This window comes from Yoonia sp. SWMV100 (genome assembly GCF_056108365.1).
Genome location: NZ_JBWBAQ010000002.1, coordinates 845,144 through 900,758, shown reverse-complemented (window position 1 = coordinate 900,758; position 55,615 = coordinate 845,144). Strand labels below are relative to the sequence as shown.

The window sequence follows — 55,615 nt, the reverse complement described above, 5'->3', positions numbered from 1 at the left end:
GTCATCAACGCGCCATAGCGTGTCGCCGCCGCGATCCCTGAGAAAAGTTCGATCACCTGATCAATCGCGTCGCGGATCCTGATCGCGGTGATGTTGGGATAAGCGGTCGCAAGGTCTCTTAGGATCGCGGCCTCGGCTTGCGGTTCGGCATATACCGTCGCGATCCAACTGTGTGGCGCACCCGCAAGCGCCGATTGGTTCAGCGCAAGCACAAACCCGATCCCGGCGTCTTCCCAGCTCACATTGCGAAAACTGGTGATTTCCCCTGTGATATCGCGGCCCAAAACGCTGATCGTCATTGTGTCGCCCAGTTTCAGGCCCATCTCGGCCCCTTCTTCTTGTGAGAAACTGATTTGCGGCGGGCCCGTGTAGCCTTCGGGCCACCATTGCCCGGCGGTCACTTCGGTGCCTTTGGGCTGCGCGTCTGCGTAGGTGATGCCACGGTCACCGCGCACGACCCAATGGCCCCCCGCCACTTTTTGTGCAGAGTCGCCGTTGATTTGGGTGATGATACCGCGCAACATCGGCGCAGTCTCAACCCGGCTGACAGCGGGATCATTGTCTAGCCGTGCTTGAAAACCGTCAATTTGATCGGGTTGGATATCAACAAAGAAATAGCTGGGCGCAACTGCCGGTAATTCGTCCGAAAATGAGTTGCGCAGGTTGCCGTCAATTTGGCCCACTGCCGCAAGCACAGCAAGCCCAAGCCCGAGAGACAAGACAACTGACGTTGTATCGCTGCCCTTGGTGCCGATGGCGCCGACTGCCCATCGCAGGGCCGGGTCGCCCCGTGCAGGAACCCGCAACAGGCGGGCGATCCAGCGGATGATCCACGCCGCAGCTACCAAAATCCCCAACGCGCTTGCGATTCCGCCGGCGGTCCAAAGGGTTAGCAATGCTGTGCCGGAAAACCAAATTGCCGCTGCAATCAAAAGAATGACCAGCGCGATCAAAGTCGCAATATATTTGCGCGGTGGCAGCACGCCCCCCGCCGATAATGCATCACGAAACAGGGTGGCGGCACGAATATCTTCGGTCTTGGCTAACGGCCAAAGTGTAAAGATGAGCGCGGCAAGCACGCCATAAACCGCTGCCTCGACTAACGGGGCGCTATAAAAGGTAAAAATTGCCGGAATCGGCAATTGCGTAGCGATCAAAGGGCCAAGAAGGACCGGGAGGCCCGCGCCCAAAATCAGTCCGGCGACGATCCCGATCGACGCCAGAATACCCACCTGGATAAAGTAGGTCTGGAAAATAATCGCCCGCGTCGCGCCCAGTGTTTTGAGTGTCGCAATGACGTTGGTTTTACCCGCGAGATATGCGGTTACGGCGGACGACACACCGATGCCGCCGACCGCAAGCCCAGAAAGCCCGACAAGAACCAGAAAGGCGCCGATCCGATCAATAAATATGGCTGTTCCGCCGGCACCGCGGCGACTGTCGCGCCAGCGCAAACCGTCGTTCCCAAATTTGTTGCGTGCGCGGTTGCCCAGGTTTGCCAGCGACGCGCCATCAGGAAGATCAAGCCGGTACTGGGTCGAAAAGAGCGTACCCTCGGTGAGGAGGCCCGATTGCGCCAGCGCGTCTGTGCGCACGATGGTCCGTGGCCCCAATCCAAATCCGCCCGAAACGTTGTCTGGATAGTGCTCAAGGACTGCACGCAAAGTAAATTCTTGGGTGCCAAGTTTAAAGGTGTCGCCGGGTTTCAACCCCATACGATCCACCAAGACACGCTCCATCACGCCGCCATAGTTTGCCAAGGCGGCCGCGATCGGCATCGGCGGATCCAATCCGACATCGCCGATCAGCGGGTAGGCATCGTCAACAGCACGGACTTGGGTCAACGCCCGCTCTTCACCGACGACGGCCATCGACCGGAACTCGACTGTTGCGGAAATTTTGTCCGCGATACTGTAAAGCCATTCAAGTTCTGCGTCGCGGGCAAAGCGGTAGGTGAATTCAACTTCGGCATCGCCACCCAGTAAAGCCGCGCCATCGCGTTTCAATCCTGCCTCGATCCCCGCGCGCACTGTGCCCACGGCGGCAATTGCGGCCACCCCTAACGCAAGACAGGCCAAAAAAACGCGAAACCCGCGCAAACCGCCACGCAGTTCGCGCATCGCAAATCGGGACGCGATACGCAGCGTCATGCGGCGACCTGTGCGGTGACATCAACACGACCATCGCGTAAGCGCACAACCCGATCACATCGCGCCGCTAATTCGCTGGAGTGTGTGACCATAATCAATGTCGCTCCATGCCGATCACGCAGGTCAAACAGCAAATCCATGATCGCTTGCCCGTTTGTTTCGTCCAAATTGCCTGTAGGTTCGTCAGCCAGCAGGATTTGCGGCCTTGGTGCAGATGCCCGGGCCAAGGCCACGCGCTGTTGTTCGCCGCCTGACATCTGGCTGGGGTAATGGTTGATCCTGTCCCCCAGACCCACAGCGCGCAATTCTTCCTCTGCACGTGCAAACGCATCTTTGACACCTGCCAGCTCCAGCGGGGTCGCGACGTTTTCCAATGCTGTCATCGTGGGGATCAGGTGGAAAGATTGGAAGACCACCCCCATATGATCCCTACGAAAGCGTGCCAGTTGGTCTTCGGTCATGGCAGTTAGTTCTTGGCCAAGGGCAAGAATACTGCCAGATGTCGCCTGTTCCAGCCCGCCCATCAGCATGAGGAGAGATGATTTGCCCGACCCGCTAGGCCCGATAAGACCCACTGTCTCGCCTGATGTCACAGTGAGCGAAACATCGTGTAAAATCGCAACCTGCCCTGCATTTCCGTTCAGTGAAAGATTGACGTCGGTAATTTTCAACACAGGATCGGTCATTCAAAAGGCCTTTGGTCAAGAAGTATATGATGGATATGGTGCGCGTGCAGGTCTGCGCAACCTTACTATCGCTGTTTTCCTAACAACCAGTGCCGCGCAGGCGCAGACGGTCACGATTGCGGCATTGGGTGACAGTTTGACGGCGGGCTACGGGTTACCACAAAGCGATGGTTTCGTGCCGCAAATGCAGGCCTGGTTGGATGCGCAGGGCGCCGATATCCGGCTGATCAATGCGGGCGTGTCCGGTGATACAACGGCCGGCGGCCGCAGCCGCGTCGATTGGACGTTGACCCCAGATGTGGACGCGATGATCGTCGCGCTTGGCGGCAATGATTACCTGCGCGGCATTGATCCGGCGGTAAGCCGGGAAAACCTTGATGCGATACTGGACGCAGGTCACGTCGCTGGCGTCGAGATGCTGCTTGTCGGGTTGGAGGTCGGCGCAAACTACGGTCCTGATTACAAAGACGCATTTGACGGAATGTACCCGGCGCTGGCCACAAAATACGACATTTCGTATTATGAAGATATTTTTGCGGGCATCCGCGCAAAGGCGCAGACACCCGACGATCTGGCCAGGTTTTTCCAAGCTGACCGATTACATCCAAATGCCGCGGGCGTGCGTTTAATTGTAGAAGACCTTGGGCCTGCGATCTTAGCACTTGCCGTAAAAGGAGAGTAGCCTATCGTGGATGCACGTGAAACAGTGAACCAAGGGAGGTAATGCTATGTCTATTGCAAAGGTCACCGAGATCATCTCGAGCTCGACAAAGTCATTCGAAGACGCCGTCGAGAGCGGTGTGAGGCGCGCATCAAAAACTTTAAAAGGGATCACTGGTGCTTGGGTCTCGGATCAAAAAGTGACTGTCTCGGACGGTCAAATCAGCGAATACCGGGTCGTGTTGAAAATCACATTCGTTCTTCAAGACTGAACAAAATGGCGCCCATCCCGAGGGCGCCATTTTGCTTCGTGTTTCTGAGTTTAGTCAGTTACATTCAGGTTAACTGCACTTTCACGACCATCCCGGCCAGCTTCGATGTCAAAAGTGACCTTTTGATCATCGCGTAGACCCGTCAGCCCAGAACGCTCAACTGCCGAAATATGAACAAAAATATCTTTTGATCCACCATCGGGAGCGATAAAGCCGTAACCTTTTGTGGTATTGAACCATTTGACAGTGCCTGATGCCATGTCGTTGTCTTCCTTCAATTATTCCGCTCACGGGATGCAGCGGATCGGCTCGGTCAAAGTTGGATCGAATGACTGGGCCGAAAAGAGGACAGTGGTCGATTATTCAACGTCGCGAATCCAGAATGCCAGATTCAGCAACAAAATCAAGAATTTTGGGGGATTGTATGTTTGTGGGCATGTAACTGCCTGTAGATTATGGCGCGTACAAGGTACGCGCCATAATCTTGAATTAGCTTATGCGAGTGCGAGGTTGATCGCAGATTCGCGGCCGTCACGGCCAGCTTCGATGTCGAAAGTAACTTTCTGATCATCGCGCAGACCTGTCAGGCCAGAACGCTCAACAGCGGAGATGTGAACGAAAACGTCCTTAGAACCACCATCGGGAGCGATAAAGCCGAAGCCTTTAGTTGTGTTGAACCATTTCACGGTGCCAGTAGCCATCGTGTTTTCCTTTATTTATCAGTACCATCCGCAGAATTGCGACGGTTTGGCTTAGTCAGTGCAAGATCGAAAGACTGTAGCCGGATAGGAAAACAGTGGTCGAGTTGGATAACGTCTGCCAAACCCATCTGACGTCAAACAAACAAAAAATCAAGCAAAATCGACAGATCGTTTTTTTGTCGGCGAAATCTCGGCATTACGGCGCACGTCAACGCAAGGTTGTTTGCGGGCTGTGAATGCACGTGTATCATATTGACCAATAAGAAGAAACTTATGCGGCAGATTTTCAAAGCCGCTCGGATCACTCTCAAAAAATGATGCGGGACCTGTATGGATAAAAATAGGGCGTAGTCTGACCTTTCACTGGATCTGCGTGACAGGGTGCTGCTGCCGCGGCGCATGCTGGAACCTGATCGTGACGTCGCAGAATCAAAAAATGTAGGTCACGCTGCGGCTGGATGAAAGCGTCAGGAAATTCTAGCGGGCGATGAGGCCGGGGTATCAGGCGCGGATCATCCGGATGCTGGGGTTTTGGGCCTATATGACGCTCGGCGAGGCGATGCAGACGGAAGAGGCAATCTATACGCAGATGAAAACTCTGAACAGGCTGGATGAGGCACCGCCCGATCCAGAGGCAACATCAGGTGCGCCACGCATTTCTTTGTGGCGTTGTTGGTATGACTGACTATGCTTACTTTTTCATAATTTATTTAGTCGGGTTTTCGGTGCCCGTGTGACGGGCCATTTATCGGATTCTATCGTAAGTGTGGTGACGCCGTTTTTTATGTGCCGCGCGATGAGCCGTCGGCCCCTGCGGCCATCAGCAATGCAGCGCGCTGAAACGAGTGGGGTGGCAGCGCTATACAGCTCGGGGAAGATTGCGCGGATTTCCTCAAGCTGATCGCGGTGAAGCGCCTCGCGGGCCATCGGGCCCAACAACAAGCTTTCGACGGGCGCATCTTCTGCAAATACAACTTCGTGTGCATCAAATAGCAGATGCATATATGTGACCCCCTCTGGTGCAGAAGCCACCTCGACGTCAGGCAAGCTGATCAGCTTTATCGCCGGGATCAGCACATTGAAGCTGCCAAACATTCGCTCTGCGACCTTAGAGCAAAGAAGCATGCGATGTTGCGGTGAAACCAGCAGATCGCGGGTTGGCCTGCCACACCCTAATGATCCGCGTTTGAACCGAATTGGCCGCAACTTTGGATTTTGTGCGCATTTTGGGGCGCATATGAATGAGCGACCAATCCAGCGGATTTTCTGAGGCCCGTGATCAAGTGTCAGAACATAGTCTCCGGCTGAGAGGGTTTCGATCAAGCGCCCGACGCCCGGTGTTTTGATAAACGTCCCTGTTGTCAGGCAAACCGGCATGATAAACGTGTCACCGATCACCCATTCATCCGTACCGGTGTCGACAAGGTCAGCCGTGATGTAGTCAGCCTGTGCCTGAGTCATCCCGGTGATGACATATGAGACACTGGTCCCGAGGAGTCCGCCGCCGCTGGTAACCGTTCCTGTCTCTGTCGCGGCGTTATAGGAAAACGTGAGGTTGCTTCGCCCGTCTACTGCGAGGTTGTCAAATTTTTCCATGCCGTGAACGTTGATTGTGATCGTTGAAAGCAAGCTAATCGCCGGCGGTACATACGTGAAATTTCCGTCCTCTGCGCCGTTAAAGGTAACATCCATAGATGTCAGCAACCCGGACGCTACGCCGATAGTGCCGCTATCATAGGTGACGGTCGAACTGTCGTTAATGATGAAGGAAAGATTACTCAACGCGTTGAGGCTTGTCAGTCCCTGATCAAAGTCGAGGTTCGCACCGTTAACGACCTCGAAAGTTGGTGCCGCAGCGGCAATAATACCGGCAATACTGCCGATCTCTACGCTCACACCATCAATCGTTAGCGTACCTGAGCCTAGTGCAGTTATATCCACCGTGTTGGTTGTGTCGCCGCCGGTATCGGTCGCGTTGATTGTTTGGTCACCACTAGAAAGGTCAACTGCGATAAGTGCCATAGTTTAAGTCCGTATATTTGACTTTTTGCCTGCGTGAAACCACAGCGCAACTTGGTACTGTTCTTACTGCTAACTAAACTTAGGGTTGTGGACTGAGTCTAGCGAAACTTTGATCTCGCAAACTGAACAGTGTTAAAAAATTATGAACGTGAAATTAGATGGAGCCTAAATTCCTCTAAAGATTAAAGGATTCTGGGTTGATCTAAAAAATTTGCAGTTGAAGCACGGCGAAGTGCCGCGATACCGTGATGTTAGGACAAGCAATAGCTTGCATATAGCGGGCCATCACGATCAGCTTTGCGCCCATATGGAAATCCTGAATATGTTGGGAGGCGGCAGCGCAAGGCGCGCTGGCAAAGAGCTATGAGGTAGATGCAGGGTAAGGTGCGCTTTTGCCCGGCCAGCATTTAAGATCACACGAATGCCGAATTGCTGCACGAACCGGTCATGTGCACTGATACGCAGCTTCGTGAATGTTGACACACATCGGCGACTTGAAGAGACCAGCGTGTTGCGACACAAGAGGCGCACGCAAGGACGGTCATGGCGACTCTCGGATTCGCACTATAATTGCGCTGTCAAGACCACCTAAAGCAGAGCTATCAAAATCTTCACATTCCCGCCATTACGTGTATGTTGCCATGGTTGTGAGGCGGATTTTACATTATCGTCATTACTTCCAGATTATTTTGTGTGTACCCAGTATGTTGGATCGTCCTATGTCCGTGTTTTCAGGTGAGCCTTACCAGCCAAAAACCTTGCGTGATGCCGCTTTTGTTAAATCGCGTGCAGTGAAGGATGCAGTTGATCGACTCTCGGTCATCGCCAACGACATGGAACACCTTGTTGTTTCCGATGCTGTTGCGCGGACCCTGGAATTGCAGCGCAGCATCCCACAGATTGGGACGCGTATCTCGATCGTTGGTCAAGTGAAGGCAGGTAAAACTGCCTTGACGAATGCGCTGATCGGGCGTCCGGGGCTTTTGCCGTCAGATGTAAACCCATGGACTTCGGTCATCACGTCCCTGCATGTGAATGCGCCATCACCCGTAAAAACAGGCGTCGTGTTCCAGTTTTTCGACAAAGGCGAATGGGACAGAATGACAGAAATGGGCGGCAGGCTGGGCGAAATGGCGGGCCGCACCAACTTTGACCGCGAAGCGGAAGACATGCGCGATCAGGTGCGCGCATTGAAATCGCACGCCCAGAAACGTCTGGGCGCAAATTTCAGCCTTCTGTTGGGAAATCAGCACCGTTTTTCAGAGTTCGATTCCGCATTGATCAACCGTTACGTTTGTATGGGTGACGATAGTGACGACGCATCCAATGACAGCGGCCGTTTTGCAGACCTGACAAAATCCGCGATTTTGTACCTTGAGGATCCATCGTTCCCGATGCCTGTCGTGCTGTCAGATACGCCCGGCGTGAATGACCCGTTCCTTGTGCGCGAGGCTGTGACGCTTGATAACCTAGCAAATTCAGACATTTGCGTAATCGTACTAAGCGCGCATCAGGCCCTAAGCACGGTCGACATCGGGTTGATCAATATCATTATGGGCCTGCACCATAAGCAGATAGTCCTGTTTGTGAACCGAATCGATGAACTGGAGCATCCGGACGAGCAGATCGTTGAGATCGGCCATTATATCAGGCGCACCCTGCGGGACCGAAACATATCAGACCAGATACCGATCGTTTTCGGCAGTGCGAAATCAGGGTCCATCGACGAATCTGTTAGTCTGGAAGACGCGGCAGCCAGACCCGACATGTCCGGGATTCAACAGCTGCGTGAAACGCTCGATAAAAAATCGTCCGAAGACGTGACTTGGCCTGCGGTTGAAAGTTTTCGGGATGAATGTCTGGACTTGGTGAACGGGTCCGCGATTGTATTGGAAGAGGTGCTCAGTGAACGGGCCCCCTCTGGCATTGGCACTGATATCAGCGCGGTTTTCGTTCGCATGTCGGAAATTCGTACGAAATTGAACGCAGACTTTGATCGCTTGGCAAATAGTGCAATCGAAATGTCGTCCTACGCGATGTCAGGCGCATACCAGTCGTTTATTGTCAAAGAATCCCGCGAGCTGAAGAACGCGACCACCAAGGGCAAGGGGATTAAGACCTGGACACCCCAGACCGACGACCTGCGTCGTGAACTGATCGACGGCTATAACGGTTTTGCGAATAGTTTCACCGTACAGCTCAGCAAGATTATGCAAGAAGCTGTGGATAGTATTGTCGCGCTATATGCTGACATTTTGGGCCGGAACGAGGGCCTGTTTCCCGTCGTGGGTCCGGCCTTTGGTCGCCCGAAGACACCAGTTTTCTTGATGAAGACAATGACCATCGATCTTAGTGTTGGCTGGTTGGGGCGACTGACGTCACAACAACGCAAAGCCGCCAGCTATGTCGATAAATTCGAAAAGCTTGCCGCGGAAGAAATGTTGGCGACGATCGCCGAACTTAAGGAAACTTATCTTCAGGACTATGTCGCGACTGTGCGTTCAAAGTTGCAGGAATTCATAGACACGCATAGCGCCACAATGCGCAATATCAGCGCGCCCGAAACTAGTGCAGACGGTGCAAACAAACGCAAATCCTATGGCTTAGAAAGCGAAGTGCGCCAGCGGCTCGACGCTTTGCAATCCTTGCGCACTGCGTTGCAAGGTATTTCACGCGATCAGGCGAACCTATCCTTGGTAGGTTCACAGCATGGTTGATCCTGTAACCAATTCAGCCAAATCTATTATGTCGGATTGGTCCGCGCAAAAGCCATGTTTTGCGTTAATGGGCGAGTACAGCGTTGGAAAATCGTCGCTGCTGAATTTATTGTTGGGCACACGGCTTTTGCCAGCGCGGGTGACGGCAACCAGATTGCCGACCGTGTGGTTGACCTACGGCGAACACCGGAAGGTCGAGGCGCTTGAATACGACGGAACGCTATCTGCGATTGAGAATTTCGAAGGCGACTTTGACAATCTAAGCGAAAAGTTGGTCATTCGGTGTACACTGCCGTCCGACATCCTGCGCAACAAAGATATTATTGATACCCCGGGCATTTCAGACCCCAATCTTGCTGATGATATCGTCGGACTGATTGCACCCCATGTCGATTTTGTCGTTTGGTGCACGGCAGCAAGTCAGGCGTGGCGTCAAACTGAAAGCGCGGCTTGGGACAGCGTCCCATACCAGCTACAAGATAACAGCATACTTGCTGTGACACGCATTGACCTTGTTGCGAAGCAGAGCGACGTGAAGCGTATTCTGAAGCGGTGCGAGCGCGACGCAGGAAAATCGTTCCAGTCCATTTTACCGGTGTCGGCAAAAATCGCCCATAGCAAAAGCGCGGATAGTTGGCACGCGAGCGGCGCTGCGGCTCTGGTCGCAGCACTGGAAGCCCGCACCGCCGTTTCCGAGGCGCATCGCGCGGAACGCCTTGAACGGGAAGGCATTTCAAAGCCTTTCCGTGGAATGCCTTCAGCCGAAATCCCTAACGCCGTTGAACCGCAGATGCGCGGCGTTCAAAGCGGCGTGACAAAGGTTCCCGAAGACACAAAAATGACTTCAAATGACAGCCTTGGTGCCGCATTTAGTCAATCAAATAACACGTTTAGCGGTGATAAGCCGCAGCATGACGCCGATCAAAGCGTCGCCGCCGAAGTGTTATTGCCGCGTGTCAACAAGGATAAAGAATCACTTGCCGTAAACGATAGGCCCAAGGTAGCCGCGGCAAATGAAACCGAAACGCCGCGCGTTTCAAAAACAGAATTGAGATCCAAGACAATCTTGGTACCTCATGAAAACAAAGGGGAAACCTCCCCTGAGATATTAACTAGTAAGGAAGAAAATATGTCTATAGATATCACTGCACTCTCATCCATCGGTGGCTTTATCGGGGCTTGCCTTGTTGACAGCGAAACAGGCCTTATGATGGCGTCCGAAGGTGGCGGTTCGCTGGATCTAGAAGCTGCAGGCGCTGCGAACACAGAAGTTGTTAAGGCAAAACTGGCCGCGATCGAAATGCTGGGTCTTAACGACAGCATCGACGACATTCTGATCACACTGGGCAAGCAGTTTCACCTGATCCGCCCCTTGGAAAAGACACCAACAGTCTTCCTCTATGTTGCGCTTGACAAAAAAAGCGCCAACTTGGGTATGGCACGCGTACAAGTGAAGAACGTCGAAAAGACGCTTTCGCTCTGATACTACAATAACTGCGGCGCATATTTGCGCCGCAGTTTACGCCGCGCGTGTCTTTCTGCGCGGTACCGAATAATACGCGACCGCATACTTGGCCGGGCACATCAGGCCAGAGATTTTGGGTTGCGCACGTTTTACCGATTGCAAGGCAATCCAATCGGACTTGGGTGGGCGTACAGCGACCACCAGCCCCGCCTTATGCCGCGTCAAACGTCCGTCTAGTGCGCAAAGCAAAAAGAGCTGTTCACGAAGCTCTGGGTCGATGCACGATTAAAATCCCGCTCGTTATGCAGATTTTCCCGACAAGATGCGCGCGGCGATTCTGGACGCATTTGACACGATTCAGCCAACGCCAAATCCGCTAGGGATGCTGTGATTGGGTTTGATCCAATATCACTTCGGATTCAAAATCACGGAAAGGTGTCTGAAGGTAGCGCCTGTGAACAGGGTGTTTCTGGATTACCCCATCCGTTCAGACGCGTAAGAGCCGGGAGAGGCGGGGAAGACGACGGTTTTGTTGCCGTTAAGAAACACGCGGCCATGGATGTGGGCGTGGATGGCGCGCGAAAGAACTTGGGCTTCGACGTCGCGCCCCAGTGACACGTAGTCGTCGGGCGATTGGGCATGGGTGACGCGCGTGGTGTCTTGTTCGATGATCGGCCCTTCGTCAAGGTCGGCAGTCACATAGTGTGATGTGGCCCCGATCAGTTTCACGCCGCGCTCGAATGCTTGTTTATAGGGATTGGCGCCCTTGAACGACGGCAGGAAAGAGTGGTGGATGTTGATGATCCGCCCCGACATTTTATTGCACATGTCATCTGACAGGATTTGCATATACCGCGCCAGCACGATCAGCTCTGCGCCGGTGTCGTCGACAACCTGCATGATCCGGGCCTCGGCGTCGGGTTTGTTTTCTTTGGTGACTTTGATGCAGTGGAACGGGATATCATGGTTCACGACGACTTTTTGATAGTCCATATGGTTCGAGATAACCCCGACAATATCGATGGGCAGCGCGCCAATTTGCCAGCGGTAAAGCAGGTCATTCAGGCAATGTCCAAAGCGCGACACCATGATGATCACTTTGGGTTTGGCGGTTTCATCGAAAAATTCGGACGTCATGTTGAATTGGGCGGCGATCGGCGCAAAGCGGGCCTCGAGTTCGGCCAAGGTTACACCGGTTTCGGACCTGAAGCTGTTGCGCATGAAAAAGTTGCCGGTGTCGCTGTCGTCGAATTGCGAACTGTCGGTGATATTGCATCCTTGTTCGGCCAAAAACGTCGAGGTCGCGGCGACGATCCCACGGGTCGATTTGCATTGCACACGAAGGGCGAAATTGGTCATGGCGAAAACAGCTCCAGCTCGGTTGGACCGCATGTGGTCAGGTCTGTTGTGTGTGATAAGGCGGATCGGGGGGCGCTGACTATATCAAAGCGACGTCTGAGACACCGGAATAGACACTTCGGGATTTCCGATCCGACACAGCCGCCACGATCGTGGTCAGATGTCGTGCACCCGCACCGCGTCGCCACAGGTGGCCCGCGCAATATCCACCACATGCCGATGGTGTGTCAGATAGATAGCTTGCCCGCGCTGCCCGATCCGTGCGAGCATCTTGCAGGCGGCTTGTGTCCGCGTTTCATCAAAGGTTTCAAAGATGTCGTCGCAAAAGAACGGCAGGCAGGTGCCTTGGGTGGCAAGTTGTTCATAGGCCGCGGCCCGCAACGCAAGGTAAAGCTGGAACCGCGTTCCTTTGGACATGTCTTGCGCACGCTTTGCCTGACCGGACGCGCTGATCGCGATCAGCACTTCGTTGGCACCGTCGGGTTGGGTTTGCAGGTGGGTGTAGGCGCCGTCAGTCAATTCGGCAAAGGCGGTTTGTGTGGCCAGCATCATGCCGCTGCGGTGGGTGTCGCGGTAACGGCGGATCGCGTCTTCTGCCAACCGGTGTCCGGCGCGCAAGGACAGATAGCGCAGCGCCGTCTCCTGCATTTGCAATTCGATCGTTGCTTTGCGTTCGCTAAGGCGCGCGATGTCGGCATCGCCAGTCACCGCACGCAGGGCTGATTGCGCCGCCGCGCGTTCTGCGATGGCTTGTTGCCAGCCCGCCTGCGCCGTTTCAAGTTCAGCATTTATCTGCATGGCCTGCGCTTCAAGATCGGCGGCGCTGGTTTGCGCCAACTGGTCGCGCGCATCGGTGATGTCGGCAGTGTCCAGATGCCCGCAGATTTGTGTTTCCAAATCCTGTTTGGTGCGTCGCAGCGCCTGTGCAGTCTGGCTATGTTGGACAGCGGCCCGCAGATCAGACAGGGTGTTCGAGGGAATGTGCGCATCAAATGACTGGCCAAGCGTTTTCACCTTGCGATCAATATCGGCAAGCGTTTGTGCGGCCTGTGTGTGGGCGGTGGTCGCGGCGGTTAACTGTTGCGATAATTCCGTGTGTTTGCGCGTGTCGTCATCGGCCTGTTGTGCAAGATCGCGCAGTTGCGCGAATGTGGTCAACGGGTCGGATGCAGGCGTGCAGCCGACGTGATTGGCCAGTGCTGTGATGGCGTTCGTGAATTGCGCGATATCGTCTTGTATGGTTGCGACCCTGTGCACGGCTTTGGCGTGATCTTGGTCAAGGTCGCGCATGTCACGCAAGGGTTCCAGTGTCAGGTCAAGCTGTGCCGCGCTGACTGCACCCGCGAAATTTTCAGCGACCAATGCGGACCACGTTTCGTGCGCCGTGGTTGCTTGGGCGGTCAGCGCTTGATGGGCCTCGGTGCGCTTTGCATGGTCAGCATGCAGCGTATCCAAGGCACCTTGTTCGGATGCGAGCGCTTCGCGCAAGTCGCGCGCGGCGGCGTCACGTTGGCGGGCGTGGGCAACCAAGGTTTCGAAATCGGGACGATCCAGCGCGATATGCGCCGCCAACGCAGCGATCAAGCGATCCGATTTCTCAAGCACAGCACGGTACGATTGCCGCACCTGATCAAGGTTTCGGCTGGCGCGCTGGGCTGTGGCAAGATGTTGCACCCACTGCGCAAAGGCGGCGGGATGCAGCGAATGTGACAGCAGCGATGTGCGTGCCGCGTCCACCTGCGCGGCGACTGTCTGTTGGTCGCTCTCCAGCCGGTCCAACAGCGTTTGGGCGTGTTCGGCGCGGGCGCGCGTGGCCGCAACCGTCTGCGCCAGTTGCTGCATTTCGCCCACGTCATGCGCTTGCGCTAGACGCGCACGCATGGTGGCATCGACCTGCGCCATGGCAGTGGCAAAACGATCGGCCGATTGCACAGACAGCGCGCTGCGGTGCGCCTGCCACAACGCATCGCGTTCTGCCATGACCGTGGCGGCTGCTGCGTCGTCGATCAGACCGGACCCCGAGAGACGCTGGTTGATCTGTGCCTCTTGTGCGGCGACATCGCTGAACAGCTGATCGCGTGTATCACGGGCTTGGGCAATTTTACGCGCGAGGTCGTCATAATGCGCGGCAAGCTCTTGTGCCTCTGATGCGGTGACGGTGCAGGTTGGGGCGGTGTCGAATGTCTGCCCCTTGATCGTCAATTCGGCCAAAGCATCATCCAACTGGCGCTGGGCTGCGGCGATGGCCTGTTGTGCTGCGGCATGGGCCGGGGCAAGTTGGTCAACCGTGAAGGTTGCAAGGATGTCGCCGATAACAGTGTCGTCCGTGGGCTTCGCCTGCTTGCGATTGGCTTGCGCGGCGGCAATCCGTTCTTCCAGATTTGTGATTTCGGTGCGGGCGTCGGCGACTTTCTGGTCTGCCGCGCGTTTGTCCGCGCGGGCCTGCTCAAGGGCGGCCAGATTGATCTGCGATAGAACCAGCGCGGCGGGGGTATCTTGCATCCCGAATTGCGCGGCGGTCTGCTGCATTTGCATCTCTAATTGGCTGACCGTATCCAGCCGTCGCTGTAAATCCGCCTGTCCGGTGGAAAAGCGGCTGCGCACACCGTCCAAATCCGCCAGTCGATTGCCAAGATCCGGGTACGCGGGCTTGTCGGGAAGTGCGTCGCGAGCGGTCTGAAGGGCGGCTATTTCTGCGGTCAGTCGTATGTGATCGGCCTGTGCTTGGCTTTGGCTTGCCAGCATCTGCACAAGGTCTTCGGCAGAAGTATCGAGCGTTGACGGGTAATGCGCGATTGGGGCTAGATCGGCGTCGATCTGGTCCAGCTTTTGCAGCAGGGGCAGGCAGGTTTGCCGGACGTTAATCTGGGCCAGTTGTTGGGACAGCGCTGCGCGGGCGGTGCTTGCTTCGGCCTCGACTATGGCGGCATTATCCAAGGCCTTGCGCAGTTTGCGGTAGGCGGGCGCGGGAATGTCCTGGGCTTTTATCTGGCCGTCAACCTCGGTCCATGCGCGTTTCAATTGCGCCATTTCTGTTTTGGTGGCCGATTTTTTGTATAGCTCTTTGGCCTGCGCGTCGGCTTCGTCCAGTACCGCGCTTAGGTCGCTGACCCCGGCGGCGGCGGAAAACAACAGCCGGCCGATATCGCCTTTGCTGCTGGCGATTTCGTCGCCGCCTTTTTCGATCGTGTCGTCGTCAAGGCACAACAGATTGCGATAGTCGTCCAAAGCGAGCCCCGCCAAATGTGCCCCAATCGCGGTTTCGGGCAGGGGTGTGCCGCTGGCATCGACAAGTGATCCGGCGCGGGTGGGCAAGCGGGTGATGGTCAAATCACCGGTGCTGGTTTCAAGGATGCCCGACACCGATAGGTTTTTGCGTTGGTGCTGGAAATCATAGGGTTCGCGCTGGCTGAACCCGTAAAGCAGCCGCAGGTAGGCTTCCATGGTGGTGGTTTTACCTGCTTCGTTCGGGCCGTATATGATGTGAAAATCGGGTGCACCGGGGGTGACAACGCCAAAGTCATAGGACTTGCCTGCGAAATGACCAAACAGATCAAGGTTGAGTTGGCGCAGTCGCATTAATCAGACGCCCCTTTCATGCGGGCAAGCATCTGCGTCGCGCCTTGATGGGTGATCTGCTGGCTCAGCGTGTTCAGCGCTGCGGGATCGGGCAGCAGCGTGGCGCGTATATTGCCGGGCAGGTCTGACAGGATCGCGTCAACCTCGTCCTGCATGGTGGTGGTAAAGCCGGTTTCTGACTGGATGGCGGCCATGATACGCGCCAGTTCGTCGGTGGCCGTATGGGCTGCGTCACTTGCGGGGGCCTGCAGATCATAGCTGATCTTGTCGATCCAGATCCGGCCGGTGTCGCGCGCCAAGGTATGGATCGTTTCATCCCAAAGTGCCTGATCGCGCAGGATATGCCAGTGGCGGGCGGCCTGCCCGGTAAGCGCCAGCCGCACGATCCCCGCATCGTCGGTGACACCTTGCGCCAGATCGTGGACGGCTTGCCGCAGGTGGTTGCGCAGATCAGTGTCGGTTTCGATGCCCGTCACGTCAATGCTGTGCCGCGCAAAGGTGACTGCGGATGTCGGAACTTCGGCAATGGTGATCGCGCCTGCGTCGATGGTCAGCATGGTGGCGGACTGCGCACCTGCCTCGTTGATATCGCGGCCTTGGGGGATGCCCGGCATCACGATGTAGGGCGCTGTGCTGTAAATGCGGCGTGTGTGAATGTGGCCCAGCGCCCAATAGTCAAAGCCCGTTTTTGCAAGATCGGCAACGGAGCAGGGCGCATAGGTGTCATGCCCCGCAGCACCTGTAAGCGACGTGTGCAGCATGCCGATGTTCACGGCGTCTGGCACAGGCGCGCCAAATTTACCCAGCAGACTGTCAGGCGCGTGCCGCCCGCTAAAGCTGACGCCGTGGATCCAGACGTTGGTGTCCGCGATCTGGACCTTGCCGCCGCGACCGTCAAAGACGTGCACATGGGCGGGCAGATCAATTTCGCCTGTGATCGGGTTTTCGGCATCATGATTGCCTTTGATATAAAACACCGGAATTGCAGCATCCCCGAGCCGATCCAACTGCTGGATCAGGAAGGCCGCGGTTTTGGCGCTGCGCGCGGCCCCGTCAAACAGGTCACCCGCGATCAGAAGAGCGCTGACATTTTCGGACAGCGCGGCATCGACAATGCGGACCAACGCCGTACGGGTCGCGGTTTGCACCCTGTCGCGCATGTCTTCGTCGCGCAGCGCCAACGATTTCAGCGGCGAATCCAGATGAAGGTCGGCGGTGTGCAGAATGCGGATCAATGGCGGTCTCCTGTCGCAGCAACCTGCGCGGTTTTGCACCAAAGCGCAATCCGATCAGCCGAGGCGATACGCCTTTTGCGCGGTGCCGCCGAATATTGCAGCATCAGCCCCGGCAAGGTTCTGTGCCGTATCGTGCCAACGCCGGTAGTCGCAGGCGACTGTCACAACCGGCCAATCGCTGCCCCAGATCAATCGATTTGGACCAAAAATATTCAGCAGATGTCCGATATAGGGGGCAATTTGGCAGGGCGCCCAATTGATCTTGGCTTCGGTTACGAGACCCGACAGTTTGCAAAAGGCTTTGGTATTGGTGGCAATCTGGCTCATCTGGAACGCCCAAGCGTCAAAATTGTCGTTGGCGATGTCCGGTTTTGCGCCATGGTCAATCACCACGCGCAGATCGGGGTAACGCGCAATCAGGCGGTACAGGCTCGGTAAATGTTGCGGCTTAACCAATGCATCAAAGGTCAGGTCGTGGGCGATCATTGCGTTGAATGCCGGTTCAAGGTGTTGCGACAGCATCCAGCGGTCGTCAGCGATGTCCTGGATCATCGGTCGCAGCCCGACCAGTTTGCGGTTTTGAGCCAGTTGCGCAATTTGATCGGCGGCATCGGCGGCGTCAAAATCGACCCAGCCGACAACGCCAAGAATGAACGCGTGTTTATCCGCGAGGCCCAGCATGTACCGGGTTTCAGCCACCGTGGGTGCCGCCTGCACCAGAATGGTGCCGTCAATTTCGCAGGTGTCCAAATGGGGTTCCAGATCACCCGGCCGAAAGTCACGGTAGAGCAACGGCAGGTCGGGCGTCAGCCAGCCATAGTCGCCGCGCGCAATTTCCCAAAAATGTTGGTGGGCGTCGATCTTCATGTGCCGATGACACCTTTGGTCAGAATGATATTCCCATAAAGCCGGGTTTCGCCGGTTTGGATCACGGCAAAGGCTTTGGCAGAGCGCGCGTAGAAATCAAACCGTTCCAGCGATCCAATGGTGTGGTCAGGCATCAGCGATTGGAAATGGCCGACGATGTCAGGCACGGCGGTTGGGTCGTCCACGACTTGCATCGTGTGCGCAGGCGTCGGCACGAATGTATCGAGAGGCAGCAGTTCAAGGATCGCTTCCAAGGTGTCTGTGGCGCTGATCCCATCTAGGCGCAGACATTTGGGGCCCAGCCCTTGGGCCGGAAAATTTGCGTCTGCGATCACGATCTCATCGCCGTGGCCCATGGCGCGTAGCGTCCACAAAAGGTCGGGTGAAAGGATGGCAGGGATATTATACAGCACGTGCGGGTCCTTTTGGTAATGGGGCGTCTGCGCGGATCAATCCGGCAGATTTCAAATCCGACCATAGGCCGGCCGGGATAGGTGTTTCAAAGACGCTGACGTTGCTGCGGACCTCTGCGGGGCTGCGCGCGCCCGGGATCACGCTGCGGACCGCCGGGTGGCCCATAACGAACTGCAGCGCTGCCGCGATCAAAGGGACAGCGTGTGCGGCGCAAACTGTTTCGATCTGGCGTACCCGGTCCAAAACTGCCGAGCTGGCCGGGGCATAGTCATAACGCGCACCCGCGACGGCGCCGGTTGCCAGAATGCCCGAATTATACGGCCCGCCCAAAATAATGCCCACATCGCGTTTCACGCACAGCGGCAAAAACGTGTCCAACGCGTCCTGTTCCAGCAAGGTGTAGCGCCCGGCCAGCAGGAACCCGTCAAAATCCGCCTCGGAAAGCAGTTTTTCGCATATCTTCCAGTCGTTGACGCCTGCGCCGATGGCGCTGATATCGCCGTTGTCACGCAGTTCAGTCAGGGCGCGGTAACCACCGTGATCAAACAGGTCGCGCATGTGGGCATCTGACACCGCTTGGCCATGGGTGCCGGGGTCAATGTCGTGCAAGAGCAAAATATCGGGATGTGCGGGATGCATCCGGTTCAGGCTGGCGGCATAGCTGCGCATGATGCCATCATAGCTATAGTCGAAATGCACACGCCGCGATGGCACATTCACGAACATTTCCGGGGTGGCCTGATCGGGGGGGCAGTCTGTCAGAACGCGCCCGACCTTGGTTGAAATCGTGACGTCTTTGCGTGCGCTCAGCACGTTTCCCATCCGTGTTTCAGACAGCCCGAGTCCGTAAAATGGCGCGGTGTCGAAAAAGCGCACACCATTGTCCAGCGCTGTTGTTAAGGTTTCCGCGGCGTCTTCATCGGTCATCGCCGTATAAAGGTTCCCCAAGGGCGCGCCGCCAAAACCAAGCGCACTCAGCATGACGGGCTTTGGGGTGCGGCAGTTGAGCGGGGTCGTGGTATTTACGTGCATGTGTAACCTGCGGCGGAGTTAGCGAAAAAAATCGGGGTGGTCTTGTTCGAGCGGTGCGATGCGATCAATCAGTTGGGCCAAATGAAACCGCATGGCCGCCCCGGCTGCTTCAGGGTCACGGTCGCGGATCGCATCAAGCACGGCGGCATGTTCTTTTACGGCATGCGCTGGGCGTCCCGCTTCTGGCAGGATCAGTAGGCGCACACGTCGAAGTTGTAAAGAGAGCTGGCTGCCAATTGCAGCGACAGATTTGAAACCCGTAAAGTCGAGGATCATGGTGTGGAACGCTTCGTCTGCCTCAAAGAAACCGCGAAAATCCTGATCTTCGACCAAAAGGGACTGCATGCGGATGTTGCGGGTCAGTTGCACAAGCTGGTCGTCGGTGCGGATGGTCGCGACCCGTTTCACGGCGGCAACTTCGACGGCGTCGCGCAGGAAACATTCCTCGCGGATCTCATCCAGGGAAAACCGGGTCACGCGCGTCGCCGATTGTGGGATCACGTCGACAAGTCCGTCGCCGGACAGTCGGGTCAGGGCTTCGGCGACGGGTGATCGTGAGACGCCGAATTGTTCGCAAATCGCGCCTTTGCGCAAGACAGTGCCCGGCGGCAACGTCAGATCAAGAATCGCTTCGCGCAGGGCCGTATAGACCCGTTGCGACAGCGGGCCATCCAAGTCGTCGATGTCGGGAAAAGCTGTGCCCGTGATGTTTGTTATCTTCGCCAAATCGTTTCTCCGGTTCGTACTGACATGTTAGTTGACAGGTGACACATGTAAAGCTAATTGTTGCGCGACAACCCATGATGCCAGCCCAGGATGCCAGTATGCCTAATGTGATCTGCCTGCACGACGACGACAACATTGTTATTGCCCTTGCTGATCTTGCCGCGGGCGCGGTTGTGGCGGGCGTCACAGTGCCATTGGTGCAATCGATCAGTCGCGGTCACAAGATTGCCCGCCGTGCGATTGCAGCGGGCGAAAAGGTCATTCGCTACGGTCAGACCATTGGGCAAGCCAAACAAGACATCGCAGCGGGCGATCATATTCATGTGCATAACCTTGGCATGGGCGAACACACCCAAGATTACGCTTATGCAAGCGAAGCGCGCGCGCTGGCCCCTGCCGAAGATGCGCGCACGTTCAATGGGTATCACCGCGCTGACGGCCGTGTTGGCACGCGCAACTATATCGGGATTCTGACGTCGGTGAACTGTTCCGGGTCGGTCGCGAAATTTATCGCCGAAGCCGCGACGAAATCCGGTTTTCTGGATGACTACCCGAACATTGACGGCATCGTGCCGATCACGCATGGCACAGGCTGCGGGATGTCGGGCAAAGACGAAGGCTATGACACGCTGTTCCGCACCCTGTCGGGGTATGCGCAGCACCCCAATTTCGGGGGCATTTTGCTGATTGGTCTGGGCTGCGAAGTCATGCAGCTGTCGGCGTTGGTTGATGGCCGCCCGATCCGTGTCGATGGCGCGCTGCGCTATATGACGATCCAGCAAGAGGGCGGCACACGCAAAACCATCGAAAAGGGGCTCGAACAATTGGCCGGTGTTGCGGCACTTGCCAATCAGGTGACACGCCAGCCCGCCCCGATTTCCGAAATCATGGTCGGGATGCAATGTGGTGGATCGGACGGGTATTCGGGGATCACAGCGAACCCGGCGTTGGGTGCTGCGTCTGATTTGTTGGTGCGGCATGGCGGCACGACGATTTTGTCGGAAACATCGGAAATTTACGGGGCAGAGCATCTGCTGACCCGCCGCGCCGTTTCGGCCGAAGTCGGCGAAAAGCTGATTGACCGTGTGCGCTGGTGGGAAGACTATACCGCACGCAACGGCGGCGAGATGGATAACAACCCAAGCCCCGGCAACAAACGGGGTGGGTTGACCACAATCCTTGAAAAGTCGTTGGGTGCGGTCGCGAAAAGCGGCAGTGCGCCATTGGCGGATGTTTACAAGTTTGCAGAAAAAATCACCACGAAAGGTTTTGTCTTTATGGACAGCCCCGGCTTTGACCCGTGTTCGGTCACCGGACAGGTCGCGTCGGGCGCCAACCTGATTGCGTTTACCACCGGGCGCGGGTCGGTATCGGGCTACATGCCGACGCCGGGCATCAAGATCGCCACCAACAGCGAAATGTGCGCCCGTATGTCCGACGATATGGACATGAACTGCGGGGACATCGTCACCGAAGGCGTATCGATCGAAGACAAGGGCCGCGATCTGTTTGAATTGTTTATCCGCGTGGCCTCGGGCGAGAAAACCAAAAGCGAAGAGCTGGGATTTGGCGGTGTAGAGTTCGTCCCGTGGCAAATCGGCGCCGTGATGTAAGCGAATATGCAGGGGGGAGCCTGATATGCGATTAAAAGACAAAACGATCCTGATTACCGCAGCAGGGCAGGGCATGGGGCGCGCCTCTGCGGTTGCTTGCGCAGCCGAAGGTGCCACGGTGTACGCGACCGATGTGAACAGCGATGCGCTGGCGTCACTGGATGGGGTCGCAGGCATTCAAACCCGCGTTTTGGATGTAACCGATGGTGCGGCGATCCTGGCGCTGGCTGCCGAACTGCCGGATCTGGATGGCCTGTTTAACTGCGCGGGGATCGTGCACCACGGCACTGTACTGGATTTGTCCGACGATGCGTGGGAACAGTCTGTCGGCGTAAATATCACGTCGATGATCCGGATGAGCCGTGCATTTATTCCGGGCATGATCCGGCGGGCAGAAACGACGGGCACCGCATCGATCCTGAATATGTCCTCGATGGCGTCTTCGATCAAAGGTTTCCCTTACCGCGCGGCCTACGGCATCACCAAAGCCGCGGTGCTCGGCCTGACAAAATCCATTGCTGCGGATTTCGTCGGTACGGGATTGCGCTGCAATGCGCTGTGTCCCGGCACGGTGGATACGCCGTCTTTGCGGGGGCGCATCGCATCGGCACCCGATCCGGCGCAGGCCGAAAAGGACTTTGTCGCGCGCCAGCCAATGGGCCGCTTGGCCACGGTCGACGACATGACCCCCACCATCATTCATCTGCTGTCCGACGGCAGCAGTTATGTGACCGGGCAGGCCGTGTTGGTTGATGGCGGCGTCACGATCTAACCGCTGCACCAAGGTTTGGGAGGGCCGAAGGCGATGACAAAACTTGTTGATATGGCGGGCATCGAAAAACGCTTTCCGGGCGTTCATGCCCTGAAAGATGTGCAGTTTGATCTGTATGCTGGCGAAGTGCACGCCCTGATGGGGGAAAATGGCGCGGGCAAATCGACGCTGATGAAAATCCTGTCTGGGGTTTATACGCGGGACGGTGGCACGGTGCAGATCGATGGCTTTGATACCGCCCCCGACAGCCCACGCGCCGCGCAGGATATGGGGATCGGCATTATCCATCAGGAACTGAGCCTGATGAACGATCTGACCGCCGCGCAAAACGTGTTTATCGGTCGCGAACCCCGCCGCCGTTTTGGCCGCTTGGACGAGGTCGCGCTGAACAAACAGACCGCCGAAATTTTTGCGTCGATGAAATTACAGATGGACCCGCGTGCGCCTGTTGGCGGCCAAACCATCGCCCGCCAGCAGTTGATCGAAATTGCCAAGGCGCTGTCCTATCGGCCGCGTGTTCTGATCATGGACGAGCCGACCGCCGCGCTGAACGATGTCGAAATCGCAGAGCTGTTCGCGGTGATCAATCGCCTGAAGGCGGATGGCGTCGGGATCATTTATATCAGCCACAAGATGGATGAAATCAAGCGTATCGCGGACCGGGTGACGGTGATGCGCGATGGCGCGTGGATTGCGACGCTGGACGCTGTGCAAACACCGCTGGGCCGGATCATCGAATTGATGGTTGGCCGCGAGGTGAATGACGCCCCGCCCGCGATTCCGGACACGTCAACGGCTGAAGTCGCGCTTGAGGTGCGCGGGCTAAAGCGGGGGCGTGATGTTCACGATGTCAGCTTTAGATTGAAAAAAGGTGAAATTTTGGGATTTGCCGGGCTGATGGGTGCGGGCCGGACCGAGGTTGCGCGCATCATCTTTGGGGCCGACCCGCGTGACGCGGGCGACATCCTGATCCATGGGCAGCCCTGCAACATTCGCAGCCCCTATGACGCGGTCAGCGCGGGAATTGGGTATCTGTCCGAGGATCGTAAACATTTTGGTCTGGCGACCGATATGACGGTGCGGGCGAATATCGCCATGGCGTCGCTGTCGCGTTTTACCAGCAAAACCGGTGTCCTGAACGAAGCCGCGATGCGCGACACCGCGCAAGGTTACATCAAACAGCTGGGCATCCGCACCCCGTCCGACATGCAAGATGTGCGCCTGCTGTCAGGTGGCAATCAGCAAAAAGTGGTGATCGCCAAATGGCTGCTGCGCGATTGCGATATTTTGATTTTTGACGAACCGACCCGCGGCATTGATGTGGGCGCAAAGTCTGAAATCTACCGCCTGTTGGAAGATCTCGCAGCCCAAGGTCGCGCGATTATCGTGATCAGTTCGGAACTGCCCGAGGTCATGCGCCTAAGCCACCGGATCGCGGTGATGTGCGAAGGGCGTTTGACCGGGATTCTGCCGGGCGGCGCGGGCACCACACAAGAACAGATTATGGAACTGGCAACCCGGCGCGACGCGGCCGTGGCCCCCGTGGGAGAGTAAGATGACAGATGCAACACCTGTAGCACCCGCAACATTGGCGGGGAAAATCATTGGGGCGCTGATGCACCAACGTTTGTTGGCATTTGCGTCATTGATCGTGCTGTTGATTGTGTTCTCACTGGCCTCTCCGAACTTTATGCAGACGTCGAACATGATCGCAATTTTGCAGGCGACCAGCGTGAACGGTGTGCTGGCGATTGCTGCGACCTTGGTGATTATCACGGGCGGCATCGACCTGTCGGTTGGGACGATGATGACATTTTGCGCCGTCATGGCGGGTGTCGTGCTGACCAATGCGGGGCTGCCTTTGCCGTTGGGGGTGATCGCCGCGATTGCCACAGGGGCGATGTGTGGATTCTGTTCCGGAAGCTTCGTGGCCAAACTGAAAATCCCGCCGTTTATTGCCACGTTGGGCATGATGCTGATCCTGAAGGGGTTGAGCCTGGTCATTTCCGGGACCCGTCCGATTTATTTCAACGACACACCGGGGTTTGACCAAATTTCGCGAGGATCGATCATTGGCGAGGTACTGCCGTTCCTGCCGATCCCGAACGGCGTTTTGATCCTGTTTCTGGTGGCGGGTGCCGCGTCATATATCTTGGGCCGGACTGTGCTGGGGCGCTACTGTTTTGCGCTGGGTTCCAACGAAGAGGCGGTACGCCTGTCCGGCGTCAATACCGACCGCTGGAAAATCGCGATATACGCGCTGTCGGGGGCCATTGTTGGCATTGGTGGATTGCTCATCGCATCACGTTTGAATTCGGCGCAGCCCGCGCTGGGCTTGGGCTATGAACTAGAGGCGATCGCCGCCGTTGTGATCGGTGGGACGTCCCTGTCAGGCGGACGCGGCACCATCATCGGCACATTGATCGGCGCGCTGATCATGGCGGTGCTGACCAACGGCCTGCGGGTCATGTCCGTCGCCCAAGAATGGCAGACCGTCGTCACTGGCGCGATCATCATTTTGGCAGTCTATGCCGATATGATGCGCCGCCGAAAATCGGTCTGAATGTTGACGATACGATCAAATACAACTGTGGAGGAGAAAAACATGTTGTCACGCCGTACTGTTATGGGCGCCCTAAGCGCCGCCGCGCTATTGGGCACCCCGGCCATGGCGCAGGATGAAATGTACATCCCGCTGGTATCGAAAGGGTTCCAGCACCAGTTCTGGCAGGCTGTGCAAGCCGGGGCTGAAAAAGCTGCTGCCGAAGAAGGTGTGCGGATCACCTTTGAAGGGCCGGACAATGAAACCATGGTTGACCGCCAGATTGATATGCTGGCCGCGGCTTTGGCAAATAACCCTGCTGCAATCGGCTTTGCCGCGCTGGACAGCCAAGCGGCGATCCCGCTGCTGCGTGAAGCGCACGAAGCAGGTATTCCGATTGTTGCGTTTGACAGTGGCGTCGATAGCGATATCCCCGTCACCACAGCGACCACCGACAACCGTGCTGCCGCTGCATTGGCTGCCGACAAGATGGCCGAACTGATTGGTGGTGCGGGCAAAGTGGCCGTTGTCGCCCATGACCAAACCAGCCGCACAGGGATTGACCGTCGCGATGGGTTCCTGGATCAAATGGCAGCCGCCTATCCCGACATCGACGTTGTCAGCGTCCAGTACGGCCAAGGCGACCAACTGCAATCGACCGAAGTTGCCAAGGCCATTTTGGTGGCCAACCCTGATCTGGTCGGTTTGTTCGGCACGAACGAAGGATCGGCTATCGGTGTTGTGAACGCGGTGCGCGAGCTTGGCTCGACTGGCGTGACCATTATTGGCTACGATTCCGGCAAGGCACAGACCGATGCAATCCGCGAAGGTTTGATGGCTGGCGCGATCACGCAAAACCCGGTTGGGATCGGTTATGAAACCGTTAAGGCGGCTGTTGCCGCGACGCGTGGCGAAGACCTGCCTGCGATTATCGACACGGGGTTCTATTACTACGATCAGTCCAATATCGACGACGCTGAAATTCAGGCCGTCCTGTACGATTGATTGCTTTAGACCGACGGCCCGCTAAGGTCTGCGGGCCGTCACTTATTTGCGGAAAGGGCAAAGATGAAACTGTTGCGTTACGGGCCTGCGGGCCAAGAAAAGCCGGGTATGTTGGATGATCAGGGACAGGTGCGCGATCTGTCGGGAATTGTAACCGACATCGCTGGCGATACCCTGACTGCGGATGGCATCGCCAAGCTGCGCGGTGTTGATATCGCCACCTTGCCCGTCGTGTCCGGCACCCCACAAGATGATTTGCGGCTGGGCGCCTGCGTGGGCCGCATTGGCAAATTCATCTGCATCGGCTTGAACTATGCGGATCACGCCGCCGAAAGCGGGCTGGATGTGCCGCCGGAACCTGTGATTTTTAACAAATGGACATCGGCGGTTGTGGGGCCAAATGATGACGTGTTGATCCCGCGCGGGTCCGTCAAAACAGACTGGGAAGTCGAGCTGGGCATCGTGATCGGGTCCGGTGGATCCTACATCGACGAGGCCGACGCGATGAACCACGTCGCCGGGTTCTGTGTGGTCAACGACGTGTCAGAGCGCGAATACCAGATCGAACGCGCCGGTACATGGGACAAAGGCAAAGGATGCGACACCTTTGGCCCGACTGGTCCATGGCTGGTGACGCCGGACGAGGTGGGTGACTACGACAATCTGGCGATGTGGCTGGAGGTTGATGGCAAACGCTATCAAAACGGCAGCACTGCCACGATGGTTTACAAAGTGCCGTTCTTGGTCGCCTATTGCAGCCGCTTTATGTCGCTGCAACCGGGTGATGTCATTTCGACAGGCACGCCGCCGGGTGTCGGAATGGGGCAAAAGCCGCCTGTCTATCTCAAAGGTGGCGAAGTGATGCGCCTTGGCATTGCGGGTCTTGGTGAGCAGCAGCAAAAGGTTGGCAAGGCCTGATATCTTGCCCAAAAGCCCCCGCCAGAGGTTTCTGGTCGGGGGCTTTTTTTATGGGATGTGCCGGACAGTGGCGTCAGGACGGCAGTGTGACGATCACAGCACCGCGGTCCGTGGCGACAACGGTGTGTTCATACTGCACCACGGGGGCGGGTGGCGTGGCGTAAAGGGTCCATTCGTCGTCGCCATCCGTCGCCCATTGGCCCCCGCGCGACAAGAATGGTTCGACCGTCAGCACCAGACCTTTGTTTATCCGTCGCCTGTCACTGCGTGTCGGCCATGTCGCGATTTCCTCGGGATATTCGTGCAGGGCGTGGCCGACGCCGTGGCTCGCGAGGTTGCGGATCAGCGTGTAGCCGCGTTTTGATGCGAAATGCCCGATTGAATTCCCGATCCCCGCCAAAGGTTTGTTGCTGCCAACCTGTGCGATGCCGATGTGCATGGCGCGTTTCCCGTCAAGGCATAGCTGGTCCAGCGACGGGGCAACGTCACCCAAACGAAAGGTGGCACCTGTGTCGGCGAAATAGCCGTTTTTTGAGGCCGAGACATCAATATTGACCAAATCGCCAGCGGCAATGATCCTGTCGCCGGGAATGCCGTGCGCGATTTCTTCGTTGACGCTGATGCAGGTTGCACCCGGAAAATCATAGGTCGCTTCGGGCGCAGAAACGGCCCCTTCACGCTCCAGAAGCCTGCGGCCAATCACATCAAGATCACGTGTGGTCATGCCCGTTTCCATCGCCTTTGCCATTGCGTGCATCGTATTGGCCACGATGCGCCCGATTTCCTTTAGGCCATCAAGGTGTTCTTCTTTTGTAATCGTCATGCTGTCTCTATCCACAATGCGCCAAGGCGTTCCACCGACCCTAACAGTGGCGGCCCGATCTGTCCCGCAGTTTAGGCGGTAATACCGTCTTGCGTCGTGCGAAATGTATCGACGCTGCGTTTGCGGTGGAATATCAGACAGCATTACGCCATAGTTGCACAAAACAAAACCGTGGGGATCATGGGTGATGCAGCGATCTGTCCCGAAGTTAAAATCATGCGAAGATTGTCCCATCCGCTACAACGCGGTTTGCTCCAAATGCGAACCAGACGAAATGCGCGAGCTGGAAGGCATCAAATATTATCGGTCGTTTGCGGCTGGCCAGCCGATTTTCTTTTCAGGTGACTCGCTTGAATTTGTGGCATCGATTGTATCGGGGGTGTCCAGCCTGACACGAACGATGCCCGATGGCCGTGTGCAGATGGTGGGGCTGTTGTTACCCGGTGATTTCATGGGGCGCCCCAACCGCGAAACAATCGAATGCGATGTCATGGCCGAGACGGATGTGGTGCTATGCTGTTTCCGCCGCCGTCCGTTTGAAGAAATGATTGTTAATACGCCACATGTCGGCCAGCGGCTGCTGGAAATGACGCTGGATGAACTGGATGCCGCACGCGAATGGATGTTGGTGTTAGGGCGAAAGACGGCGCGCGAAAAGATCGCATCGCTGCTTTATATGATCGCGACCCGGATGGCGAAGTTGGCGAAACAGACCGATTCCAATACGACGTTCACGTTGCCGATCACCCGCGAGACAATGGCCAACTATCTGGGGCTCACGATCGAAACAGTAAGCCGCCAGATGTCTGCGTTGAAACGTGACGGGTTGATCGCCTTTACGGATCGCCGCGAAATCACCGTGCCCGATATCGATGCGCTGTGGGCAGAGACGGGCGAAGACAGCCCGATCTGACCCACGGGCCGCAAGAATTACCTTGCATTCTTTGCACTCTAGGGTTTAGTCAAAATGCAAGATGTACGATATGGCTGCATCCAGACCATGGCGATTGGTCCGGCAATGACAAGACGATGTGTCGACTGGGCTGTCATTTTCATGGTGAAGGGTGGGCGTGTCCTGCATTCCTCCCAAAACGCAGGCACGTCCACCCTACAGGTGTCACGCGGTATTAGCGTGACATCAGGATCGGCCGGTCTGCCATCTCAAGCAAGCTGCGCGTTGCACCGCCAAAAACGGCCTCGCGCAACCGAGAATGGCCATAAGCCCCAGACACGATCATCTGCGCACCGACCTCCCGAGCACGGCGCAACAGTATCCCTGCGACATCTGGCTCTGTTTTTGCCAAAACGTCAACCTGAGTCTTGGCCCCGTGGCGCATTAAGTACTGCGCCATCGTGCCTCCGGGGTCTGATCGGTCGGCCGCATGGACGGGCGGATCGATGATGCAGACATCGGTTTGCGTGGCCTCGGTCAGGAACGGCAGTGCGTCGCGCGTCGCGGACATCGCTTCGTTGCCGTCATTCCAGCCGACAATGATGCGCCCGTCGGGTAACGGGGCATCGCAGCCTTGCGGGATTACCAGAACCGGACGGTCGGCGCCAAAAAGCGTGGCCTCGACGACGGCGGCGGTTTCTGCGTTGTCTTGATACGGGCGTGGCAAAACCACGAGATCGCAAAAACGTAAGTTGCGCGCAAGATAGCCAGACAAAGCAGGCCCCTGCACGGTAGCCGCCTGCAGCGACCAGCGCACCGTTTCGCCCTGCATTTCCGCCTGAATGAATTTTTCAAGCGCGTCGCGCTCCGCGATCGCCTCGCGGGTTTGTTCTGCGACAAGCATGGGTTCGGCACCCATATAATAGCCCGTCGTTTCCGTATGGCTGATCGTGACGGCGTAGATGTCCAGATGCGCGTCCATCCGTGTGGCAAGCGCGATTGCAGCATTCAGTCCGTCCACATCATCTTTGTGGGTCAGAATTGTTCCTATGACCTTGTAGCCCATGTCTTGGCGTCCTTTTGATCGATATCATCGCTGAGGTGATTGTTCGCGCAAACCACCCCTTAAAAGTCATATGCCCCAGTTGGTCGCGGTTTGTGTTGATCCACATCAAAGACGCGTAAGGCCCCCATGCGCAAAAAGAACCCATGAATAGCTGCTGACCCTGTTGGGGGTGGGCAAACGAAGGGGATTCTCTGATGGGGAACTATTTTAAGCTGGTCGCGATGGGGGTGATTGCCCTGTTCGCGGCTGTTGCTGCCAACTGGGGCCGGGACGTGGCGTATGTCGTCCACGCGGTGATCATCATGATGGTGGCTGCATTTTTATTCTTGCGTACGCTGCGCCAAATTGATGAACGCGTAAGGCCTGTCGCAACCGACGGCTATATGGACGATGTTGTCCGTGCCGGTGTGATCGCCACAGCGATGTGGGGTGTCGTCGGGTTTCTGGTTGGCGTGATCATCGCCTTTCAACTGGCGTTCCCGTCATTGAATTTTGAATTCCTGCAACCCTATGGCAACTTTGGCCGGCTACGCCCATTGCACACCAGTGCGGTGATTTTTGCTTTTGGTGGCAACGCGCTGATCATGTCGTCGTTTTACATCGTGCAGCGCACTTGCGGCACACGGTTGTGGGGCGGCGGTTTGGCATGGTTTGTGTTTTGGGGCTATAACCTGTTCATCGTGCTGGCCGCGACGGGTTACCTGTTGGGCGCAACCCAATCCAAAGAATACGCGGAACCGGAATGGTATGTTGATATCTGGCTGACCATTGTCTGGGTGGCGTTTCTGGCCGTCTATCTGGGCACCATATTCCAACGCAAAGAAAAACATATTTACGTCGCCAACTGGTTCTTGTTGTCGTTCATCATCACCGTCGCGATGCTGCATATCGTCAACAACCTGTCGATCCCGGTCAGCATCTGGGGCAGCAAATCTGTCCAACTGTTTGCGGGCGTGCAGGATGCGATGACCCAGTGGTGGTATGGACACAATGCGGTTGGCTTCTTCCTGACCGCAGGTTTCCTTGGCATGATGTATTATTTTGTGCCCAAGCAAGCCGGGCGTCCGATCTATAGCTACAAACTGTCGATCATTCACTTTTGGGCGCTGATCTTTCTTTATATCTGGGCGGGCCCGCACCATTTGCATTACACGGCGTTGCCTGACTGGGCGTCGACGTTGGGCATGGTGTTCTCGATCATTTTGTGGATGCCTAGCTGGGGTGGGATGATCAACGGACTGATGACCCTGCAGGGTGCATGGGACAAACTGCGCACCGATCCGATCTTGCGGATGATGGTGATCAGTCTGGCGTTTTACGGTATGTCCACCTTTGAAGGTCCGATGATGTCGATCCGTGCGGTCAACAGTTTGTCACATTATACCGACTGGACCATTGGTCACGTGCATTCCGGTGCGCTGGGCTGGAACGGGATGATCACCTTTTCGGCACTGTATTTCCTGACACCACGCTTGTGGGGCCGGGCGCAGATGCATTCGCTGTCCGCTATCAGCTGGCATTTCTGGTTGGCCACGATCGGCATCATTCTTTACGCTGCGTCGATGTGGGTGACCGGGATCATGGAAGGCCTGATGTGGCGTGAAGTGGACGCCAATGGCTACCTCGTGAACAGCTTTGCTGACACCGTCAGTGCCAAGTTCCCGATGTATGTGGTCCGTGGTTTGGGTGGGGTGATGTATCTGTCCGGCGCGCTGATCATGGTGTGGAACATGTTCATGACCATCAAGGGTGGCGCACGCCAAAAAGCCCTTGTCGGCGTGACGACAGTATAAGGATCAGGAAAAATGTCCGATACGAATAAAAATAAAGGCTTCCTGGCCAAACACGCCGTGCTGGAACGCAGCCCGACCTTGTTGCTGGTTGCGTCACTTCTTGTCGTGTCCATCGGCGGGATCGTCGAAATTGCCCCGCTGTTTTATCTGGAAAACACCATTGAAAAGGTCGAAGGCGTGCGCCCCTATTCCCCGCTAGAGCTGGCAGGGCGCGACATCTATGTGCGCGAAGGCTGCTATGTGTGCCACAGCCAGATGATCCGTCCAATGCGCGACGAGGTCGAACGTTATGGTCACTATTCACTGGCCGCTGAATCAATGTACGATCATCCGTTCCAGTGGGGGTCCAAACGCACGGGGCCTGATCTGGCCCGTGTCGGCGGAAAGTATTCGGATGCGTGGCACATTGACCACCTGACCGATCCGCAATCGGTTGTCCCTGAATCCGTGATGCCGGGTTACGGGTATTTGCTGAACGCAATGGTCAACGCTGACTATGCGGCTGATGTGGTCGAAACACATGCTTTGGTCGGCGTTCCGTATTCCGAAGAAATGTTGGAAGCGGCTTCGACCGATGTTCTGGCGCAAATTGATCCCAACAGTGATGATTACGATGCCCTGTTGGAACGCTATCCCGGTGCGCAAATTCGGAACTTTGACGGGGCACCGGGTGTGTCTGAAATGGATGCGCTGGTGGCGTATCTGCAAATGCTGGGCACAACGGTCGATTTTTCGACCTTCACCCCAGACGCTAGCCGCTAGGAGGTATGAAAATGGACACCTATTCATTCTTGCGTGAATTGGCCGATAGTTGGGTTTTGCTCGCGATGACGCTGTTCTTTCTGGGCGTCATTGCTTGGGCGTTTCGCCCCGGCAGCGCGGCAGTTCACGCCGACACGGCCAATATTCCGTTTCGTAACGAGGCGCTGGACACCTGTGACAAAGGCTGTGCCGACTGCGCTTGCAAGACACTTAAAATCAAGGAGCTGCAATCATGAGCAGCGATGACAAAGACATTGATGACGTCACAGGCACCGACACCACGGGGCACAGTTGGGACGGGATCAAGGAACTGAACAATCCATTGCCGCGCTGGTGGCTTTACACGCTGTACCTTTGCATCATTTGGGCGATTGGCTATACCGTGGCCTATCCGGCGTGGCCGATGATTTCGGGTGCGACGGCGGGCGTATTGGGCTATTCGACCCGTGCCGAAGTTGCCGAAGACATTGCCCGGTTTGACGATGCCAACGCTGAAATTTCAGCACAACTGGCTGCGGCGGATTTGAACACGCTGTCCGAAAATGATGACCTGATGCGCTTTGCCACATCGGCCGGGGGGGCGGTGTTCCGCAATAACTGTGCGCAGTGTCACGGGGCAGGGGCCGCTGGCGCCAAGGGGTATCCCAACCTGTTGGATGACGACTGGCTGTGGGGCGGTGATTTCGAAAACATCGGCTACACGGTGCGGCACGGTATCCGCAACGAAGAAGACTGGGATGCGCGGTACTCGCAAATGACAGCCTTTGACGAGATTTTGTCGCATGACGAGATCCGCGCGGTGGTGGCCCATGTGCGGGCGATTTCCAACCAGGATCACGATGCGGCGTTGGCCACAGAAGGTGCGACACTGTTCATGGACAACTGCGCCGCCTGTCATGGCGATGATGGTGCGGGCAACCGTGATCTGGGTGCGCCGAACCTGACCGACGCGATCTGGTTGTACGGCGGCGATCCCGCCGCGATCGAGCAAACCGTGCGATACGCCCGCTTTGGCGTCATGCCAAATTGGGGATCGCGCCTGACGGATGCCGAAATTCAGGCGGTCACGGCCTATGTCCACCAGTTGGGCGGCGGCGAATAAGGATCACAGGCGTCGCGCCATCTGTTCGCGCAAAGGCGCGCGCCACGTGAAGGAAAGGGCATCCGCGAAGGCGGGTGCCCTTTTTCTGCACAAAAGTATCGCCTGATGCAGATTTGTTGACGTCTGCACGGGTCTATTCCGTGGGCCTTCTGATTTAGGCCGCCGTCATTCTGGATCGCTTAAGCCTGCTGCGCCAGCCGCGCCTCGAGAACGTCGAACGGCACGCCGGGTTCGTCTTTGGCGCCGCGGATCACCAGCGATGTTTTGACTGATGCCACGTTTTCCGCGCTGGTCAATTCTTCGGTCAGGAAGCGTTGGAATGTGCGCAGGTCAGGGGCCACGCATTTCAGAATGAAGTCCACCTCGCCATTGAGCATGTGGCATTCGCGGACCAGTGGCCAAGCACGGCAGCGGTTTTCAAACGCGCTCAGGTCGACTTCGGCTTGGCTGACCAGCCCAACCATCGCAAAAACCTGCACCTCAAAACCCAGCTCGCGCGGGTTCACATCGGCATGATAGCCAAGAATGAATCCCTGTTCTTCCAACGTCCGCACACGGCGCAGACAGGGCGGGGCGGAAATACCCACGCGTTTGGCCAGTTCGACGTTCGTCATCCGACCGTCGGCCTGAAGTTCCGCCAGAATCATGCGGTCAATTTCGTCGAGTTTCGTTCCGGGCATCTTTTACTCTCGTTCAGTTTTGCAAATACTACGCGTTTTGCGTAAAATACGCAATATTGTTTCAATGTTCCGCAATAAAAGAACATCGCATACCAGATATACGCGGTCTTTTAACCCATCGCTTGCGTCGCTATATCAAAGCAACAGCATTTGAATGAGGCCTGACATGACCACGACCCGCCATACGAAAGTTCTGATTATCGGCTCTGGCCCATCGGGGTATACCGCGGGCGTTTATGCTGCGCGTGCTATGCTGGAACCGATCCTAGTGCAAGGCATTGAACCGGGCGGACAGCTGACCACCACAACCGAAGTGGAAAACTGGCCCGGCGATACCGAAGTGCAAGGCCCTGATCTGATGGTCCGTATGGAGGCCCACGCCCGCGCGATGGGATGTGAGATTGTTGGCGATATCATCACCGAACTTGACTTGCAGAACCGCCCGTTTACCGCAAAGTCAGACAGCGGCACGGTTTATACCGCCGATGCCGTGATCTTGTGTACAGGTGCCCGCGCCAAATGGCTGGGCCTGCCGACCGAAGACAAATTCAAAGGTTTTGGGGTCAGCGCCTGTGCGACCTGTGATGGTTTCTTTTACCGTGGTCAGGAAATCGTTGTTGTCGGTGGCGGCAACACCGCCGTAGAGGAAGCACTTTTTTTGACCAACTTTGCTTCAAAGGTTACGCTTGTGCATCGCCGTGATGAACTGCGCGCTGAAAAGATCCTTCAGGATCGCCTGGCCAAAAATCCCAAGATCGAAACGCTGTGGTTTCACGAAATCGAAGAAATCTACGGCACCGATAGCCCGTTGGGTGTTGAAGGTATCAAACTGAAACATACCAAGACAGGCGAGATCACCGATATTCCGGCAAAGGGTGTCTTTATCGCCATCGGTCACGCGCCGGCGTCTGAACTGGTGAAGGGTCAGTTGGAATTGCACCACGGTGGCTATGTCAAAGTCGAGCCGGGCAGCACCCGCACCGCGATCCCCGGTGTGTTTGCTGCGGGTGACTTGACGGATCATGTGTACCGGCAAGCAGTGACGTCAGCCGGGATGGGCTGTATGGCGGCGCTGGACGCGGAACGGTTTTTGGCCGAGCAGGGCAGCTAAGGGCAATTGCCTTGCTTGCCTGATCATTTTGTCCACCATGCCCCGGCACTGGTGGACAAATTGCACCCCATAGGGGTTTTCTTTCAGGTGGCCACCCCGCGCTAGGGCGCTGACGACACGACAATGTAGACGGATTGTCCAGTGAAGCGGGCGGTTTCACCGCATTGTTCCAATCCCGCCACCAAGCTGGGAATAGCTGTCTTTTTTGTTGTGTTGTGCTAGACAATGCACGGGTCGCGGGTCTATGCCGCGCCCAAACGCCGATAAACATAGTCAGAGAGTAACATGTCCCAAGATTTGGCCCCGATCCCAGAGCTATATGTGTCGTACGAAAGTGCGCAAAAGTTGAAAGTCGAAGCTGGCAACCTGATCAGCCACGACCTGACTCCGCGCCAGATTTGCGATCTTGAATTGCTGATGAATGGCGGGTTCAATCCGCTCAAAGGGTTCCTTACCGAAGCTGATTATAACGGCGTTGTTGAAAATATGCGTTTGGCGGATGGCAGCCTGTGGCCGATGCCGATCAACCTTGATGTATCCGAGAAATTTGCAGAGACCGTCGAAGTTGGTCAGGACATCGCCCTGCGTGACCAAGAGGGCGTGATTCTTGCGACGATGACCGTCACCGACAAATGGGTACCGAACAAAGCGCGTGAGGCTGAAAAGGTCTTTGGCGCAGATGACAGCGCCCACCCTGCGGTGAACTATCTGCATAACACGGCTGGCAGCGTTTATCTGGGCGGTCCAGTCATCGGTATTCAGCAGCCCGTGCACTATGATTTCCGCGCCCGTCGGGACACGCCGAATGAATTGCGGGCCTATTTCCGCAAGTTGGGCTGGCGCAAAGTTGTGGCGTTCCAAACCCGCAACCCGCTGCACCGCGCGCATCAGGAACTGACGTTCCGGGCCGCAAAAGAAGCCCAGGCGAACCTGTTGATCCACCCCGTGGTCGGCCTGACGAAGCCGGGCGATATCGACCACTTTACCCGCGTGCGTTGCTACGAGGCGGTTCTGGATCAATATCCTGCATCGACCACCACGATGTCCTTGTTGAACCTTGCCATGCGGATGGCCGGCCCCCGCGAGGCGGTTTGGCACGGGCTGATCCGTAAAAACCACGGCTGCACCCACTTTATCGTTGGTCGCGACCACGCGGGCCCGGGCAACAATTCGCAGGGCACCGATTTTTATGGCCCGTATGATGCCCAAGACCTGTTCCGCGAGCATCAAGAAGAGATGGGCATCGAAATGGTCGACTTTAAGCACATGGTTTACGTGCAAGACCGCGCCCAATACGAACCAGCCGACGAAATTGCGGACAAGGATGATGTGACGATTCTGAATATTTCAGGCACGGAATTGCGCCGCCGTCTGTCGGAAGGGTTGGAAATTCCGGAATGGTTCAGCTTTCCGACCGTCGTCGAAGAACTGCGCCGCACGCGCCCACCACGGGCAAGCCAAGGTTTCACCGTTTTCTTCACAGGTTTTTCCGGGTCAGGAAAATCGACCATTGCAAACGCGTTGATGGTCAAACTTATGGAAATGGGCGGACGCCCCGTCACCCTGTTGGACGGCGATATTGTGCGCAAAAACCTGTCGTCCGAGCTGGGCTTTAGCAAGGAACACCGGGATCTGAACATCCGTCGTATCGGCTATGTTGCGTCCGAGATTACCAAAAACGGTGGTATCGCGATTTGTGCGCCGATTGCGCCGTATGCAGCAACGCGGCGTGCCGTGCGGGAAGATATCGAACAGTTTGGTGCGTTTATCGAAGTGCACGTCGCGACCACGATCGAGGAATGCGAACGCCGGGATCGTAAAGGGCTGTATAAGCTGGCGCGCGAAGGCAAGATCAAGGAATTCACCGGGATCTCGGACCCTTACGATGTTCCAGAAAACCCCGAACTGCGGTTGGACACAGAGAATGTCGAAGTCGACAACTGCGCACATCAGGTGATTTTGAAACTGGAAAGCATGGGGCTGATCAAAGGGTAATCCCTGCGATCAACCTTCAAAAAAGGTGCTAGCCCGGACGGGCTGGCACCTTTTTTGTATTAGTGGACTGTGACCGGCGTCATGTCGTTTTCGCGCGCCAGATGAAATGCGAGTTTGCGGTTGGCAACCAGCGCCAACTGTTCGCCTTGGGCGTTGTGCACGGCAAATAGCGTTTCAAGATCACCGACTTGGTCCCGCATATCGTCGGGAAGGTCGGCAGCAAGGATCGGTTTGACATAAACGATGCCTTGGTCAAAGCCTTCGATATCAAATTTGCTGTTCATCTTTTATCCTTTCCGGATGTGGATTGTCTGGACAACGCGATCGGGGATCGCACGGGTCAGATCGACGTGAAGTAGACCGTTTTCGATTGTAGCTTCGCCGACATCAACACCGTCCGCCAGCACAAAAGACCGCTGGAACTGCCGCGCGGCGATCCCGCGGTGCAGAAATATCCGCCCATCGCTGTCGTCACTTTGGCGGCCGCGAATAACCAACGAATTATCTTCGACCGTAATAGCAAGGTCGCTTTCCGCAAATCCGGCAACGGCCAGAGTGATCCGGTAAGAGTTTTCAGAGGTCTGTTCGATGTTGTACGGCGGGTACCCGTCGTTCCCGCTTTTTGCGGTGCGTTCGACCAGCTGTTCCAGCTGTTCAAACCCCAAAAGAAAGGGATGGGTCCCCAAAGCCAGTTTTGTCATATGACATGTCCTTCACTAAGCGACTGTCGCGTTTTGGCCCCGATTTCGGCGGCCTTTGTGAAAATATGGGGTTCGAAAACGGATTGATCAAGAGGAAGTAGTAGGATGTTTGGTTTAAACCCCGTATCTATACCATTGTTAACGAACGAAAGCGGGATGCTGGTGTGATGAATTCTTCTGCGAAAATGGATCAAGTTGAAGTGCTGCGCGTTGAATTGGCGGTCGCAAAGCAAGAGCACCGCGATCTGGATACGGCAATCGCGGCGCTTCATGCGCTTGGCGCGCCCGACATGTTGACGCTGCAACGGTTGAAACGGCAAAAGCTGAAGTTGAAAGACCGGATTGTCACGCTCGAAGATCGCATCCTGCCCGATATTATTGCCTAGATGCCGTTGCGGCTGTCGCGGCCTTGGCTATAGTGCCGCTTCCTTTTGTAGACGGGGACACAAGAAGCATGACGCATCCATTGGTTGGCATCATTATGGGCAGTCAGTCTGACTGGCCTACCATGCGCGAAGCCGCAGAGGTTCTGGATGAACTGGGCGTTGCCTATGAAACCAAGATCGTTTCGGCCCACCGCACGCCGGATCGGCTGTGGGATTATGGCAAAACGGCTGTTGATCGCGGGTTGCAGGTGATTATCGCGGGTGCAGGCGGCGCTGCGCATTTGCCGGGCATGATGGCGTCCAAAACCCGCGTGCCCGTGGTGGGTGTGCCGGTGCAGACCAATGCGCTTTCGGGTGTTGATAGTCTTTATTCCATCCTGCAAATGCCGCGCGGGTTTCCTGTGGCGACCATGGCGATTGGCGCCGCGGGGGCACGCAACGGCGGGCTGATGGCCGCAGGTATCCTTGCGCTACACGACCCTGCTTTGGCGGCCCGCCTTGATGCGTGGCGCACGGCCCTTTCCAATTCAATACCGGATGAACCTTGCGATGATTAAACCGCTGCCTGTTGGGGCCACGATTGGAATTTTGGGCGGCGGTCAATTGGGCCGCATGCTGTCTGTTGCGGCAAGCCGCCTTGGGCTTAAGACCCATATTTTCGAACCCGGCGCAAACGCCCCGGCGGGCGATGTCGCCCACCGTGTGACCACCGCAAATTATGATGATCACGCCGCCCTGACCGCTTTTGCACAATCGGTTGACGTGATCACCTATGAATTTGAAAATATCCCCACGTCAGCGCTTGATCTACTAGAAACGCTGACCCCGATCCATCCGGGGCGACGGGCGTTGGCCACCAGTCAGGATCGTCTGACAGAAAAGACGTTCCTGCAAAGTATCGGTCTGAAAACCGCACCCTTTGCTGATGTGGCCAATGCTGATGATTTGGCCGCAGCTTTGGCCCAGATTGGTGCGCCGGCGATCCTGAAAACGCGCCGCATGGGGTACGACGGCAAGGGCCAGGCCCGGATCATGGCCGCGGCTGACGCGGGTCAGGCGCTGGCCGATATGGCGGGTGCGCCTGCGATTCTTGAGGGGTTCATCAATTTCAGCCACGAGGTGTCGGTGATTGGCGCACGCGGGCAGGATGGGTCTGTGGCCTGTTATGATCCCGGCGAAAACCTACACGAAGCGGGGATTTTGCGTACAACGACTGTACCTGCAAAACTGACGTCCAGCCAGCGCACGGATGCGGTGTTGATTGCGGCGAATATTCTGAACGCGCTGGACTATGTCGGCGTGATGGGGGTGGAACTGTTCGTGACACCGCAGGGCCTGATCGTGAACGAAATCGCGCCACGGGTGCATAATTCTGGCCATTGGACCCAAAATGGCTGCACGATTTGTCAATTTGAACAGCATATCCGCGCGGTTGCCGGTTGGCCGCTGGGCAATGGCGCGCGCCATTCCGACGTGGTGATGGAAAACCTGATCGGCGACGATATGAACCGTATTCCGGCCCTGTCTCTGACTGACGCCGCAATCCATCTGTACGGAAAGTCCGATGCGAAACCTGGCCGCAAAATGGGCCACGTCAATCGGATCATCAAAGCCTAATTGCTTGTTCGCGACTGGCTATCGCCGCCATAGGCGGGGTTAGTCGGTCCCTAAAATCACGTCGGTCAGGCTAAGGTCGTGGTTGAATTGGCCAGTGGCAAGAAAGGCGATCACCTCTTCCATCACCAGTGGGTTGTTCATCATAAAGGTATGGGTGACGGGCAGGATGATCTGGTCCGCCATGCCATCCAGCCGGGTTGAATCAACCGAAACTTTGCCGTCATCCGGCCCTTCGATCAGGGTCGAGTACACAGGGTTAAGTGTGCGGTCGCCGGAAATAATCCCGATCTCGTAAGGGAGGTAGTCCAGCGTATTCGGCAGGCTGCTTGGTTCAGTGCCTAACTGTAGGCCGGCGGGGCCGTTCACCCATTGAAACGGCTCGAAATCACCAAAGATATCGACAAGCTCTGACCCGGAGTTGGGTGGCCCCATCATCACCACACGCCCCATGTCGGCTGGTCGGTTCTCCGTCAGCCACAGCCGTACCAGAATGCCCCCCATGGAATGGGTGACAAAGTTGATACGGGTATCGCCGCAGGCGGCGACATCTTGCGTCACGTAGTCATTCACCAGCGTTTCGATCTTGGCCTCGGTCGACGGATAGCCGCGGTTAACAACCTTGTATCCTGCGTCTTCCAGCACGATCTGCAAGGCGGCCATCGAGGTTTCTGTGCGTGCCAACCCGTGCAGAAGCACAACGCAGTCCTGTGCGCTGACAGTGGTTGCGACAGCGCAGAGCGCGAAGGATGTGAGTATGGTTTTCATAGCCGTAGTGTTAGCACTGTTCACGGATCAGGGAAGGGGAAAGCCGATCATTTCCGCGCGATCAGTGACACGGCAATCCCGATCAGCACAATTGTGCCTGCGCTGATCAATTTGGGTGTCAGGGTTTCGCCCAAAAACGCGACACCGCCCGTCACCGCGATGACCGGCACGCTAAGTTGCGCAATGCCCGCAATGGTCGTCGGCAGCGCAGGCAGCACGCGGTACCACAGCGCATACCCTAAACCCGACGTGATCGCGCCCGCGACCATGGCCGTTGCGACCCCCAGCGGGGGCATAGGACCGCCTGCGAAAAACCCCAGCGACGTCAAAGGCACACAAAGTAAAAAGTTGCTGGCGGTCGCGCCCAGCGGGTCGACCTCTGCCCGGCCAAGCAGGGTATAGGCCGCCCAACCGGCAGCGGCTGCGATCATTGCAACGACACTGGTAAACGGTGGCGCGCTGATCCCGGTTGGCCAAAGCAGGATGCATAATCCGGTCAGCGCGATGCCCGCGCCGATCCAGCGTTGGGGTGCAATTGTCTGCCTTTCAATCGTGGCCCATCCAAAGATAATAATTTGCAGCGCTCCAAACAGAATAAGTGCGCCCAATCCGGCGCCCAAACTAAGATAGGCGAGCGAAAATCCAACCATATAGGTGGCCAGCGCGACGGCCCCCGTCAGACGTTTGGGCGTCCAGATGGCCGGCGCGGGTTGCGCGCGCGCGGCGACCAGCACCCACAGCATGGCAGCGCCAGCAGCCACCCGAATGGCCGCGAAGCCAAGCGGGTGCAGCCCGAACTGCGCCACCCCAACACGGTTCAAAATCGAATTGGCCGCAAAGGCCGTCATTGTCAGGGCAACCAGCCACAAAAGGCGCATGGATTACAGGCTTTCAAAGGCTTTGGGGTACGTCAGCGATGCGACAGGCGTACCGCTTACCCCAGCAAGCAATGTCTGCGCGATGGGGTAGGGGGATTGCAGGTCTTGTGCCGCCGCGCTGGAAAACCCGACCCGCTGGTAAAAGGTCCGGTCACCTACCACGACGATCGGCGTTTTCGTCAGGCGCGCCCATTCCGTTAGAACGCCCAGCATCCGTTTCCCATAGCCCCTGCGCTGAAATGCCGGGGCGATGGCGACGGGGGCAAGACACAGCCATCCCTTTGGGGCCACCATATAGCTTAGCGCATAATATCCGATAATCCGCTCGCCCATTGGCAGCACAGTTTCCCCGGCGATGGCCCTGTTTTTGCGCAGTGCGGCGACCACACGGGATTCGGCGGTGCCCTGAAAGACGTCGGCCAGCAACGCATCAACCGCGGGTTCTTCGCCGTGCCTCATGTCGCGGGCAAATTCGGGGGATTGAAAATCGATCATCAGACGACCCTAGCGGGGGACCGGACGGCCGTCCAGCGCGGCAAGGCAGTTCCGCGCGTTTCGGAACCGGGTCTGGCAATGAAAAAGGGCGGCCCAAACGAACCGCCCTTTCAAAATTGGCACTGCCAATTCAAATCCTATTGGATTTGAATTTACATCATGCCGCCCATGCCGCCCATGCCGCCCATATCGGGCATGCCGCCGCCGGCGCCTTCTTTGGCTGGCTTGTCAGCAACCATGGCTTCGGTGGTGATCAGCAGGCCAGCAACAGATGCTGCATCTTGCAGGGCTGTGCGGACAACTTTGGCTGGGTCGATAACGCCGAACTTGAACATGTCGCCATATTCTTCGGTCTGCGCGTTAAAGCCGAAGGTCTTGTCGGTGCTTTCGCGGATTTTGCCCGCAACGACCGAACCATCAACGCCCGAGTTTTCAGCGATCTGACGCAGAGGTGCTTCGAGTGCTTTACGCACGATCGAAATACCAACGTCTTGGTCAGAGTTTGCACCCTTCAGGCCTTCAAGTGTTTTACCAGCCTGAATAAGAGCAACACCACCACCAACAACGATACCTTCTTGAACAGCGGCACGTGTCGCGTTCAATGCATCGTCAACGCGGTCTTTACGCTCTTTAACTTCAACTTCGGACATGCCGCCAACGCGGATAACAGCAACACCGCCAGCCAGTTTGGCAACGCGTTCTTGCAGTTTTTCACGGTCGTAATCGGATGTTGTTTCTTCAATCTGACCACGGATCTGTGCGACGCGTGCTTCGATTTCAGCTTTTTCACCAGCACCGTCAACGATTGTTGTTTCGTCTTTGGTGATCGAAATGCGCTTGGCAGAACCCAGCATGTCGATGGTCACGTTTTCAAGCTTCATGCCCAGATCTTCGGAAATCACTTGGCCGCCTGTCAGGATCGCGATGTCCTGCAGCATGGCTTTGCGACGGTCACCGAAACCAGGTGCCTTAACAGCAGCAATTTTCAGGCCGCCGCGCAGTTTGTTCACAACCAGCGTTGCCAGTGCCTCGCCTTCAACATCTTCAGAGATGATCAGCAAAGGTTTGCCGGACTGGATCACAGATTCGAGCAGGGGAACCATTGGCTGCAGCGACGAAAGTTTCTTTTCGTGCAGCAGGATGATTGCGTCTTCCAGCTCTACAGTCATTTTTTCAGCGTTGGTCACAAAGTAAGGTGACAGGTAGCCGCGGTCGAACTGCATACCTTCGACAACGTCGGTTTCTGTTTCCAGACCTTTGTTTTCTTCAACGGTGATAACGCCTTCGTTGCCGACGCGCTGCATGGCGTCTGCAATTTGACGACCGATTTCAGCTTCGCCGTTGGCCGAGATGGTCCCAACTTGCGCAACTTCGTCGCTGTCGTTGACAGGGCGTGCTGCCGCTTTGATCGCTTCAACAACTTTGGATGTTGCCAGATCGATGCCGCGCTTCAGGTCCATTGGGTTCATGCCCGCAGCAACTGATTTCATGCCTTCGCGCACGATCGCTTGGGCCAGAACTGTTGCGGTTGTTGTACCGTCACCAGCTTCGTCGTTGGTCCGGGAAGCAACTTCCTTGACCATCTGTGCGCCCATGTTTTCGAACTTGTCTTCCAGTTCGATTTCTTTGGCAACCGATACACCGTCTTTGGTGATGCGCGGTGCGCCGAAGGATTTGTCCAAAACCACGTTGCGGCCTTTTGGACCCAGTGTGACTTTTACAGCGTCGGCCAGAATGTTAACGCCGCGAAGCATCTTGTTCCGGGCGTCTGTGCCGAATTTTACGTCTTTAGCAGCCATTTTCATGTGCTCCTTGAATATTCATTGCGTGACATGCGTAGGGTGGGTTTCAACCCACCACCCGCGAGGGATTAGAGAATCCCGAGGATGTCGCTTTCTTTCATGATCAACAGGTCTTCGCCGTCGATCTTGACTTCAGTGCCGGACCATTTGCCAAACAGCACTTTGTCGCCAGCTTTTACGGACATCGCGATCAATTCGCCGCTGTCCTTGCGCGCGCCAGCACCGATGCTTACGACTTCGCCTTCAGCAGGTTTTTCTTTTGCGCTATCAGGAATGATCAGGCCGCCAATTGTTTTTTCGTCGCCTTCAATGCGGCGGACGACAACGCGGTCGTGAAGTGGTGTAAATGCCATTTCAGAACTTCTCCAGTTCGTGTTTCTCTGGTGTTAGCACTCTACCTTGTGGAGTGATAACGATGCTTAGTTAGGGATCGCACCACCCCGAGTCAACCATCCAGTCAATCTGATTTTGCGATTTTTCGGTGCATCGGTTTCACGCTTGCATTGTGACCGTTGGCACAGACCGTTGCGCGCTTTGTCCGTAGTTACTTGGCATGATCCAAAAGAGGTCTCGGGATGGAAAAAATTACACATTGGAAGCTCGCCGCGCTAAAGGCAGCGATCGTTTTCGGGCCGTCTTACACGGCCGCTTACCTGACGGACAAAATGGTCTGGGTGGTGCCGACACTGGCCGCCACAAGTTTTTTTGCAGCGGGCATCGGGATCGACGACACCCAAACAGCGCGCCGTATTGACGAAGACGCGGATGGCGTCGAGGATGCTTAGGGCTTTGGCCCGTCGTCGTCTTCTGACAGGATCCGCCACGCGTCCCCGTCAAGGTCGTCGTATTGATTGCTGCGCAGGCTCCACAGAAACGCCGCCAAACCGATCCCGCCAAGGACGAGCGAGACCGGGATCAAGATCACAAGAATATTCATACCCGTCCTCTCAGCCGCAGCGCGTTAAGAAGCACTGTAATCGACGAAGCTGACATCGCAATGGCCGCCAACAGCGGGGTCGCAAAGCCCAGCAGCGCGATCGGGATCGCGACGGCGTTATACAGCGCGGAGATTGCGAAATTTTCGATGATCCGACGTTTGGCGGCGCGTGCGACAAGCGGCAGGTCGATCAGGGGCAACAAGCTGTCGTTCAACAGGACAACATCCGATGCCGCACGCGACGCATCAGCCGCAGTTGCTGGTGATACCGATGCATAGGCCGCAGCCAGCGCCCCGGTATCATTGAGCCCGTCACCCACCATCAAAACCTTAGCACCGTCATTCGCGAGTGCTTGGATATAGCGAATTTTTTCGGTCGGATCTGCCCCGGCCCGCCATGTGGTGATCCCCAATGCAGCGGCGATCCGCTGGGTTTCATTGGCGTCATCCCCTGACACCAGATGCACCGCCAGTCCTGCCTTTTGCCATGCGCCAATCAGGTCTGCTGCACCTTCGCGCAGGGTGGACCGCACTATGATTTTCTGCGGGGCGGTGTCGCCGATTTGCAAATATGTCCCGCTTTTCACCCCGAGCCACGCCCCCGACCCAAGCCGCACCTGACGTCCGTTCCACATCGCGCTCAGGCCCTTGCCGGGGTGTTCTTGCTGACCGCTGGTTTGCGCCGGGGCGATCCCGTTTAGTGACGCGGCGATGGCTTGCGATACGGGATGGGTGGCGTTTTGTGTCAACGCAAGCGCAATGGACTGCGCTTGTGGGTCCAAAGCATCATGCGCTGCGGCTGGCATGGTCAACGTCCCCGTTTTGTCGAAAACAACAGTGTCGACTTCGGCCAATCTTTCTAGCGCAGTGCCGTCTTTGACCAGAAGGCCGGCCCGAAACAACCGCCCGGCGGCGGTGATAGATACGGCTGGCACAGCCAAGCCCAACGCACAGGGGCAAGTGATGATCAACACGGCAACGGCAATATTCAGCGACAGGCGTAGGTCGCCCGAAATTGCCAGCCACGCCAGAAACGCCACCAGTGCCAGCAAATGCACCGCTGGCGCGTAGATGGCGGCGGCACGGTCTGCAATGGCGGTGTAGCGGTTGCGCACGGCTTCGGCCTGATCGACCATCGTAGCCATTTTGCGCAGCGTCGTATCCGCGCCGACAGTCGTCGCGCGGATGGTCAACGGGCCGGTCATGTTGACCTCTCCCGCAGTCACGACAGTCCCTGTTGTCGCGTTATGGGCGCGGCTTTCGCCCGTGAGCAGCGACCGATCCAGCTGGCTGTTACCGGCAGTGATCACACCGTCCACGGGGATGCGACCACCGGGCAGGATGTGGACCATATCGCCAACAACCAGATCCCCAAAGTCCACCATGTCGCGGACATCGCCGCGCACCCGCATGACGCGCGGCACCTCAAGCGCGGAAAGCTGGGCCGCGGCAGATGCGGCCGCTTTGCGACTGCGGTGATCCAAGTAACGCCCGATCAGCAAAAAGAATGTCAGCGACAATGCCGCGTCGAAATAGGCTTGCGCGCCGCCAAAGAAGGTTTCGAACAGGGACATGCCCGCGGCCAGAATGATCGCCAGTGAAATTGGCACATCCATGTTCAGCTTGCGCACCGACAGCGCCGTCCATGCATTGTGGAAAAATGGTTGTGCGGCATAGGCCAGGGCGGGCAGGGCGATGCTGGCGCTGATCAGGTGGAACAGATGTTGTGTCGCACCGACCGCCCCTGACCAAACCGCGACTGACAACAACATGACGTTCATCATCGCAAAGCCGGAAATAGCGATCCGCGTCAAAAGCCCGCTGCCATAGCTGTCAGTCTGTGTCCCAAGCAAGGACGTATCAAGCACCCGCGCCTCGAACCCCGCCAGTTCGAGCGTGTCGATCAGATCTTCGGGTGGGATCGGATGGTTAAGCCCCACGGTGACCCGTTTCATCGACAGGTTCACACGTGCATTCGCGACACCGTCAAGCCTGCGCAGGGCGTGTTCAACCCCGTTAATGCAGGCAATGCAATGGATGGCCGGAAGTGCCAATATGATCTGGCTGCTGCCGTTGGATGCCGCCTTGTCCAGCGTTCCATCGGGCAGACCGACACAAGCAGGGCAGACGGCGGCGTGTGTCATTGTGCTGTCAATTGCAGACGACGTTTGAAGATGGTGCCATCCGCCGCCTCAAGTTCAAGGCGCAGGTTCCAATAGCCTGCCCCTGCATTCACGTCGGCGACCATCACGCCGTCGACGATTTCAAAGGCAGGGGTCATATCTTGGGTGACGTTGGTGGCACGGCCAAGTGTGGCGTTGATCACCTTGGGGGCGACGGCGGCACCGCTGGCATCAGTGATCGCAAGGGTCAGACGCGTGTGCGTAAGACGTGGATTTAGCGTCCAGCCCAGCGCGTCTTGGGCGGCGCGGTCGGCATCAAATGTCTGACTGGCAACGTAGGAATTGCGTGTCTCAAGTCCGGGAAAGGTTTTCACTGCGTTATAGGCAAGCGTCAGGTTCACACCGATAATGATGCCGAAACCCAGCACCATAAGCCCCAGCATATGCCATCCGGTAAATTCGCGGGTCATTGTGATGTCCTTCCATTAAAGACGCTGTCTTGGTGGGCGCGTTCATGGGACGTTAAATCTTCGACCCAGAACCGCAAGTTGGTACGTGCCGCTGTGGCTGCGGGATCGCCCGGGCGCGCCGAAACATAAACCCGCTGCATGAATGTTTCATTGGCCGGAACGGTAATGCTGCGTTGGTCGGTCCCTTCAAGGTCGATCCGCAGCACGTCGTCGGCGACAAGCGACAGATGATATTCGCGGTCGTCCCCGTTTTTGTTCAACAGGCGGATGTCATAGATGTTGCGCACAGTCCCGTCCGAAAGCGTGACAAAGGTCGGGTTGCGCACGGGCGATACGGTCATTTCGATGTCGGCACGGATGAACAGCGCAAAGACCAGGCCGAACCCGATCAGCGCCCAAAGCGCCGTGTAAATGATCGTGCGCATCCGCAAGATATGTTGCCAGATCGGTTTGGCGGTTTTGCCCGCGGCCTCGGCGGTTTGGTCAGATAGCGCCAGATAGTCGATCAAGCCGCGGGGTTTGCCAATTCTGGCCATGACATCGTCACAGGCATCGATACATAGCGCGCAAGTAATGCATTCCATTTGCTGACCGTCGCGAATGTCGATCCCGGCGGGGCAGACATTCACGCAGGCCATGCAGTCAATGCAGTCGCCAGTTGTCGCATCGTGTTTTTTGCCGCGCGGTTCCCCGCGCCAATCGCGGTAAGCCACCGTCAGCGTATCGGCGTCCATCATTGCCGCCTGAATACGTGGCCATGGGCACATGTAGTTGCAGACCTGTTCGCGCATGAACCCGCCAAAGACAAAGGTGGTTGCGGTCAAAACGGCGATGGTCGCCCAAGCGATGGACGGCGCCTGCAAGGTGATCAGGTCACGGGCCAGCGTGGGCGCATCTGCAAAATAAAAGACCCAAGCACCACCGGTCGCAATGGCGATGACCAGCCAGACGGCCCACTTGGTCAGCCGTAGCCGCCATTTGCGCAGATCCCATTTGGATTTCCACAGGCGGACACGGGCGTTGCGGTCGCCTTCGATCCAGCGCTCTACCAGAATAAACAGGTCCGTCCAGACGGTTTGGGGGCAGGTATAGCCGCACCAGACGCGCCCAAGCGCGGAGGTGAATAGAAACAGGCCGAGGCCAGCCATGATCAACAGGCCCGCGACAAAATAGAATTCGTGGGGCCAGATTTCGATCCAGAAAAAGTAGAACCGGCGGTGCGCCATATCGATCAACACTGCCTGATCGGGCAGGTTCGGGCCGCGGTCCCATCTGATCCAAGGTGTGAGGTAATAAATACCCAGCGTCACCGCCATCACCCACCATTTCAGATTGCGGTAAAATCCTTTGACGCGGCGCGGAAATATGGGTTCACGCGCGGCATAAAGCGGCTGATCGGGGGTAGATGACATAGGGTATCCAACGGATTTAGGTCTGTTCGCAGGATCGCTTGTATGGGCTTTGCCGGATATATCCTTGATGTGGATCAACAACGGGCGCGGTCTGCTGCGGTGGGGTGTCACAGGGGCGGCTATTTTAGGGCTGCCGTACGCGCTCTCTCGCCAAGATCATTGTTTGCGCGTAAGGGGTTGTGCATGAAAATTATACGCCTTGAAGATATGACTGACCTGCCATTCTGGCGCCGCCCTGCGGGGCTGCTGTTTTTGATGGCGATGGCGATGCCCGTGGCCTTTGCGACATGGTCGGCGCTGCTGAACAACTTTGTCATTGATGTCGCCAACTTTGACGGTAGCGATATTGGCTGGTTGCACACCGTGCGCGAAATTCCGGGGTTTCTGGCGATTGGCGTTATCGCGATCATCATGTTCGTGCGCGAACAAGTGTTGGGCATGGTCGCGTTGACCATGCTTGGCGTCGCCACCGCGCTGACCGCACAGTTCCCGACGATGGGCGGTATTTTGACGATCACCATGCTGTCATCGATTGGGTTTCACTACTATGAAACTGTCAACCAGTCGTTGCAACTGCAATGGATCGACAAAAAACGCGCGCCACAAACCATTGGCTGGCTGATGGCGGCAGGATCGGGCGCGACGCTGGTCGCCTATATCCTGATTGTGATGACATGGCGCACCTATGATCTAAGCTACAATTTTGTCTACATGGCGTCGGGCGGGTTTACCGCTGTGGTCGCGCTGTTTTGCCTGTTTGCCTATCCACAGTTTGAATCGCCGCACCCGCAGTTGAAAACCTTTGTCCTGCGAAAACGCTATTGGCTTTATTATGCGATGCAATTCATGGCGGGCGCGCGGCGGCAGATCTTTGTGGTTTTTGCGGGCTTTATGATGGTCGAAAAATTCGGGTTCAAAGTGCATGAAATCACCGCACTTTATACAATCAATCTGGTGGCGAATATTATCGTTGCGCCACTGATGGGCCGCATTGTGTTCAGGTTCGGCGAACGCCGGGCGTTGCTGTTCGAATATTTTGGCCTGATCTGTGTTTTCCTAGCGTACGGCGGGCTGTATTTCTTTGGTTGGGGTGTGCTGATCGCATCGGTATTATATGTTGTCGACCATATGCTATTTGCGCTGGCGCTGGCGCTGAAGACCTATTTTCAAAAGATCGCCGATCCGGGTGATATCGCACCGACGGCTGCTGTCGCGTTTACCATCAACCATATTGCGGCCGTATTTTTGCCCGCCGGACTGGGGTATCTATGGCTGTATTCCCCATCGGCGGTATTTATCGTCGCTGCTGGAATGGCCGCCACATCATTTGGTCTGGCGCTTTTGATCCCCCGCCATCCAGGCCCCGGTCACGAGACCGTGTTTCAGCACGCATTGTTAGCCCCGGCAGAGTAGATTTTTCGGTCGTGCGGTCTATATCCATGATGAACCCAAGGAGACATACAGATGTTTTTCGTCAACCGTGCCAAATCTGAAATGGTGTCCAAGGATGCCGCGTTGCCGGGCCGTGCGCAGGCAATGCCCCGGACCGAAGATCACTATATTTACGGCGAACCACTGATGGCGGATGTACCTGCTGAACTTGAGATCGCGATGTTTGGCATGGGATGTTTCTGGGGTGTAGAGCGGATGTTCTGGACGCTGGATGGCGTTCGATCAACGATGGTCGGTTACGCGGGGGGCTATACCCCGAACCCGACCTATGAAGAAGTCTGCACCGGCAAGACAGGGCATAATGAGGTAGTGCGCGTGGTCTATGACCCTGCCGTGATTTCCTATGATACATTGCTGCAAGTGTTCTGGGAAAACCACGACCCGACCCAAGGAATGCGTCAAGGCAACGACGCCGGCACGCAGTATCGGTCCGGCATCTATGTCGCATCGCCTGCTCAAAGAGGGGCTGCCGAGGCATCAAAATCGGCTTTCGCGCCACGGCTTTCGCAGGCGGGTTATGGGGACATCACCACCGAAATTCTGGACGCGCCCACCTTTTATTTCGCTGAAGATTACCATCAGCAGTATCTGGCGAAAAATCCCAACGGATACTGCGGGATTGGCGGCACGGGCGTCACCTGCCCGATCGGTGTGGGTGCATGAGCCATTGCTTGACGGGGATCGGGTCTGCGCCTAACCCACGTGCAACCGACATAAGGCGATAGCGATGACTACTTTTACGGCTTTGACGACAATTGCAGGCGAAGATCCGGCTTATAAGCTGGCTGAGGCGCTAGAGGATATCACGCCAGAACCCACCGGCATTGGCGTGTTCGAGATCGAAGACGGCTCGGGCTTGTGGGAAGTCGGGGTCTACTTCGTGGAAACCCCAGATGCAGGCGTGTTGGCTGTGATGTCAGCATTGCATGGTGCAAGGCCATTCACCATTTCCGAAGTGCCTGATCAGGATTGGGTGTCAAAAGTACAGCGCGAATTGGCCCCGGTCGAGGCGGGGCAATTTTTCGTTTACGGGTCGCATGACGCTGACAAAGTTCCAGCGGGCAAGATACCGCTGCTGATTGATGCGGCAATGGCTTTTGGTACCGGGCATCATGGGACCACTTTGGGGTGTTTGCGTGCTTTTGATAATTTGCTCGCTAACGGGTTCGCAGGAGAGCGAATCGCTGACGTCGGATGCGGCACTGCGGTGCTGGCAATGGCCGCCGCAAAGGTGCTTACTGCAACGATTGTTGCCAGTGATATTGATCCGGTTGCGGTTGATGTCGCAGCGGCCAATGTTTTGGCCAACGGTCTTGCAGGTCGTGTGAACTGTGTGGTCGCAGCCGGATTCGATGCGCCTGACCTGGCGGCTTCAGCCCCCTATGACCTTGTATTTGCTAATATTTTAAAAGGACCATTGATAGGTTTGGCGCCTGACATGGGGCGCAATGTTGCCTTGGGTGGTTATGTGATTCTGTCAGGGATTTTGAACGAACAAGCTGATGAGGTGATTTCTATTTATCAACAAAACGGGTTCAATGTTGTTGAAAAAAGTAGCATTGTTGACTGGACCACGCTAACAATGAGCAAGAAATCACCACTTTAAAGGTTTATTCTTACCCAGCTTGCGAAACTTATTGTTTCAGGTTTCATAGATTGCATGATCGATCTCAGTATTTAACTGAGTAAATTATTTCTGGAGGATAGCATGGCACAAGCCAAGGTCCCATTTGATAAAAGACTGAAGCGTATTGTACGCAACCATGATCGTATGGCTCAAGGCTATGTCAAGGTTGTGACAGCGGACGGTTTGATCGTCGCGCGTCCGCGGGTTTACAAGCCGCGCTTCCCGCTCAAGGGGCTTGCTGTGCTCTTGTTTACCGGGTTTCTGTTCAAAGGATTTGTGTTCGCCAGCCTTGGTCAAGGAACTTATGCTGATCGCGTCGCGTCATTGGAAAATGGCAGCGTCATGGAGCAAGCCGGTGCTTGGGTCATGCAGCCCGATATCGCCACGATCTACATTGCTGAAATGCTAAGTAAAATTCTTCCGTAACTTGGGTATTCCCGCCAAGGTACAAAAAAGGCCGCACCCGGACAGGTGCGGCCTTTTTGATTGTGAGTGGTGGGAAGTCTTAGAAAAGTTTGCGTGTTGCAACGGCGTCAATATCGCCGAATGTTAGGCCGATATCGTCTAGTTCGCGGGCAGACAAACGCGAAAGCGATTTGCGTGTGATACGTGCGTCATTCCAGCGTGCAATGCTGTTCATTGCGTCGTGACAGAAAGAAGCGACACGACCAGCAAGGATGCTGGACGTCGCCGTGTGAGAGTTCGTTGTGGCCATTGCCAAGTTCCTTTGGTTGCTGTGATGACACAGCGTGAATTCGATGATGGGCATCTAGGGGGCTTTCGGCGCGCAAGCTAGTGTCTTTTTTGCATAGCTCGTATGAGTTTTCAGAATGCCTAAGAATTAATCAGACGTGTCCCGTTTTCCCTTGTTTTTAACGACTTGCTAGCGGCCTGATTCTATGTGTGTTTTGTCGTGATACCGATGAACTTTGATGCGGCGCTTGGCCTGCGCCTTGGAAAGGGACTTGGCGTGTGTTCGCGTTTTGTGCTACCTATTTTATGAAAATAATAAGAATGGGGCGAGCAATGCGAGTTTTGGGGATCGATCCGGGCCTGCGCAATATGGGATGGGGCGTGATTGATGTTGCCGGTTCGCGCATTGTGCACGTCGCAAATGGGATATGTCATTCGGTTGGCACCGATCTTGGTGCGCGGCTGTTATCATTGCATGAACAGCTGACGGATGTGTTCCATTTGCATCAGCCGGAAACAGCGGCCGTCGAGCAGACCTTTGTGAATAAAGACGGGGTTGGCACATTGAAACTGGGGCAGGCGCGCGGCATCGCGATGCTGGTTCCGGCGCAATTTGGTCTTGAGATTGGCGAATATGCCCCTAATGCTGTCAAAAAGGCTGTCGTGGGTGTTGGCCATGCGGAAAAACATCAGGTAGAGCATATGGTAAAGCTGCAGTTGCCCGGCGTAAAACTGGCTGGACCGGATGCGGCGGACGCTTTGGCGATCGCCATTTGTCACGCCCACCACGTGCAATCTGCGGGGATGTTGGCAAAGGCCGTCGCGAGGGCAACAGCATGATCGGCAAGATCGCAGGCCGCGTGGATTATCGCGCCGCTGACCACGTGCTGATTGATGTGCGTGGCGTTGGCTATATCGTCTATGTGTCCGACCGTGTGATGGCGAGCCTGCCGCCCAATGGTGAGGCGGTCGCGCTTTATACCGATCTGTTGGTGCGCGAAGACAACTTGCAATTGTTCGGCTTTAACACGCTGGTCGAAAAAGAGTGGCATCGCCTGCTGATGTCGGTGCAAGGCATCGGTGCGAAGGCGTCGCTGGCGATTTTGGGAACGCTTGGGGCCGATGGTGTCAGCCGCGCGATTGCGTTGGGCGACTGGCACGCTGTTGCCAAGGCAAAGGGGGTGGGTCCCAAGACCGCGCAAAAGGTTATTCTGGATCTGAAAGACAAGGCGCCGGGTGTAATGGCGATGGGCGGCAGTGTGGCAGACGCGATGGGCGACACGGTGATCGAGGTTGAAACCAGCGCGCCCATCAAGCGAACCCCGACGCCAAAGGCAAATCCGGCACAGGCCGAAGCGCTGTCCGCATTGGGTAATCTTGGTTATGCCCCCGGCGAAGCCGCAAGTGCGGTGGTCGAGGCGATGGGCGACAACCCGGACGCCGACACAAGCACATTAATCCGCGCAGCCTTGAAGCTGCTGGCCCCGAAGAGGTAGGGATAGGGGATGATAGAGCCTGACCCAACCTTGCGGCCTGCGCCGCAACCCGAAGATGCGGACCGTGCGCTGCGTCCGCAGACGTTGGATGATTTCATCGGGCAGGCGGATGCCCGTGCAAACCTAAAGGTCTTTATCGAAAGTGCCCGCAGGCGTGGTGAGGCAATGGATCACGCGCTGTTTCACGGGCCGCCCGGGTTGGGCAAAACGACGTTGGCGCAGATTATGGCGCGTGAACTGGGGGTCAATTTTCGGATGACGTCCGGTCCGGTGCTGGCAAAGGCCGGGGATCTGGCCGCGATCCTGACCAACCTTGAGGCGCGCGATGTCTTGTTCATTGACGAAATTCACCGTTTGAACCCTGCGGTCGAAGAGGTGCTTTATCCCGCACTTGAGGATTTTGAACTTGATCTGATCATCGGTGAAGGACCCGCCGCGCGGACTGTGCGGATTGAATTACAGCCTTTTACGCTGGTTGGGGCGACGACGCGGATGGGTTTACTGACCACCCCGTTGCGCGATCGTTTCGGAATCCCGACCCGGCTCGAGTTTTATACCGAAGACGAACTGCACCTGATTGTGACCCGCGGCGCGCGGCTGATGGGTGCGCCTGCGTCAGATGGCGGCGCGCGTGAAATTGCGCGACGTGCCCGCGGTACACCGCGGATCGCGGGCCGTCTGCTGCGCCGTGTCGTGGATTTCGCGATTGTCGAAGGCGATGGCACGGTCACCCAAGAGATCGCAGATCGTGCGCTGACGCGGTTGGGTGTCGATCATCTGGGGCTTGATAACGCTGATCGGCGGTATTTGCGCCTGATCGGTGAAAGCTATGGCGGCGGGCCGGTGGGCGTTGAAACGATGTCCGCAGCACTGTCCGAAAGCCGTGACAGTCTGGAAGATGTTATCGAACCATATTTGTTGCAAAAGGGGCTGATTCAGCGGACACCGCGAGGCCGGATGTTGGCGCAGGCGGCGTGGGCGCATTTAGGTCTGACACCGCCCAAATCGCCGACGGATTTGTTTGGATGAAACGTAGGACGCCTCCGGCGGGGGAGTATTTTGGGCAAGATGATGTATGATGTCGCACCTTTGTTTACACGGTCGGACGGGGAATATGCGTTTGCCCGTTGGGGCCGTCCGATTGTCCCTGTGGTTTTTGGCGTCGATGACGCGACTTTGGCGGTGTTCAAAGGCGCGATAGAGGCTGTGGTCACGCTTGCCGGTCATAAAATGGACGAGGCGGATATGGAATTAGGTGCGAACCTCATGTTCTTTTTCTGTCAGGACTGGGCCGAATTATTGGATGTGACGCACCTTGATAAAATGTTGCCAGAGTTGGAGGGGCTTGTGACGCGCTTGCAGGCGGCCAAGGCCAATCAATACCGGTTGTTCCGGTTTGACGGCGCGGGCGCGATACAGGCGGCATTTGTTTTTATTCGTTTGGATGATCAGATGGCGCAGGCCCCTGCCGATACTTTGGCATTGTCCCAAGCTGTTCAGGTGATTTTACTATGGTCTGACACGGCGTTTTCCGACGCACCTGCGCTTGCGATGGTCGACGGCAAAGTTGCGCTGCGCCCCGAAATAGGCGACGTTATTCGCGCGGCTTACGATCGCGTGATGCCTGTTGCCGCACAAGATGCGAGCCATGCGTTGCGCATCGCGGCAAGGGTGTCGCGCGCGACATGACACATGTGTTCCCATTGCGCGTTTACTATGAAGACACCGATCTTGCCGGTATTGTCTATTATGCGAACTATTTGAAATTCATTGAACGCGCCCGCAGCGAATGGGTGCGCGAG

Annotated in this window: 58 protein-coding genes and 1 pseudogene (2 of these 59 cut by a window edge); 32 read left to right on the top strand and 27 right to left on the bottom strand. The window is 56.5% G+C overall.

The window, feature by feature from the left end:
- Together ACXJGX_RS04570 and ACXJGX_RS04565 are read right to left on the bottom strand one after the other, a co-directional pair.
- On the bottom strand, positions 1-2,150 hold the 5' portion of the coding sequence (locus tag ACXJGX_RS04570; RefSeq protein ID WP_474779057.1) for an ABC transporter permease. Its footprint begins 355 nt before the window's first position; 2,150 of the gene's 2,505 nt are visible here — the first part of the coding sequence; its start codon is at positions 2,148-2,150; its stop codon lies off the left edge, out of view.
- A complete protein-coding gene (locus tag ACXJGX_RS04565) occupies positions 2,147-2,836 on the bottom strand; it encodes an ABC transporter ATP-binding protein (protein WP_474779055.1) in 690 nt (229 codons plus the stop codon). The genes ACXJGX_RS04570 and ACXJGX_RS04565 overlap by 4 nt, the downstream gene beginning before the upstream one ends.
- On the opposite strand from ACXJGX_RS04565, the gene ACXJGX_RS04560 reads away from it, so the two are divergent.
- Both ACXJGX_RS04560 and ACXJGX_RS04555 read left to right on the top strand, forming a co-directional pair.
- Entirely contained in the window at positions 2,835-3,518 is a 684-nt protein-coding gene (locus ACXJGX_RS04560) for an arylesterase (RefSeq protein ID WP_474779200.1), read from the top strand. The two genes, ACXJGX_RS04565 and ACXJGX_RS04560, sit on opposite strands and share 2 nt — an antisense overlap.
- A gap of 46 nt (positions 3,519-3,564) precedes the next feature.
- Positions 3,565-3,768 (top strand): dodecin family protein, encoded by a 204-nt coding sequence (locus ACXJGX_RS04555; protein WP_474779053.1) that lies wholly within the window; start codon positions 3,565-3,567, stop codon positions 3,766-3,768.
- A 50-nt stretch (positions 3,769-3,818) separates the two neighbouring features.
- Here ACXJGX_RS04555 and ACXJGX_RS04550 read toward each other — a convergent pair whose 3' ends face one another.
- Together ACXJGX_RS04550 and ACXJGX_RS04545 are read right to left on the bottom strand one after the other, a co-directional pair.
- The gene (locus tag ACXJGX_RS04550; RefSeq protein ID WP_474779051.1) at positions 3,819-4,028 is read right to left on the bottom strand and encodes a cold-shock protein; all 210 of its coding nucleotides are present in this window, start codon (positions 4,026-4,028) and stop codon (positions 3,819-3,821) included.
- A gap of 234 nt (positions 4,029-4,262) precedes the next feature.
- Positions 4,263-4,469 (bottom strand): cold-shock protein, encoded by a 207-nt coding sequence (locus ACXJGX_RS04545; RefSeq protein ID WP_106357803.1) that lies wholly within the window; start codon positions 4,467-4,469, stop codon positions 4,263-4,265.
- 487 nt (positions 4,470-4,956) lie between these two features.
- Between ACXJGX_RS04545 and ACXJGX_RS04540 the strand changes: the two genes are divergently transcribed.
- Positions 4,957-5,154, top strand: coding sequence for a hypothetical protein (locus ACXJGX_RS04540; protein WP_474779049.1), 198 nt, complete (start codon positions 4,957-4,959; stop codon positions 5,152-5,154).
- Positions 5,155-5,168: 14 nt separating this feature from the next.
- On the opposite strand, the gene ACXJGX_RS04535 is transcribed toward ACXJGX_RS04540, so the two are convergent.
- Entirely contained in the window at positions 5,169-6,491 is a 1,323-nt protein-coding gene (locus ACXJGX_RS04535; RefSeq protein ID WP_474779047.1) for a Hint domain-containing protein, read from the bottom strand.
- 719 nt (positions 6,492-7,210) lie between these two features.
- Between ACXJGX_RS04535 and ACXJGX_RS04530 the strand changes: the two genes are divergently transcribed.
- The 3 genes and pseudogenes from ACXJGX_RS04530 to ACXJGX_RS04520 all read left to right on the top strand — a co-directional run bounded on the left by ACXJGX_RS04530 (position 7,211) and on the right by ACXJGX_RS04520 (position 10,691).
- On the top strand, positions 7,211-9,208 hold the full coding sequence (locus ACXJGX_RS04530; protein ID WP_474779045.1) for a dynamin family protein: 1,998 nt from the start codon (positions 7,211-7,213) through the stop codon (positions 9,206-9,208).
- A pseudogene (locus ACXJGX_RS04525) lies at positions 9,201-9,644 on the top strand (dynamin family protein); the annotation flags it as partial. The gene ACXJGX_RS04530 and the pseudogene ACXJGX_RS04525, both read left to right, overlap by 8 nt.
- A gap of 60 nt (positions 9,645-9,704) precedes the next feature.
- Positions 9,705-10,691, top strand: coding sequence for a hypothetical protein (locus ACXJGX_RS04520; RefSeq protein WP_474779206.1), 987 nt, complete (start codon positions 9,705-9,707; stop codon positions 10,689-10,691).
- A 456-nt stretch (positions 10,692-11,147) separates the two neighbouring features.
- Here the strand turns inward: ACXJGX_RS04520 and purU are convergent, their stop codons facing one another.
- From purU to ACXJGX_RS04485, 7 genes are all read right to left on the bottom strand, one after another.
- The gene (purU, locus tag ACXJGX_RS04515; RefSeq protein ID WP_474779043.1) at positions 11,148-12,032 is read right to left on the bottom strand and encodes a formyltetrahydrofolate deformylase; all 885 of its coding nucleotides are present in this window, start codon (positions 12,030-12,032) and stop codon (positions 11,148-11,150) included.
- A 156-nt stretch (positions 12,033-12,188) separates the two neighbouring features.
- Complete coding sequence (locus ACXJGX_RS04510) at positions 12,189-15,611, bottom strand: AAA family ATPase (RefSeq protein ID WP_474779041.1); 3,423 nt, start codon at positions 15,609-15,611, stop codon at positions 12,189-12,191.
- Positions 15,611-16,846 (bottom strand): metallophosphoesterase family protein, encoded by a 1,236-nt coding sequence (locus ACXJGX_RS04505; protein ID WP_474779039.1) that lies wholly within the window; start codon positions 16,844-16,846, stop codon positions 15,611-15,613. The genes ACXJGX_RS04510 and ACXJGX_RS04505 overlap by 1 nt, the downstream gene beginning before the upstream one ends.
- Before the next feature lie 54 nt (positions 16,847-16,900).
- A complete protein-coding gene (locus ACXJGX_RS04500) occupies positions 16,901-17,713 on the bottom strand; it encodes an amidohydrolase family protein (RefSeq protein ID WP_474779037.1) in 813 nt (270 codons plus the stop codon).
- The gene (locus tag ACXJGX_RS04495) at positions 17,710-18,126 is read right to left on the bottom strand and encodes an RbsD/FucU family protein (protein WP_474779035.1); all 417 of its coding nucleotides are present in this window, start codon (positions 18,124-18,126) and stop codon (positions 17,710-17,712) included. The genes ACXJGX_RS04500 and ACXJGX_RS04495 overlap by 4 nt, the downstream gene beginning before the upstream one ends.
- Entirely contained in the window at positions 18,116-19,159 is a 1,044-nt protein-coding gene (locus ACXJGX_RS04490; protein WP_474779033.1) for an aldo/keto reductase, read from the bottom strand. The genes ACXJGX_RS04495 and ACXJGX_RS04490 overlap by 11 nt, the downstream gene beginning before the upstream one ends.
- A gap of 18 nt (positions 19,160-19,177) precedes the next feature.
- On the bottom strand, positions 19,178-19,885 hold the full coding sequence (locus tag ACXJGX_RS04485) for a GntR family transcriptional regulator (RefSeq protein ID WP_474779031.1): 708 nt from the start codon (positions 19,883-19,885) through the stop codon (positions 19,178-19,180).
- A gap of 98 nt (positions 19,886-19,983) precedes the next feature.
- On the opposite strand from ACXJGX_RS04485, the gene ACXJGX_RS04480 reads away from it, so the two are divergent.
- The 6 genes from ACXJGX_RS04480 to ACXJGX_RS04455 all read left to right on the top strand — a co-directional run bounded on the left by ACXJGX_RS04480 (position 19,984) and on the right by ACXJGX_RS04455 (position 26,735).
- Positions 19,984-21,498, top strand: a complete 1,515-nt coding sequence (locus ACXJGX_RS04480) for a UxaA family hydrolase (protein ID WP_474779029.1) — start codon at positions 19,984-19,986, stop codon at positions 21,496-21,498.
- 25 nt (positions 21,499-21,523) lie between these two features.
- The gene (locus tag ACXJGX_RS04475; protein ID WP_474779027.1) at positions 21,524-22,270 is read left to right on the top strand and encodes an SDR family oxidoreductase; all 747 of its coding nucleotides are present in this window, start codon (positions 21,524-21,526) and stop codon (positions 22,268-22,270) included.
- Between the two features lie 33 nt (positions 22,271-22,303).
- Positions 22,304-23,824, top strand: coding sequence for a sugar ABC transporter ATP-binding protein (locus ACXJGX_RS04470; protein WP_474779025.1), 1,521 nt, complete (start codon positions 22,304-22,306; stop codon positions 23,822-23,824).
- Between the two features lies 1 nt (position 23,825).
- Positions 23,826-24,833: an ABC transporter permease gene (locus ACXJGX_RS04465; protein WP_474779023.1), complete on the top strand. Its 1,008-nt coding sequence runs from the start codon at positions 23,826-23,828 to the stop codon at positions 24,831-24,833.
- A gap of 42 nt (positions 24,834-24,875) precedes the next feature.
- Positions 24,876-25,817 carry a substrate-binding domain-containing protein gene (locus tag ACXJGX_RS04460; protein WP_474779021.1) on the top strand — a complete coding sequence of 314 codons (942 nt, stop codon included), beginning with the start codon at positions 24,876-24,878 and terminating at the stop codon, positions 25,815-25,817.
- A gap of 63 nt (positions 25,818-25,880) precedes the next feature.
- Positions 25,881-26,735: a fumarylacetoacetate hydrolase family protein gene (locus tag ACXJGX_RS04455; protein ID WP_474779020.1), complete on the top strand. Its 855-nt coding sequence runs from the start codon at positions 25,881-25,883 to the stop codon at positions 26,733-26,735.
- A gap of 73 nt (positions 26,736-26,808) precedes the next feature.
- Here the strand turns inward: ACXJGX_RS04455 and map are convergent, their stop codons facing one another.
- Entirely contained in the window at positions 26,809-27,558 is a 750-nt protein-coding gene (map, locus tag ACXJGX_RS04450) for a type I methionyl aminopeptidase (RefSeq protein ID WP_474779018.1), read from the bottom strand.
- Between the two features lie 187 nt (positions 27,559-27,745).
- Between map and fnrL the strand changes: the two genes are divergently transcribed.
- A complete protein-coding gene (gene fnrL, locus ACXJGX_RS04445; protein WP_474779016.1) occupies positions 27,746-28,471 on the top strand; it encodes a transcriptional regulator FnrL in 726 nt (241 codons plus the stop codon).
- Positions 28,472-28,685: 214 nt separating this feature from the next.
- Here fnrL and ACXJGX_RS04440 read toward each other — a convergent pair whose 3' ends face one another.
- Complete coding sequence (locus ACXJGX_RS04440) at positions 28,686-29,516, bottom strand: universal stress protein (protein WP_474779014.1); 831 nt, start codon at positions 29,514-29,516, stop codon at positions 28,686-28,688.
- Between the two features lie 194 nt (positions 29,517-29,710).
- Here ACXJGX_RS04440 and ccoN point away from each other — a divergent pair, with 194 nt between their 5' ends.
- The 4 genes from ccoN to ccoP are packed head-to-tail and all read left to right on the top strand — an operon-like array spanning position 29,711 to position 33,173.
- A complete protein-coding gene (gene ccoN / locus ACXJGX_RS04435; protein ID WP_474779012.1) occupies positions 29,711-31,309 on the top strand; it encodes a cytochrome-c oxidase, cbb3-type subunit I in 1,599 nt (532 codons plus the stop codon).
- A 12-nt stretch (positions 31,310-31,321) separates the two neighbouring features.
- Positions 31,322-32,071 carry a cytochrome-c oxidase, cbb3-type subunit II gene (gene ccoO, locus ACXJGX_RS04430; RefSeq protein WP_474779010.1) on the top strand — a complete coding sequence of 250 codons (750 nt, stop codon included), beginning with the start codon at positions 31,322-31,324 and terminating at the stop codon, positions 32,069-32,071.
- Between the two features lie 11 nt (positions 32,072-32,082).
- Positions 32,083-32,307 (top strand): cbb3-type cytochrome c oxidase subunit 3, encoded by a 225-nt coding sequence (locus ACXJGX_RS04425; RefSeq protein ID WP_474779008.1) that lies wholly within the window; start codon positions 32,083-32,085, stop codon positions 32,305-32,307.
- On the top strand, positions 32,304-33,173 hold the full coding sequence (ccoP, locus tag ACXJGX_RS04420; RefSeq protein ID WP_474779006.1) for a cytochrome-c oxidase, cbb3-type subunit III: 870 nt from the start codon (positions 32,304-32,306) through the stop codon (positions 33,171-33,173). The genes ACXJGX_RS04425 and ccoP overlap by 4 nt, the downstream gene beginning before the upstream one ends.
- Positions 33,174-33,352: 179 nt before the next feature.
- On the opposite strand, the gene ACXJGX_RS04415 is transcribed toward ccoP, so the two are convergent.
- Complete coding sequence (locus ACXJGX_RS04415) at positions 33,353-33,853, bottom strand: Lrp/AsnC family transcriptional regulator (protein WP_474779005.1); 501 nt, start codon at positions 33,851-33,853, stop codon at positions 33,353-33,355.
- A gap of 166 nt (positions 33,854-34,019) precedes the next feature.
- Between ACXJGX_RS04415 and trxB the strand changes: the two genes are divergently transcribed.
- Both trxB and ACXJGX_RS04405 read left to right on the top strand, forming a co-directional pair.
- Positions 34,020-34,964: a thioredoxin-disulfide reductase gene (gene trxB / locus ACXJGX_RS04410; protein WP_474779003.1), complete on the top strand. Its 945-nt coding sequence runs from the start codon at positions 34,020-34,022 to the stop codon at positions 34,962-34,964.
- Positions 34,965-35,249: 285 nt separating this feature from the next.
- The gene (locus ACXJGX_RS04405; RefSeq protein ID WP_474779001.1) at positions 35,250-36,959 is read left to right on the top strand and encodes a bifunctional sulfate adenylyltransferase/adenylylsulfate kinase; all 1,710 of its coding nucleotides are present in this window, start codon (positions 35,250-35,252) and stop codon (positions 36,957-36,959) included.
- A 59-nt stretch (positions 36,960-37,018) separates the two neighbouring features.
- Here ACXJGX_RS04405 and ACXJGX_RS04400 read toward each other — a convergent pair whose 3' ends face one another.
- Both ACXJGX_RS04400 and ACXJGX_RS04395 read right to left on the bottom strand, forming a co-directional pair.
- Positions 37,019-37,243 (bottom strand): DUF1150 family protein, encoded by a 225-nt coding sequence (locus ACXJGX_RS04400; protein ID WP_474778999.1) that lies wholly within the window; start codon positions 37,241-37,243, stop codon positions 37,019-37,021.
- 3 nt (positions 37,244-37,246) lie between these two features.
- Positions 37,247-37,660 carry an Hsp20 family protein gene (locus ACXJGX_RS04395; RefSeq protein WP_474778997.1) on the bottom strand — a complete coding sequence of 138 codons (414 nt, stop codon included), beginning with the start codon at positions 37,658-37,660 and terminating at the stop codon, positions 37,247-37,249.
- Positions 37,661-37,827: 167 nt separating this feature from the next.
- Between ACXJGX_RS04395 and ACXJGX_RS04390 the strand changes: the two genes are divergently transcribed.
- The 3 genes from ACXJGX_RS04390 (at position 37,828) to ACXJGX_RS04380 (ending at position 39,663) form a co-directional block, all read left to right on the top strand.
- Positions 37,828-38,046 carry a YdcH family protein gene (locus tag ACXJGX_RS04390; protein WP_474779198.1) on the top strand — a complete coding sequence of 73 codons (219 nt, stop codon included), beginning with the start codon at positions 37,828-37,830 and terminating at the stop codon, positions 38,044-38,046.
- Positions 38,047-38,114: 68 nt separating this feature from the next.
- Positions 38,115-38,603 carry a 5-(carboxyamino)imidazole ribonucleotide mutase gene (purE, locus tag ACXJGX_RS04385; RefSeq protein WP_474778995.1) on the top strand — a complete coding sequence of 163 codons (489 nt, stop codon included), beginning with the start codon at positions 38,115-38,117 and terminating at the stop codon, positions 38,601-38,603.
- A complete protein-coding gene (locus ACXJGX_RS04380; RefSeq protein ID WP_474778993.1) occupies positions 38,596-39,663 on the top strand; it encodes a 5-(carboxyamino)imidazole ribonucleotide synthase in 1,068 nt (355 codons plus the stop codon). Before purE ends, ACXJGX_RS04380 begins: the two co-directional genes overlap by 8 nt.
- 39 nt (positions 39,664-39,702) lie before the next feature.
- Here the strand turns inward: ACXJGX_RS04380 and ACXJGX_RS04375 are convergent, their stop codons facing one another.
- The 5 genes from ACXJGX_RS04375 to ACXJGX_RS04355 form a co-directional block, all read right to left on the bottom strand.
- Entirely contained in the window at positions 39,703-40,428 is a 726-nt protein-coding gene (locus ACXJGX_RS04375) for an alpha/beta fold hydrolase (protein ID WP_474778991.1), read from the bottom strand.
- A 47-nt stretch (positions 40,429-40,475) separates the two neighbouring features.
- On the bottom strand, positions 40,476-41,306 hold the full coding sequence (locus tag ACXJGX_RS04370) for a DMT family transporter (RefSeq protein ID WP_474778989.1): 831 nt from the start codon (positions 41,304-41,306) through the stop codon (positions 40,476-40,478).
- A gap of 3 nt (positions 41,307-41,309) precedes the next feature.
- The gene (locus ACXJGX_RS04365) at positions 41,310-41,801 is read right to left on the bottom strand and encodes a GNAT family N-acetyltransferase (protein ID WP_474778987.1); all 492 of its coding nucleotides are present in this window, start codon (positions 41,799-41,801) and stop codon (positions 41,310-41,312) included.
- Between the two features lie 152 nt (positions 41,802-41,953).
- A complete protein-coding gene (gene groL / locus ACXJGX_RS04360; RefSeq protein ID WP_474778985.1) occupies positions 41,954-43,600 on the bottom strand; it encodes a chaperonin GroEL in 1,647 nt (548 codons plus the stop codon).
- 71 nt (positions 43,601-43,671) lie between these two features.
- Positions 43,672-43,956, bottom strand: a complete 285-nt coding sequence (locus tag ACXJGX_RS04355) for a co-chaperone GroES (RefSeq protein WP_474778983.1) — start codon at positions 43,954-43,956, stop codon at positions 43,672-43,674.
- 222 nt (positions 43,957-44,178) lie between these two features.
- Here ACXJGX_RS04355 and ACXJGX_RS04350 point away from each other — a divergent pair, with 222 nt between their 5' ends.
- Positions 44,179-44,388 (top strand): hypothetical protein, encoded by a 210-nt coding sequence (locus ACXJGX_RS04350; RefSeq protein ID WP_474778981.1) that lies wholly within the window; start codon positions 44,179-44,181, stop codon positions 44,386-44,388.
- Here the strand turns inward: ACXJGX_RS04350 and ccoS are convergent.
- From ccoS to ccoG, 4 genes are read right to left on the bottom strand one after another with little or no spacing between them, the layout of a single operon-like run.
- Positions 44,385-44,540: a cbb3-type cytochrome oxidase assembly protein CcoS gene (gene ccoS, locus ACXJGX_RS04345; protein WP_474778979.1), complete on the bottom strand. Its 156-nt coding sequence runs from the start codon at positions 44,538-44,540 to the stop codon at positions 44,385-44,387. The genes ACXJGX_RS04350 and ccoS overlap by 4 nt on opposite strands.
- Positions 44,537-46,684 (bottom strand): heavy metal translocating P-type ATPase, encoded by a 2,148-nt coding sequence (locus ACXJGX_RS04340; protein ID WP_474778977.1) that lies wholly within the window; start codon positions 46,682-46,684, stop codon positions 44,537-44,539. The genes ccoS and ACXJGX_RS04340 overlap by 4 nt, the downstream gene beginning before the upstream one ends.
- Positions 46,681-47,133 carry a FixH family protein gene (locus ACXJGX_RS04335; RefSeq protein ID WP_474778975.1) on the bottom strand — a complete coding sequence of 151 codons (453 nt, stop codon included), beginning with the start codon at positions 47,131-47,133 and terminating at the stop codon, positions 46,681-46,683. The genes ACXJGX_RS04340 and ACXJGX_RS04335 overlap by 4 nt, the downstream gene beginning before the upstream one ends.
- The gene (gene ccoG, locus ACXJGX_RS04330; RefSeq protein ID WP_474778973.1) at positions 47,130-48,545 is read right to left on the bottom strand and encodes a cytochrome c oxidase accessory protein CcoG; all 1,416 of its coding nucleotides are present in this window, start codon (positions 48,543-48,545) and stop codon (positions 47,130-47,132) included. Before ccoG ends, ACXJGX_RS04335 begins: the two co-directional genes overlap by 4 nt.
- Positions 48,546-48,728: 183 nt before the next feature.
- Between ccoG and ACXJGX_RS04325 the strand changes: the two genes are divergently transcribed.
- The 4 genes from ACXJGX_RS04325 (at position 48,729) to ACXJGX_RS04310 (ending at position 52,050) form a co-directional block, all read left to right on the top strand.
- Complete coding sequence (locus tag ACXJGX_RS04325) at positions 48,729-49,958, top strand: MFS transporter (protein ID WP_474778971.1); 1,230 nt, start codon at positions 48,729-48,731, stop codon at positions 49,956-49,958.
- A gap of 51 nt (positions 49,959-50,009) precedes the next feature.
- Complete coding sequence (gene msrA, locus ACXJGX_RS04320) at positions 50,010-50,660, top strand: peptide-methionine (S)-S-oxide reductase MsrA (protein ID WP_474778969.1); 651 nt, start codon at positions 50,010-50,012, stop codon at positions 50,658-50,660.
- A gap of 64 nt (positions 50,661-50,724) precedes the next feature.
- Positions 50,725-51,603 (top strand): 50S ribosomal protein L11 methyltransferase, encoded by an 879-nt coding sequence (locus tag ACXJGX_RS04315; protein WP_474778967.1) that lies wholly within the window; start codon positions 50,725-50,727, stop codon positions 51,601-51,603.
- A gap of 102 nt (positions 51,604-51,705) precedes the next feature.
- Entirely contained in the window at positions 51,706-52,050 is a 345-nt protein-coding gene (locus tag ACXJGX_RS04310; RefSeq protein ID WP_474778965.1) for a hypothetical protein, read from the top strand.
- Positions 52,051-52,129: 79 nt separating this feature from the next.
- Here the strand turns inward: ACXJGX_RS04310 and ACXJGX_RS04305 are convergent, their stop codons facing one another.
- On the bottom strand, positions 52,130-52,339 hold the full coding sequence (locus ACXJGX_RS04305) for a DUF1127 domain-containing protein (protein WP_474778963.1): 210 nt from the start codon (positions 52,337-52,339) through the stop codon (positions 52,130-52,132).
- A gap of 311 nt (positions 52,340-52,650) precedes the next feature.
- Here ACXJGX_RS04305 and ruvC point away from each other — a divergent pair, with 311 nt between their 5' ends.
- The 5 genes in view from ruvC to ybgC are tightly spaced (at most 42 nt apart) and all read left to right on the top strand, a layout consistent with a single transcriptional unit that may run on beyond the window.
- Positions 52,651-53,157, top strand: coding sequence for a crossover junction endodeoxyribonuclease RuvC (gene ruvC / locus ACXJGX_RS04300; RefSeq protein ID WP_474778961.1), 507 nt, complete (start codon positions 52,651-52,653; stop codon positions 53,155-53,157).
- Positions 53,154-53,813, top strand: a complete 660-nt coding sequence (gene ruvA, locus ACXJGX_RS04295; protein WP_474778959.1) for a Holliday junction branch migration protein RuvA — start codon at positions 53,154-53,156, stop codon at positions 53,811-53,813. Before ruvC ends, ruvA begins: the two co-directional genes overlap by 4 nt.
- A 9-nt stretch (positions 53,814-53,822) precedes the next feature.
- Complete coding sequence (gene ruvB, locus ACXJGX_RS04290; protein WP_474778957.1) at positions 53,823-54,842, top strand: Holliday junction branch migration DNA helicase RuvB; 1,020 nt, start codon at positions 53,823-53,825, stop codon at positions 54,840-54,842.
- 42 nt (positions 54,843-54,884) lie between these two features.
- Positions 54,885-55,502, top strand: coding sequence for a hypothetical protein (locus ACXJGX_RS04285; protein ID WP_474779196.1), 618 nt, complete (start codon positions 54,885-54,887; stop codon positions 55,500-55,502).
- On the top strand, positions 55,499-55,615 hold the start of the coding sequence (gene ybgC, locus ACXJGX_RS04280; RefSeq protein WP_474778955.1) for a tol-pal system-associated acyl-CoA thioesterase. 270 nt of this gene lie beyond the right edge of the window; only the first 117 of its 387 coding nucleotides appear in the window; it begins with the start codon at positions 55,499-55,501; its stop codon lies off the right edge, out of view. Before ACXJGX_RS04285 ends, ybgC begins: the two co-directional genes overlap by 4 nt.

Coding starts and splice junctions, on each gene's coding strand:
- ACXJGX_RS04565 (WP_474779055.1), bottom strand. CDS start 2,836: ATGACCGATCCTGTGTTGAAAATTACCGACGTCAATCTTTCACTGAAC.
- ACXJGX_RS04555 (WP_474779053.1), top strand. CDS start 3,565: ATGTCTATTGCAAAGGTCACCGAGATCATCTCGAGCTCGACAAAGTCA.
- ACXJGX_RS04550 (WP_474779051.1), bottom strand. CDS start 4,028: ATGGCATCAGGCACTGTCAAATGGTTCAATACCACAAAAGGTTACGGC.
- ACXJGX_RS04545 (WP_106357803.1), bottom strand. CDS start 4,469: ATGGCTACTGGCACCGTGAAATGGTTCAACACAACTAAAGGCTTCGGC.
- ACXJGX_RS04540 (WP_474779049.1), top strand. CDS start 4,957: ATGAGGCCGGGGTATCAGGCGCGGATCATCCGGATGCTGGGGTTTTGG.
- ACXJGX_RS04535 (WP_474779047.1), bottom strand. CDS start 6,491: ATGGCACTTATCGCAGTTGACCTTTCTAGTGGTGACCAAACAATCAAC.
- ACXJGX_RS04530 (WP_474779045.1), top strand. CDS start 7,211: ATGTCCGTGTTTTCAGGTGAGCCTTACCAGCCAAAAACCTTGCGTGAT.
- purU (WP_474779043.1), bottom strand. CDS start 12,032: ATGACCAATTTCGCCCTTCGTGTGCAATGCAAATCGACCCGTGGGATC.
- ACXJGX_RS04510 (WP_474779041.1), bottom strand. CDS start 15,611: ATGCGACTGCGCCAACTCAACCTTGATCTGTTTGGTCATTTCGCAGGC.
- ACXJGX_RS04500 (WP_474779037.1), bottom strand. CDS start 17,713: ATGAAGATCGACGCCCACCAACATTTTTGGGAAATTGCGCGCGGCGAC.
- ACXJGX_RS04490 (WP_474779033.1), bottom strand. CDS start 19,159: ATGCACGTAAATACCACGACCCCGCTCAACTGCCGCACCCCAAAGCCC.
- ACXJGX_RS04480 (WP_474779029.1), top strand. CDS start 19,984: ATGCCTAATGTGATCTGCCTGCACGACGACGACAACATTGTTATTGCC.
- ACXJGX_RS04475 (WP_474779027.1), top strand. CDS start 21,524: ATGCGATTAAAAGACAAAACGATCCTGATTACCGCAGCAGGGCAGGGC.
- ACXJGX_RS04470 (WP_474779025.1), top strand. CDS start 22,304: ATGACAAAACTTGTTGATATGGCGGGCATCGAAAAACGCTTTCCGGGC.
- ACXJGX_RS04465 (WP_474779023.1), top strand. CDS start 23,826: ATGACAGATGCAACACCTGTAGCACCCGCAACATTGGCGGGGAAAATC.
- ACXJGX_RS04460 (WP_474779021.1), top strand. CDS start 24,876: ATGTTGTCACGCCGTACTGTTATGGGCGCCCTAAGCGCCGCCGCGCTA.
- ACXJGX_RS04455 (WP_474779020.1), top strand. CDS start 25,881: ATGAAACTGTTGCGTTACGGGCCTGCGGGCCAAGAAAAGCCGGGTATG.
- map (WP_474779018.1), bottom strand. CDS start 27,558: ATGACGATTACAAAAGAAGAACACCTTGATGGCCTAAAGGAAATCGGG.
- fnrL (WP_474779016.1), top strand. CDS start 27,746: ATGCAGCGATCTGTCCCGAAGTTAAAATCATGCGAAGATTGTCCCATC.
- ACXJGX_RS04440 (WP_474779014.1), bottom strand. CDS start 29,516: ATGGGCTACAAGGTCATAGGAACAATTCTGACCCACAAAGATGATGTG.
- ccoN (WP_474779012.1), top strand. CDS start 29,711: ATGGGGAACTATTTTAAGCTGGTCGCGATGGGGGTGATTGCCCTGTTC.
- ccoO (WP_474779010.1), top strand. CDS start 31,322: ATGTCCGATACGAATAAAAATAAAGGCTTCCTGGCCAAACACGCCGTG.
- ACXJGX_RS04425 (WP_474779008.1), top strand. CDS start 32,083: ATGGACACCTATTCATTCTTGCGTGAATTGGCCGATAGTTGGGTTTTG.
- ccoP (WP_474779006.1), top strand. CDS start 32,304: ATGAGCAGCGATGACAAAGACATTGATGACGTCACAGGCACCGACACC.
- ACXJGX_RS04415 (WP_474779005.1), bottom strand. CDS start 33,853: ATGCCCGGAACGAAACTCGACGAAATTGACCGCATGATTCTGGCGGAA.
- trxB (WP_474779003.1), top strand. CDS start 34,020: ATGACCACGACCCGCCATACGAAAGTTCTGATTATCGGCTCTGGCCCA.
- ACXJGX_RS04405 (WP_474779001.1), top strand. CDS start 35,250: ATGTCCCAAGATTTGGCCCCGATCCCAGAGCTATATGTGTCGTACGAA.
- ACXJGX_RS04400 (WP_474778999.1), bottom strand. CDS start 37,243: ATGAACAGCAAATTTGATATCGAAGGCTTTGACCAAGGCATCGTTTAT.
- ACXJGX_RS04395 (WP_474778997.1), bottom strand. CDS start 37,660: ATGACAAAACTGGCTTTGGGGACCCATCCCTTTCTTTTGGGGTTTGAA.
- ACXJGX_RS04390 (WP_474779198.1), top strand. CDS start 37,828: ATGAATTCTTCTGCGAAAATGGATCAAGTTGAAGTGCTGCGCGTTGAA.
- purE (WP_474778995.1), top strand. CDS start 38,115: ATGACGCATCCATTGGTTGGCATCATTATGGGCAGTCAGTCTGACTGG.
- ACXJGX_RS04380 (WP_474778993.1), top strand. CDS start 38,596: ATGATTAAACCGCTGCCTGTTGGGGCCACGATTGGAATTTTGGGCGGC.
- ACXJGX_RS04375 (WP_474778991.1), bottom strand. CDS start 40,428: ATGAAAACCATACTCACATCCTTCGCGCTCTGCGCTGTCGCAACCACT.
- ACXJGX_RS04370 (WP_474778989.1), bottom strand. CDS start 41,306: ATGCGCCTTTTGTGGCTGGTTGCCCTGACAATGACGGCCTTTGCGGCC.
- ACXJGX_RS04365 (WP_474778987.1), bottom strand. CDS start 41,801: ATGATCGATTTTCAATCCCCCGAATTTGCCCGCGACATGAGGCACGGC.
- groL (WP_474778985.1), bottom strand. CDS start 43,600: ATGGCTGCTAAAGACGTAAAATTCGGCACAGACGCCCGGAACAAGATG.
- ACXJGX_RS04355 (WP_474778983.1), bottom strand. CDS start 43,956: ATGGCATTTACACCACTTCACGACCGCGTTGTCGTCCGCCGCATTGAA.
- ACXJGX_RS04350 (WP_474778981.1), top strand. CDS start 44,179: ATGGAAAAAATTACACATTGGAAGCTCGCCGCGCTAAAGGCAGCGATC.
- ccoS (WP_474778979.1), bottom strand. CDS start 44,540: ATGAATATTCTTGTGATCTTGATCCCGGTCTCGCTCGTCCTTGGCGGG.
- ACXJGX_RS04340 (WP_474778977.1), bottom strand. CDS start 46,684: ATGACACACGCCGCCGTCTGCCCTGCTTGTGTCGGTCTGCCCGATGGA.
- ACXJGX_RS04335 (WP_474778975.1), bottom strand. CDS start 47,133: ATGACCCGCGAATTTACCGGATGGCATATGCTGGGGCTTATGGTGCTG.
- ccoG (WP_474778973.1), bottom strand. CDS start 48,545: ATGTCATCTACCCCCGATCAGCCGCTTTATGCCGCGCGTGAACCCATA.
- ACXJGX_RS04325 (WP_474778971.1), top strand. CDS start 48,729: ATGAAAATTATACGCCTTGAAGATATGACTGACCTGCCATTCTGGCGC.
- msrA (WP_474778969.1), top strand. CDS start 50,010: ATGTTTTTCGTCAACCGTGCCAAATCTGAAATGGTGTCCAAGGATGCC.
- ACXJGX_RS04315 (WP_474778967.1), top strand. CDS start 50,725: ATGACTACTTTTACGGCTTTGACGACAATTGCAGGCGAAGATCCGGCT.
- ACXJGX_RS04310 (WP_474778965.1), top strand. CDS start 51,706: ATGGCACAAGCCAAGGTCCCATTTGATAAAAGACTGAAGCGTATTGTA.
- ACXJGX_RS04305 (WP_474778963.1), bottom strand. CDS start 52,339: ATGGCCACAACGAACTCTCACACGGCGACGTCCAGCATCCTTGCTGGT.
- ruvC (WP_474778961.1), top strand. CDS start 52,651: ATGCGAGTTTTGGGGATCGATCCGGGCCTGCGCAATATGGGATGGGGC.
- ruvA (WP_474778959.1), top strand. CDS start 53,154: ATGATCGGCAAGATCGCAGGCCGCGTGGATTATCGCGCCGCTGACCAC.
- ruvB (WP_474778957.1), top strand. CDS start 53,823: ATGATAGAGCCTGACCCAACCTTGCGGCCTGCGCCGCAACCCGAAGAT.
- ACXJGX_RS04285 (WP_474779196.1), top strand. CDS start 54,885: ATGTATGATGTCGCACCTTTGTTTACACGGTCGGACGGGGAATATGCG.